38 protein-coding genes and 1 tRNA gene are annotated in these 42,656 nt (G+C 62.0%); 14 read left to right on the top strand and 25 right to left on the bottom strand.

The features are described 5' to 3' along the window. The 6 genes from J6525_RS38200 to J6525_RS38175 form a co-directional block, all read right to left on the bottom strand. Window positions 1–431, bottom strand: a 431-nt coding sequence (locus tag J6525_RS38200; RefSeq protein WP_376708620.1) for a DDE-type integrase/transposase/recombinase, incomplete at its 3' end; no start/stop codon positions are given. After that, window positions 428–823 (bottom strand): helix-turn-helix domain-containing protein, encoded by a 396-nt coding sequence (locus tag J6525_RS38195; RefSeq protein WP_225648497.1) that lies wholly within the window; start codon window positions 821–823, stop codon window positions 428–430. The genes J6525_RS38200 and J6525_RS38195, both read right to left, overlap by 4 nt. A 194-nt stretch (window positions 824–1,017) precedes the next feature. After that, window positions 1,018–1,857 carry a M48 family metallopeptidase gene (locus tag J6525_RS38190; RefSeq protein WP_092088855.1) on the bottom strand — a complete coding sequence of 280 codons (840 nt, stop codon included), beginning with the start codon at window positions 1,855–1,857 and terminating at the stop codon, window positions 1,018–1,020. 198 nt (window positions 1,858–2,055) lie between these two features. Next, the gene (locus J6525_RS38185) at window positions 2,056–3,384 is read right to left on the bottom strand and encodes a polyhydroxyalkanoate depolymerase (RefSeq protein ID WP_225648496.1); all 1,329 of its coding nucleotides are present in this window, start codon (window positions 3,382–3,384) and stop codon (window positions 2,056–2,058) included. A 128-nt stretch (window positions 3,385–3,512) separates the two neighbouring features. After that, window positions 3,513–4,337: an ABC transporter permease gene (locus J6525_RS38180; RefSeq protein ID WP_057015392.1), complete on the bottom strand. Its 825-nt coding sequence runs from the start codon at window positions 4,335–4,337 to the stop codon at window positions 3,513–3,515. Next, complete coding sequence (locus J6525_RS38175) at window positions 4,334–5,140, bottom strand: ABC transporter ATP-binding protein (protein WP_225648495.1); 807 nt, start codon at window positions 5,138–5,140, stop codon at window positions 4,334–4,336. The genes J6525_RS38180 and J6525_RS38175 overlap by 4 nt, the downstream gene beginning before the upstream one ends. Before the next feature lie 105 nt (window positions 5,141–5,245). Between J6525_RS38175 and J6525_RS38170 the strand changes: the two genes are divergently transcribed. Beyond that, window positions 5,246–6,565 (top strand): ActS/PrrB/RegB family redox-sensitive histidine kinase, encoded by a 1,320-nt coding sequence (locus J6525_RS38170; RefSeq protein ID WP_225648494.1) that lies wholly within the window; start codon window positions 5,246–5,248, stop codon window positions 6,563–6,565. 134 nt (window positions 6,566–6,699) lie between these two features. Beyond that, the gene (locus tag J6525_RS38165) at window positions 6,700–7,254 is read left to right on the top strand and encodes an ActR/PrrA/RegA family redox response regulator transcription factor (protein ID WP_016845514.1); all 555 of its coding nucleotides are present in this window, start codon (window positions 6,700–6,702) and stop codon (window positions 7,252–7,254) included. 329 nt (window positions 7,255–7,583) lie between these two features. Here J6525_RS38165 and J6525_RS38160 read toward each other — a convergent pair whose 3' ends face one another. Next, a complete protein-coding gene (locus J6525_RS38160) occupies window positions 7,584–8,066 on the bottom strand; it encodes an MmcB family DNA repair protein (RefSeq protein WP_016845513.1) in 483 nt (160 codons plus the stop codon). 217 nt (window positions 8,067–8,283) lie between these two features. Here J6525_RS38160 and J6525_RS38155 point away from each other — a divergent pair, with 217 nt between their 5' ends. Further along, complete coding sequence (locus J6525_RS38155; protein WP_076824628.1) at window positions 8,284–9,984, top strand: alpha-amylase family protein; 1,701 nt, start codon at window positions 8,284–8,286, stop codon at window positions 9,982–9,984. Here the strand turns inward: J6525_RS38155 and J6525_RS38150 are convergent. Further along, complete coding sequence (locus J6525_RS38150) at window positions 9,972–11,579, bottom strand: alpha-amylase family glycosyl hydrolase (protein ID WP_225648493.1); 1,608 nt, start codon at window positions 11,577–11,579, stop codon at window positions 9,972–9,974. The two genes, J6525_RS38155 and J6525_RS38150, sit on opposite strands and share 13 nt — an antisense overlap. A 120-nt stretch (window positions 11,580–11,699) precedes the next feature. Further along, the gene (locus J6525_RS38145) at window positions 11,700–12,512 is read right to left on the bottom strand and encodes an RMD1 family protein (RefSeq protein ID WP_057015413.1); all 813 of its coding nucleotides are present in this window, start codon (window positions 12,510–12,512) and stop codon (window positions 11,700–11,702) included. 175 nt (window positions 12,513–12,687) lie between these two features. Here J6525_RS38145 and J6525_RS38140 point away from each other — a divergent pair, with 175 nt between their 5' ends. Continuing rightward, window positions 12,688–13,356 carry an MBL fold metallo-hydrolase gene (locus J6525_RS38140; protein ID WP_057015387.1) on the top strand — a complete coding sequence of 223 codons (669 nt, stop codon included), beginning with the start codon at window positions 12,688–12,690 and terminating at the stop codon, window positions 13,354–13,356. On the opposite strand, the gene J6525_RS38135 is transcribed toward J6525_RS38140, so the two are convergent. After that, window positions 13,357–14,532 carry an extracellular catalytic domain type 1 short-chain-length polyhydroxyalkanoate depolymerase gene (locus J6525_RS38135; protein WP_176937156.1) on the bottom strand — a complete coding sequence of 392 codons (1,176 nt, stop codon included), beginning with the start codon at window positions 14,530–14,532 and terminating at the stop codon, window positions 13,357–13,359. It abuts the gene before it with no gap. Between the two features lie 209 nt (window positions 14,533–14,741). Further along, complete coding sequence (locus J6525_RS38130; protein WP_225648492.1) at window positions 14,742–16,148, bottom strand: MFS transporter; 1,407 nt, start codon at window positions 16,146–16,148, stop codon at window positions 14,742–14,744. A gap of 271 nt (window positions 16,149–16,419) precedes the next feature. Here J6525_RS38130 and J6525_RS38125 point away from each other — a divergent pair, with 271 nt between their 5' ends. Beyond that, window positions 16,420–17,661, top strand: coding sequence for an LLM class flavin-dependent oxidoreductase (locus tag J6525_RS38125; protein WP_225648491.1), 1,242 nt, complete (start codon window positions 16,420–16,422; stop codon window positions 17,659–17,661). 464 nt (window positions 17,662–18,125) lie between these two features. Here J6525_RS38125 and J6525_RS38120 read toward each other — a convergent pair whose 3' ends face one another. Further along, window positions 18,126–18,968, bottom strand: coding sequence for an SDR family NAD(P)-dependent oxidoreductase (locus tag J6525_RS38120; protein ID WP_225648490.1), 843 nt, complete (start codon window positions 18,966–18,968; stop codon window positions 18,126–18,128). 179 nt (window positions 18,969–19,147) lie between these two features. Here J6525_RS38120 and J6525_RS38115 point away from each other — a divergent pair, with 179 nt between their 5' ends. Together J6525_RS38115 and J6525_RS38110 are read left to right on the top strand one after the other, a co-directional pair. Beyond that, entirely contained in the window at window positions 19,148–20,110 is a 963-nt protein-coding gene (locus J6525_RS38115) for a sensor histidine kinase (RefSeq protein ID WP_057015384.1), read from the top strand. Between the two features lie 204 nt (window positions 20,111–20,314). Further along, a complete protein-coding gene (locus J6525_RS38110; protein ID WP_057015383.1) occupies window positions 20,315–22,087 on the top strand; it encodes a putative bifunctional diguanylate cyclase/phosphodiesterase in 1,773 nt (590 codons plus the stop codon). Window positions 22,088–22,441: 354 nt separating this feature from the next. On the opposite strand, the gene J6525_RS38105 is transcribed toward J6525_RS38110, so the two are convergent. Then, on the bottom strand, window positions 22,442–23,080 hold the full coding sequence (locus J6525_RS38105; protein WP_225648489.1) for a carboxymuconolactone decarboxylase family protein: 639 nt from the start codon (window positions 23,078–23,080) through the stop codon (window positions 22,442–22,444). 219 nt (window positions 23,081–23,299) lie between these two features. Between J6525_RS38105 and J6525_RS38100 the strand changes: the two genes are divergently transcribed. Then, on the top strand, window positions 23,300–23,704 hold the full coding sequence (locus J6525_RS38100; RefSeq protein ID WP_028335598.1) for a YccF domain-containing protein: 405 nt from the start codon (window positions 23,300–23,302) through the stop codon (window positions 23,702–23,704). A gap of 182 nt (window positions 23,705–23,886) precedes the next feature. Here J6525_RS38100 and J6525_RS38095 read toward each other — a convergent pair whose 3' ends face one another. The 3 genes from J6525_RS38095 to J6525_RS38085 all read right to left on the bottom strand — a co-directional run bounded on the left by J6525_RS38095 (window position 23,887) and on the right by J6525_RS38085 (window position 26,468). Then, window positions 23,887–24,144 (bottom strand): GCG_CRPN prefix-to-repeats domain-containing protein, encoded by a 258-nt coding sequence (locus J6525_RS38095; RefSeq protein WP_156436045.1) that lies wholly within the window; start codon window positions 24,142–24,144, stop codon window positions 23,887–23,889. Between the two features lie 109 nt (window positions 24,145–24,253). Next, complete coding sequence (locus J6525_RS38090) at window positions 24,254–25,294, bottom strand: alpha/beta fold hydrolase (RefSeq protein WP_225648488.1); 1,041 nt, start codon at window positions 25,292–25,294, stop codon at window positions 24,254–24,256. Between the two features lie 94 nt (window positions 25,295–25,388). Continuing rightward, entirely contained in the window at window positions 25,389–26,468 is a 1,080-nt protein-coding gene (locus J6525_RS38085; protein ID WP_092088877.1) for an LLM class flavin-dependent oxidoreductase, read from the bottom strand. 296 nt (window positions 26,469–26,764) lie between these two features. On the opposite strand from J6525_RS38085, the gene J6525_RS38080 reads away from it, so the two are divergent. Next, window positions 26,765–26,841: transfer RNA gene (locus J6525_RS38080), tRNA-Arg, on the top strand. An 83-nt stretch (window positions 26,842–26,924) separates the two neighbouring features. Here the strand turns inward: J6525_RS38080 and J6525_RS38075 are convergent. The 4 genes from J6525_RS38075 to J6525_RS38065 all read right to left on the bottom strand — a co-directional run bounded on the left by J6525_RS38075 (window position 26,925) and on the right by J6525_RS38065 (window position 30,568). Continuing rightward, window positions 26,925–28,136, bottom strand: a complete 1,212-nt coding sequence (locus J6525_RS38075) for a GTP-binding protein (protein WP_312010034.1) — start codon at window positions 28,134–28,136, stop codon at window positions 26,925–26,927. 144 nt (window positions 28,137–28,280) lie between these two features. Beyond that, window positions 28,281–28,772, bottom strand: coding sequence for an antibiotic biosynthesis monooxygenase family protein (locus J6525_RS38070; RefSeq protein ID WP_225648486.1), 492 nt, complete (start codon window positions 28,770–28,772; stop codon window positions 28,281–28,283). A 309-nt stretch (window positions 28,773–29,081) separates the two neighbouring features. Next, on the bottom strand, window positions 29,082–29,570 hold the full coding sequence (locus J6525_RS47085; protein ID WP_312010035.1) for an aminotransferase-like domain-containing protein: 489 nt from the start codon (window positions 29,568–29,570) through the stop codon (window positions 29,082–29,084). Next, window positions 29,501–30,568, bottom strand: coding sequence for an aminotransferase-like domain-containing protein (locus J6525_RS38065; protein ID WP_283848669.1), 1,068 nt, complete (start codon window positions 30,566–30,568; stop codon window positions 29,501–29,503). The genes J6525_RS47085 and J6525_RS38065 overlap by 70 nt, the downstream gene beginning before the upstream one ends. A gap of 358 nt (window positions 30,569–30,926) precedes the next feature. Between J6525_RS38065 and J6525_RS38060 the strand changes: the two genes are divergently transcribed. Continuing rightward, window positions 30,927–31,793, top strand: a complete 867-nt coding sequence (locus J6525_RS38060; protein ID WP_225648485.1) for a cupin domain-containing protein — start codon at window positions 30,927–30,929, stop codon at window positions 31,791–31,793. A 272-nt stretch (window positions 31,794–32,065) separates the two neighbouring features. Beyond that, entirely contained in the window at window positions 32,066–33,502 is a 1,437-nt protein-coding gene (aldA, locus tag J6525_RS38055; RefSeq protein ID WP_225648484.1) for an aldehyde dehydrogenase, read from the top strand. Between the two features lie 320 nt (window positions 33,503–33,822). On the opposite strand, the gene J6525_RS38050 is transcribed toward aldA, so the two are convergent. From J6525_RS38050 to J6525_RS38035, 4 genes are all read right to left on the bottom strand, one after another. Beyond that, on the bottom strand, window positions 33,823–35,127 hold the full coding sequence (locus J6525_RS38050) for an MFS transporter (RefSeq protein WP_225648483.1): 1,305 nt from the start codon (window positions 35,125–35,127) through the stop codon (window positions 33,823–33,825). 201 nt (window positions 35,128–35,328) lie between these two features. Next, window positions 35,329–36,348 (bottom strand): ketol-acid reductoisomerase, encoded by a 1,020-nt coding sequence (gene ilvC, locus J6525_RS38045; protein WP_225648482.1) that lies wholly within the window; start codon window positions 36,346–36,348, stop codon window positions 35,329–35,331. 267 nt (window positions 36,349–36,615) lie between these two features. Next, on the bottom strand, window positions 36,616–37,491 hold the full coding sequence (locus J6525_RS38040) for a class II aldolase/adducin family protein (protein ID WP_225648481.1): 876 nt from the start codon (window positions 37,489–37,491) through the stop codon (window positions 36,616–36,618). 91 nt (window positions 37,492–37,582) lie between these two features. Then, the gene (locus J6525_RS38035) at window positions 37,583–38,497 is read right to left on the bottom strand and encodes a LysR family transcriptional regulator (RefSeq protein WP_225648480.1); all 915 of its coding nucleotides are present in this window, start codon (window positions 38,495–38,497) and stop codon (window positions 37,583–37,585) included. A gap of 152 nt (window positions 38,498–38,649) precedes the next feature. On the opposite strand from J6525_RS38035, the gene J6525_RS47665 reads away from it, so the two are divergent. The 3 genes from J6525_RS47665 (at window position 38,650) to J6525_RS38020 (ending at window position 42,156) form a co-directional block, all read left to right on the top strand. Then, window positions 38,650–39,258 (top strand): GntR family transcriptional regulator, encoded by a 609-nt coding sequence (locus tag J6525_RS47665; protein WP_376708619.1) that lies wholly within the window; start codon window positions 38,650–38,652, stop codon window positions 39,256–39,258. Between the two features lie 256 nt (window positions 39,259–39,514). Then, window positions 39,515–41,056 carry a Rieske 2Fe-2S domain-containing protein gene (locus tag J6525_RS38025; protein ID WP_225648478.1) on the top strand — a complete coding sequence of 514 codons (1,542 nt, stop codon included), beginning with the start codon at window positions 39,515–39,517 and terminating at the stop codon, window positions 41,054–41,056. A gap of 86 nt (window positions 41,057–41,142) precedes the next feature. Then, on the top strand, window positions 41,143–42,156 hold the full coding sequence (locus J6525_RS38020; protein ID WP_225648477.1) for a PDR/VanB family oxidoreductase: 1,014 nt from the start codon (window positions 41,143–41,145) through the stop codon (window positions 42,154–42,156). A gap of 180 nt (window positions 42,157–42,336) precedes the next feature. On the opposite strand, the gene J6525_RS38015 is transcribed toward J6525_RS38020, so the two are convergent. After that, window positions 42,337–42,656: transposase domain-containing protein (locus J6525_RS38015; protein ID WP_225648476.1), on the bottom strand; the 320-nt coding region annotated here is incomplete at its 5' end.

The raw sequence follows: 42,656 nt of genomic DNA, 5'->3' as shown, positions 1-42,656 counted from the left end.
AAGGCGTCGCGATCGGCATGGTCGATGAAGGTCCGCCGGGCGCTGCCGCGCTTTTGTTCGCGGCCAATGGCTTCGGCGATACGCCGGTTGAAGCGTTCGACGAGGCCGTTGGTCTGCGGGTGGTAAGGCTTGGTCAGGCGATGCTGGATGCCGCGCTGCTTGCAGAGCCGATCAAAGGGGTGGTCGCCGGAAGGTTTCCCGGGCGGCTTGTTCTTCTTGTCGACAGCGAAGCGGTCGGTGAACTCCGCGCCATTGTCGGTCAGGATGGTGTGAACCTGGTGCGGGAAGTCGGCCAGGAAGCGCTCGAGGAAGCCGGTCGCGGTGGCCCCGTCCCGCCTGGAATGGATCTCGACAAAGACGTAGCGGGCGGCGCGGTCGATGGCGACGAAGGCATAGCTGGTGCGGCGCTGCAGGGACGGCAGATACTTCACGTCGATATGGATGAAGCCGATGCTGGCGGTCTCGAAGATGCCGGCCTTGGGTTTGTCAGGCTTGGCGAGCGCTGCAGGCAGCGGTGAATGGCGCTGCGGGACAGCTTGGCGTTGATGCATCGCCGCATCACCTCGACGATGTCATCCAGCGGCAACTGCAGCGACGTCCGCAGCTCGCAAACCGCCCTTTCTTCGACAGCCGACAGGCTGGTCACCAGGTTCTTCGGCCGGTGCGAGCGATCTTCGACCGTCGTGCGGTCGCGCCAACGATAGATCGTGGTCTCGCTGACCCCCAGTTCCGTCGCCAATTCGGCAACCGACTTCCGGCTGCGCTGGATATAGGCGCGCGTCTTCAGCGTCGTCGTGGCGTTCGCGTGCAGGCTCAGTTCCATGACCCGAGGTGCTCCCTGACAAAGGCCACGCCTCGTTCTACACCGATTCCATCAAACCAATCAGCAGGGACCAAACACGAAGGCGGGGGATCCAGTACGCCTCAGCCCCTGGATTGAAGACAAAACGCCTCTGGAATACTGCATCGCCCGCTTTCGCGGGCGATGACAGCAACGTTCGGGGCGAACAGCGCGCCCTACTCCTGAATTCCGTAGCGGTGCAGGTCGTTGCCGTATGTATCGAGCCAGTTCTTGGCGCGGGTCACCGACGCGCAGACCTTGTCGACCACCCGCCAGAACCGTGCCGAGTGGTTCATCTCGACGAGATGGGCGACCTCATGCGCGGCGAGGTAATCGAGCACGTAGGGCGGCGCCAGGATCAGCCGCCATGAGAACGACAGCGAACCCGCCGAAGTACACGAGCCCCAGCGGCTGGACTGATCGCGGATCGAGATCCGGCGTACCCGCACGCCGAGTTCCGCGGCGTGAAGCTGCGCCGCCTTCTGCAGGTCCTTGCGCGCCTCGCGCTTGAGGAAGTCGTGCACGCGGCGATCCATGTACTCGACGCCGCCGGCGACGCAAATGATCCTCTCGCCGCTGTCGCGCGTCTCGGTCCACACCGTGCCGCGCTCGCCCGAGCGGTGCACCAGGCGATGCGGCACGCCGCGCAACGGCACCACGGTGCCGGGCTGGAACGGCGCGGCCTTCGGCAAGCGGCCAAGACGGGCGGCGATCCAGCCGCCATGGAGATTGGCGAACTCCTTGGCTTCCGGAATCGTGCCGCGCGGCGGCATCGTCAGGATCGCTTCACGATCGGTTGGATGTATCCTGAGTGTGTAGCGGCGCGCGCGCCTATGCCGGCGCAACCTGACGGTGAAGAACTGGGAGCCGTGTCTGACCAATACGGTCGCGGGTTCGGCAGGCCGCCGATAGAGGAGCGCGCGAGTAGCCATTTCTGAGAGTCCGGGGAGCAGGAGTTCGCCCGAACTTTGCCATATCCGCCGCCAGGGAAAGCGCTCGGCGCAAAAACAAATCATTTGCCCAATATACAGGGGTCGGACGTTAATTGACCTCTACAGGCAGGGGCTGGAACCGGAATTTTTCCGATGAATCAAGGTTACGAAAAAGGCCCAAAGAATGAAATTATACTCATCCCTTGAACCCTGCCCGATTTGAGATTCTTTTAGTTAAATCAGTGGCTTGCGCGACCGCGAAAATCGCGGCCGGGGCGATACCTATTCGGCGGCGGCGACCAGCGAAAGCCGCGTATTGGCCGCCGAAACCATGAAATCGGAGATCCGCGGCACGATTTCGGAGCGAAAACGCGAGCCGTTGAACACGCCATAGTGCCCGACGCCCTTCTGCACGTAATGCACGCGGCGATGGTTCGGGATCGCGGTGCAGAGCGCGTGCGTCGCCTCGGTTTGGCCAAGACCTGAGATGTCGTCCTTCTCGCCTTCGACCGTCATCAGCGCGACGCGGCGGATCTTCGACGGATCGACCGGCTTGCCGCGATGGGTCATCTCGCCCCTCGGCAACGCGTGCTTGACGAAGACGAGGTCGACGGTCTGCAGGTAATATTCGGCCGTGAGGTCCATCACCGCGAGGTACTCGTCATAGAATTCGCGGTGCTTGTCGACGAGATCGCCGTCACCCTTGACCAGATTGGCGAACAGCGCCTTGTGCGCGTCCATGTGCCGGTCGAGGTTCATGCTGATGAAGCCATTGAGCTGCAGGAAGCCCGGATAGACGTCACGCATCACGCCCGGATGCGGGAACGGCACCTTGGTGATGACATTGTTACGGAACCACTCGATGCCGCGCTCTTCCGCGAGGTTGTTGACCGCGGTCGGATTGCGCCTGGTGTCGATCGGCCCGCCCATCAGCGTCATCGACAGCGGCACGAACGGGTCGTTGTTGGCTTCCATCACCGAAACAGCTGCCACGACAGGCACCGAAGGCTGGCACACCGCGATGACGTGCATGTTGCCGCCGAGCGCGTGCAGCATCTCGATCAGGTAGTCGACATAGTCCTCGAGATCGAACCGGCCGGCCGCGAGCGGCACCATGCGCGCATCGGCCCAGTCGGTGATGTAGACCTCATGTGTCGGCAGGAACGCCTCGACCGTGCCGCGCAGCAGCGTCGCATAGTGGCCCGACATCGGCGCCACGATCAGCACGCGCGGCTGCGGCGAACGCAGCGGGCGCGTCAGCTTGCGATCGAAATGCAGCAGGCGGCAGAACGGCTTTTCCCAGATCGAACGGACCTCGACCGGGGTGCGGATGCCGTTGACTTCGGTCGTCGGCAGGTTCCATTCCGGCTTGCCGTAGCGGCGCGTGGTGCGCTCGAACAGCTCGCAGCCGGCGGCGATCGATTTGCCGAACTCGGTGTGCGTCCACGGATTGAGCGGATTCTGAAACAGGATCTTGGTGGCGTCGGTCACCGCGCGCACCGGATTGAGCGACGCATGCGCCATCTCGTACATCCAGTACAACGGCGTCGTGAGTGCCGGGCTGCCTTCCGCCGCTAGTGGCGGGGCACCGCCAAATTCACCGATGGGCATAGTATTTTCAGACCCCTGTTTTGCGCCGCAGCATACTGACCAATGCGTAACAATGCGTCAATGCGCCGCGAGCCGAATCTGGGGGCGATATCGGGCTAAAAGGCCGAGAATCCACGAGAAAGTGACATTTATTCACCACCGCCGAGCAGCGAGCCGTTGCGCTTGGCGCTCTGCAAAAGGGCAAGGAAGATCGCAAAAGAGGCAGCGAACAGGAACGCGTTGATGACGAGCGCCCACGCCATCAGGTCGGCGCGGAAGACGTGATCGATCAGAAGCGAGCGCATGCCTTCGAACACATAGGTCGGCGGCAGCGTCCAGGCGACAGCTTGCAGCCAGGCCGGCAGCACCTCGACCGGATAGTAGATGCAGGCGAGCGGCATCACCGCGAACATCAATGTCCAGACGATGCTTTCCGCCCCTAAGCCGTTGCGCAGCACGAGGCCCGAGGCGAACACGCCGACCGACCAGCTCGTGAAGATCAGATTGCAGAAGAACGCGATCAGCGGCAGCCCGATGGCGTAGAAGTTGAAGCCGAAAAAGAACAGCGCCAGCAGCGTCATCGGGATCACGCCGATGGCGAGCCGGATCAGGCTCATGATCATCAGCGAGAGCAGGAATTCGATCGGCTTCAGCGGGCTCATCATCAGGTTGCCGAGGTTGCGTGCCCACATCTCCTCCAGGAACGAGATCGAGAAGCCGAGCTGCCCCCGGAATAGGATGTCCCACAGGATCACGGCACCGATCAGCGTGCCGCCCGCCTTGGCGAAGAAGCCGGATGCCTGCGAGATGTAATTCTGCAGGAAGCCCCAGGTGATGATCTGCAATGCCGGCCAGTAGACCAGCTCCAAAAGCCGCGGCCACGACGACATCAGGAGATACCAATAGCGCAGCACCATCGCGTTGATGCGTTGCAGTGAAATGGTGTGCTGGTGCTGGCTGACGAGTTCGCTCATGATGTGCCCTCTGGCGCGCCCTCCCGCAGGCGGCCGCGCGCCACGTCGAGAAACACCTCTTCCAGCGTGTCGCGGTTGTAGCGCGCCATGATCCGCTCGGGGCTGTCGTCGTCCTCGATCTTGCCGCGCTTCATGATGATGACGCGGTCGCAGAGGCGCTCGACCTCCAGCATGTTGTGTGACGCCAGCAGGACGGTCGCGTTATGGGTCTTGCGATAGGTCTCGAGATGCTGCCGCACCCAGTCGGCGGTATCCGGGTCGAGCGAGGCGGTCGGCTCGTCGAGCAGCAAGAGATCGGGCTCGTTGATCAGCGCCTTCGCCAGCGCGACGCGGGTCTTCTGCCCGGCGGAGAGCTTGCCGTTGGAGCGGTCGAGGAATTCCTTGAGATCGAGATCGCCGGCAAGCTGGTCGATCCGCTCACGCAAATGCTGCACGGCATAGAGGCGGCCGAAAATGGTCAGGTTCTGCCGCACCGTGAGCCGCATCGGCATGTCGACATAGGGGCTTTCGAAATTCATCCGGCCGAGCACGTCGTAGCGCTGCTCGGGGATTCTTGCACCGAGCACCTCGACGCTGCCCGAGGTCGGCAGCACCAGGCCCATGATCATCGCGATCGTCGTGGTCTTGCCGGCACCGTTGCCGCCGAGCAGGCCGGTGATGCTGCCGCGCGCGATGCGGAACGAGATGTCGTCGACCGCGCGGGCGGTCTTGTAGACCTTGACCAGATGCGCGACGTCGATCGCGGCCGACTCGCCTTGTTCAGCCGCCGGAGCTTGCCTCTGACCTGTCCCGACCTGTTGCATATGGCCGTCATTGAGCCATTGCGACAATAAGCGCAAGGCTCGCCCTGCATCGTTGCGCTAAGTCGCGAATTTGTGCGCCGCCCACGGCACAGCTAAGGTCCCGGCATGACCGACGTCGCCTCCGATTTCCGCCAACCCCGCCGCTACGTCCGCCTGGATACGATCCTGCGGCTGCGCTGGCTCGCCGCGCTCGGCCAGCTCGTCGCCATCTTCATCGTGGCGCAGGGACTGGAATTCGACTTTCCGATCGTCCCATGCGTCACCATCGTGACGTTCTCGGCGCTGCTCAATCTGGCACTGCAGATCGCCTTCAACCCGATGCAGCGGCTGGAGCCGGCCTATGCCGCGGCCCTGCTCGCCTTCAACATCGTCGAGCTCGGCGGCCTCCTGTACTTCACCGGCGGATTGCAGAACCCGTTCTCGTTCCTGTTCCTGGCGCCGGTCCTGATCTCGGCCACTGTGCTGCCGATCCGGCTGACGATCGCGCTCGGCTGCCTTGCGGTCGCCTGCGCTTCGGCACTGTTCTTCTACCATCTGCCGCTGCCCTGGGACTCCGACGATCCCTTGGTGCTACCGCCGATCTATCTGATCGGCGTCTGGCTTTCGATCCTGCTCGCGATCGGCGTCACCAGCCTTTACGCATTCCAGGTGACCGAGGAAGCGCGCCAACTCTCCGATGCGCTGGCCGCGACCGAACTGGTACTGACACGCGAACAGCACCTGACTCAGCTCGACGGCCTCGCCGCCGCCGCCGCGCATGAGCTCGGAACGCCGCTGTCGACGATCTTCCTGATCTCGCGCGAGCTCGAGAAGACGGTGCATGACGCGGCGATCGCCGGCGACCTCAAGACCCTGCGTGAGCAGGCGCAGCGCTGCCGCGACATCCTGAGCAAGATCGCGCAATTGTCATCGAGCGGTGCGCCGTTCGACACCATGAAGCTGTCGACCTTGATCGAGGAGGCGGTGGCGCCGCATCGCGATTTCGGCATCAACATCAAGGTGCGGCTTGCTGTCGCAGCAACGCCTGAACCGGTCGCCGCGCGCAATCCGGCGATCCTCTATGGCGTCGGAAACATTCTCGAAAATGCGGTCGATTTCGCGCACCAGACCGTCGAGGTGAACGCGTGGTGGAACGCCGAGACCGTTGAAGTCGTCGTCTCCGACGACGGTCCGGGCATCGCGCCCGACATGCTGAAGCGGATCGGCGAGCCGTATCTGTCGCGTCGCCGAGGTGCGGATGAGGCCCAAAACCCACGTGGGGGCCTCGGTCTGGGCGTTTTCATCGCAAGGACGCTGCTGGAACGCACCGGCGCCAAGGTGTCGTTTACCAATCGCACCTTTCCCGATCACGGCGCCGTGGTGCAGATCGTCTGGCCGCGCGAGCGCTTTGAGGAATCCGCGCCGGGCGACGAAACCGAATCCTAAGAACGATTCTTAATCGCAACCCTGGCATTACGGATGCATTGCTCTTTCCAGACGAGCACGCGACTTTCGGCTGCCTTGGCAGCGCCGCAGTAGGACCCCATATATTAGGGGTCTGCCACAGGGAAAAATGGATCGTGAACGCCATCACTGAACTGAATGACCATGCCGACCGCTCGCTCCTCATCGTCGAGGACGACAAGCCGTTCCTGGAACGGCTGTCGCGCGCGATGGAGACGCGGGGTTTCGCGGTGAAGTCATGCGACACGGTATCTGATGGTCTCGCCGAGATCGGCCGCGCCGCGCCCGCTTTCGCAGTCGTCGATCTTCGCCTCGGCGACGGCAACGGCCTCGACGTCGTTTCGGCGTTGAAGCGCAAGCGCCCCGAGGCGCGCGCGATCGTGCTGACCGGCTACGGCAACATCGCCACCGCCGTCACCGCGGTGAAGATGGGCGCCGTCGATTATCTCTCGAAGCCCGCCGACGCCGATGACGTCGTCGCCGCGCTGCTCGCGACCGGCACCGAGAAGTCCGAGCTGCCGGCCAATCCGATGTCGGCGGACCGCGTGCGCTGGGAGCACATCCAGCGCATCTACGAGATGTGCAACCGCAACGTCTCAGAGACCGCGCGCCGCCTCAACATGCACCGCCGCACCTTGCAGCGCATCCTCGCCAAGCGCGCCCCGCGGTAAGCGATCGCTTCATTTGTTTTCGCGATGGCCGGGCTCGTCCCGGCCATTTGCTTTTGTAGGGTGGGCAGCTTCGTAGGATGGCTGGAGCGAAGCGATACCCATCCTCTCTCCCGGTGTCCCGAAGCTGATGGGTTTCGCTTCGCTCTACCCATCCTACGGAATCCAACAAGCTGTCCGTCACCCTGAGGAGCGCGCCCTTGCGCGCGTCTCGAAGGGTCGACGGCCACCAGCCGGGCCGAACCATCCTTCGAGGCTCGCTCCGCTCGCGCCTCCGGCGACAAAGGCGAGGCCTTTGCGCGGGGATGACGGGGCAACAGCAATGTTCTTCGCTAAAACTCGTGCCCCTGCGGATCGACCAGGCGGTTGATGCGCTGCGCCGCGGCCATGGCAAAGCGCACCGTCATCGCCTTGCGGGTTGCCGCCGGCAGGCGATGCTCCGGCGCCTCGCAATGCAGATGCGCGCCATAGGCGTCCGCGATGATCAAACCGGTGTCGACGGGAAAGATCTCGCACGGCAGATCCTGCGTGAAGGCGAAGAACAGCCGGTCGCAATGCATCCGGTAGTCCTGCCATTTCTGGTCGGCGCGGAGATCCTCGACCGATGACTTGATCTCGACGATCCAGATCTCGCCGCGCTCGTTCAGCGCCACCAGATCCGCTCTTCGGCCGGACGGCAGCGGCAGTTCGCTGATGCAGGAAAATCCCAGCGATCTCAGAAGCCTCGCCGTGCCGCGCGCGATCGCAAGCGCGGTCTCCGACTGGCGTCGGTCGGGCGCGGGCACAAGCGCGATCTGGCGGGCGGATGAGTCCATTGCGCGAAGATTAGCCGATTCCACGAGAGCATGATCCGGAAAAGTGGAAGCCGGTTTTCCTTGGAGATCATGCTCCCACCGATAGAGCGCGGCAGCGTCGGCCGGCACGGAGCGTCGTCCGGCTCTGTTGCGGGACGGCTGCTCCGCAGGAACCCGTCGCCGCTTCACCGCTTATCCTCCCGGCCGCCGCCACGGGTGGACTGGTGAGGATTGCCTGGTGATCGACGACCTCTGGTACAAGAACGGAGTGATCTACTGCCTGTCGGTTGGCACCTACATGGATGCCAACGGCGATGGCATCGGTGATTTCAGCGGTCTGCTCCGGCGCCTGGACTATTTGCACGGGCTCGGCATCACCGCGATCTGGCTGATGCCGTTTCAGCCTTCGCCCAACAGGGACGACGGCTACGACATCTCGGATTATTACGACGTCGATCCGCGCTACGGCACGCTGGGCGATTTCGTTGAATTTACCCATGGCTGCCAGCAGCGCGGCATCCGCGTCATCATCGACCTCGTCGTCAATCACACCTCGGATCAGCACGACTGGTTTCGATCGGCGCGCAGCTCGAAGGACTCGCCGTACCGCGATTGGTATGTCTGGTCGGACAGGAAGCCCGCCAATGCCAACACCGGCATGGTGTTTCCCGGCGTTCAGAAATCGACCTGGACGCGCGACAAGCAAGCCGGCGCCTGGTACTTTCATCGCTTCTACGATTTCCAGCCGGACCTCAACACATCGAACCCGCATGTGCAGGCCGAGATCCTCAAGATCATGGGGTTCTGGATTCAGCTCGGCGTCTCGGGCTTCCGCATGGACGCCGTGCCCTTCGTGATCGCGACCAAGGGCGCCTCCAGGCGCAAGCCGGTCGAGCAGTACGACATGCTGCGATCGTTTCGGGAATTCCTGCAATGGCGCCAAGGCAACGCGATCATCCTCGCTGAAGCCAATGTATTGCCCGAGACGGACATGGAATATTTCGGGCGTGACGGCGACCGGATGCACATGATGTTCAACTTCCATGTCAATCAGCATCTGTTCTACGCGCTGGCGTCGGCGGATACGAAGCCGTTGGCGAAGGCACTGACGGCGACCAAGCCACGGCCCGCGACCGCACAATGGGGCTTGTTCCTGCGCAATCATGATGAACTCGACCTCGGCCGCCTGTCGAAGCCGCAGCGCGAGACGGTGTTCGAGGCATTCGGTGCCGACAAGAGCATGCAGCTCTACGACCGGGGCATCCGGCGACGGCTTGCGCCCATGCTGGGCGGCGACCGCCGACGCATCGAGCTCGCTTACAGCGTGATGTGCACGCTTCCCGGCACGCCCGTGATCCGCTACGGCGATGAGCTCGGCATGGGCGACAATCTCGACCTGCCCGAACGCGGTTGCGCGCGCACACCGATGCAATGGTCGACCGAGCCACACGCCGGCTTCACCGAGAGCGATCGGCCATGTGTGCCCGTCATCGACAATGGACCGTATGGCTATGAGCACGTCAACGCGGCCAAGCAACGGCGCGACCCCAATTCGATGCTGAACTGGACCGAGCGCATCGTCCGCATGCGCAAGGAAGTCCCCGAGGTCGGCTGGGGAGATTTCAAGGTTATCGCAAGCCGAAACCCCGCCATCCTGATCATCCGGTACGACTGGCGTAACAACTCGGTGCTGTTCGTGCACAACTTCGCGGAAAAGCCGCTCGAGATATCGTTCAACGTCGGGCTGCCCGACGACGCCGGCAAACTCCTCGTCAATCTCCTGACCGAGGACCACAGCCGCGCCGACGAGGCCGGTCGCCACAAGCTTCTGATCGAGGCCTACGGCTATCGCTGGTATCGGGTCGGTGGGCTCGACTATCTGCTCAAGCGCAGCGACATCGATACCATGGAGCCCCGCACCCGGCGTCAATCGTCCTGATGTGGTCCGAGGATTACGCCCTCATTGGGGCGCAGATCGAGCACGCCTTCGACCTTCTCGCCCTGCCGGTCCATCAAGGTCGACAGCAGGACTTCATTGCTGAAGCCGATCGCGCTCGAGGAGACCGACGCGGCGGCCGCGCCGAAGTTCAGCGCGATCACGGCCACGCCCTCAGTGCTGCGCCGCCGGTAGAGCAGCACATTACCGTGCGCCGCCACCGGCTCATAGCTGCCATGGACGAGCTGCGGCAACCTTCGCCGCAGCGCGATCAGCGCCTTGTAGAGATTGAGGATCGACGTCCTCTCGGCTTCGAGACTTGCGACATTGTCGCTGGCAAAATCCTGCGCCAGCGGCAGCCACGGCGGAGCCGTCGAGAAGCCGGCATGGCGCTCGGCGCTCCATTGCATCGGAGTGCGGCAGCCGTCACGGCCGACGCCCATATCCGGCACGTTCTTCTCGAAGGGGTCGCGCACCTGATCCGGCGCAATCGCAACCTGGCGCATGCCGATCTCGTCGCCGTAATAGAGCGTCGGCGTGCCGCGCAGCGTCAGCAGCAGCATCGCGGCGACCGGCGCCTGCGCCGGCCCCACCCGGCTCGCCACCCGCGGCCGGTCATGATTGCCAAGCACCCAGTTCGGCCACGCCCCCGGCGGCAGCGCCTTTTCGTAGTCGGCGATGATCATCTCGACCGCTCGCGCGCTCCACAAGGTCGACAGCAGCGCGAAATTGAAGGGCATCTGCGCACCGCGCAGATCGTTGCCGTAATAGGCGACCAGCCGATGCAGCGGCAGATAAATCTCGCCGATCAGCACGCGATTGTCGAATTCCTCGGTGACGCCGCGCATCTCGGTGATGACGGTGTGCACCTCGAGCTGATCGGTCGAATATTGCGTCAGCAGCTTCTCGTGCGGCGGTCGGCCCTCGCGATAGTGCGGGTTTGTCGGGTTATCGCGGAAGTCGGCATCCTTGATCAGATGCCAGATCACGTCGACGCGAAAGCCGTCGACACCCTTGCGCAGCCAGAAGCGCATCACGTCGTAGATCGCGTTCCTGACCTCGCGATTGCGCCAGTTGAGATCAGGCTGCCGCGCGAGGAAGGCGTGATAATAGTACTGGCCTGAGGTCTCGTCATACGCCCAGGCGCTGCCGCCGAACTCGGACAGCCAGTTGTTGGGCGGGCCGCCATCCGGCGCCGGGTCGCGCCAGATGTACCAGTCTCGCTTGGGATTATCGCGCGAGCTCTTCGCCTCGATGAACCATTGGTGCTGGTCGGAGGTGTGGTTCGGCACCAGATCGAGAATCAGCTTGAGGCCGGAATCGTGCGCGGCCGCGACCAGCGCGTCGAAATCCTCCATCGTCCCGAACAGCGGGTCGATGCCGGTGTAATCGGAGATATCGTAGCCGAAATCGGCCATCGGCGACGGGAAGATCGGCGACAGCCAGACCGCGTCGACGCCAAGCCGCGTCAGATAGGGCAGCCGCGTGATGATCCCCTTGAGATCGCCGACGCCGTCACCGTCGCTATCCGCGAACGAGCGGGGATAGACCTGATAGAAAATGCCGCGTCGCCACCAGTCCCTGTTGTCCTGATCCATCCCGTCCCCCCAAGCTCGCAGCCCGGCCTAGGCCGCTCCGCGCCCGGAGTGGCCGATCGGTTCAGGGATGACGCACAATTCGGGACGGAAAGATGGCCGGATTCGGCCGCTGTAGCCCGTTCAATGCCGGGCCATCGCCAGCTGATAGATGGTGATCAGCACCTCGAACAGGATCAGGAAGACGATGATCAGCTCCAGCCGCAGCGAGCGGCTGGTGTCGATGATGTCGGTCAGCACCTGCGCGGTTTCGGCGACGACTGCGAGCTTGCGGTTCAGCGACTCCGCACGCTCCTTCAATTCATACTCGTCCTCGAGCCTGGCGTAGAGGCGCTCGAGCTGCGGCTTGTCCCAGAGGATGTCCGGCTTCTCCGACACCTCGACCGGTCCGGCCACGCGATGCCGCACCAGCAGCGCGTTTCCGATGTGCTTGAGGATCGCAACGCGGCCGCGATGGACGCGGCCGCCCTTGGCGAGCTCACGCGCAAGCGGCTCGGTCGTGTCGAAGACTGCCCGGACCTCGCGCTCGTGCCGCGCCAGCACCACGCTTTTCGCCAACGCCTCGCCGACCAGGATCAGCCGCTCCGGCGAGAGGCCCTGCAGATAGATCGGGCCGCCCGGCGGAATCTGATCCTCCTTCTCGGCGGCGAGCTCGATGATTGCGATCTCCTCCTCGCGCCGCGTGAACAGGCCGGTCATGCGCGACTGCAGGCTGCGCAGGAATTCATCCTCCTCCAGCGCATTGAGGCCGATCAGAACGACGACGCCGTAGCGGAACAGGATCGCCACGCCGTTTTCATTGACGCGAAACGCCAGCGGCGTCGTGGCCAGCACGTCGCCGCGCTCGAGGCCCGACGTGTTGATGCGGTCCGCGACGAAGAAGGCGCGCGCGGTGGTCCGGGGTCCGCCGAGCGGTGATTTGGAAGCCTGGGTCATGAAGTTCCGGACTGCGAGGACTTGAATCATGATCGAGAGCAGCCGCGTACCGGCCTGCTCACGAACTTGTTCTGCTGGAGGTGACCTTATCACGGTCCGTTTTGGGATCACACGCCGGGGCAGCTGCATTTCCGGTGCGTGTTGACGACGTTTCCCGGAAGCCTATGGTGCCCCCATGAACGAGACAACCGACACCAAACCGAAGGCCGGCGCGATCATCGTGCCGGTGACGCTGTTCGAGCAGAACTGCACCATCATCTGGCACGAGCCCACCAAGAAGGCCGTGGTGATCGACCCGGGCGGCGACGTGCCGAAGATCCAGGCCGCGATCAAGCAGACCGGCGTGACGGTCGAGAAGATCTGGCTGACCCACGGTCATATCGACCATGTCGGCGGCGCTGCTGAACTGCGCGACGCGCTGCAGGTCAAGATCGAGGGCCCGCACATCGCCGACAAATATCTGCTCGACAATGTCGTCTCGAGCGGCGCGCGCTTTGGCATGACCGGGGTACGCAATTTCGGGCCAGACCGCTGGCTCGATGAGGGCGATCAGGTCTCGATCGGCGACCTCACCTTCGACATCCTGCACTGCCCCGGCCACTCACCGGGCAGCGTGGTGTTCTTCAACAAGGAGCTGCGCTTCGCCCACGTCGGCGACGTATTGTTCGCCGGTTCGGTCGGACGCACCGATTTGCCCGGGGGCAGCCACCCGACGCTGATCCAGTCGATCAAGGACAAGCTGCTGCCGCTCGGCGACGATGTCGGCTTCATCTGCGGCCATGGCGCCGGATCGAGCATCGGCCAGGAGCGGATGACGAATCCGTTCCTGACCGGCGAGATGTAGCTACTTCATCAGCCCCGCGGCGGTGAGCGCCCGCGTGATGACGCCGCCGACATCGACACCCTTGCTCCGCCGCTTGCGCGGCCGATCGCTCTTGCGGCCGGACGCCACCTCCGGCTCGGCCGCGGGCACCGGTACCGTCATCGAGACCGTGTCGGCGCGCTCGCGCGGAATTCCGGTCGGCGCGATATGCGGCTGACGGACCTTGTCGGTCAGGCCGAAGAAGCTCGCGATGTGATAGGACGAGGAGATCCCGGCCTCGATCAGGAACGCGCCCTCCACGCCATAGCGCTCGTCATTGTCGGCAAGCCCGAGCGGCGTGCCATGCGCCATGTCGGCGATGGTGTAGGACTCGACCAAGGTTTCCCCGTCGGCGTTCCACCACACCTCGCGCGGATGGCCGTCGACATCCGCCTTCGACATCGCGGCAAGCGGCAGGCCGTGCACGTCGAGCCACTGGCGGACGATCGCATCGGCGTTGCCGGGGTGCACGGTGCGGTCGGCACTGCCGTGCCACACCGAAATCTTCGGCCATGCGCCGCCATGCGTGGACGCGTTGCGCACCAGACCGCCGAGCTCGGGCGCGGACAGCGCGCTGCCATGCATCATCGCGTGCAGCGCTTCGCGCAGATCGGTGGCGACGCCGAACGGCAGGCCGGCGATGATGGCGCCGGCAGCGAACACATCCGGATAGGTCGCGAGCATGACCGAGGCCATCGCGCCGCCGGCGGACAGACCCGTCACATAGATGCGGCGCGGGTCGATCTCATGCGTGCCGACCAGATGCGCGATCATCTGCCTGATCGACGCGGCCTCGCCCTGCCCGCGCGCGATGTCTTGCGGGTTGAACCAGTTGAAGCAGGTGTTGCCGTTGTTGGAAGACTGCTGCTCCGGCATCAGCAGCGCGAAGCCGTAATGCGCCGCAAGCGCCGACCAGCCGGCACCGTGATCGTAGGACGCGGCAGTCTGGCCGCAGCCATGCAGCACCACGACGAGCGCGGGCGACCGCGCCAGCTGCGCGGGCACGAACGAGAACATTTTCAGATCGCCGGGGTTGACGCCGAATTCGGTCGTCTCGACGAGCGGCGTCGGCACGGCCGGCGCGAGTGCGCCAAGGCCGCTGAACGCGTTCATCTTCGGCAGATGACGCAGAAATTCGACGTTGTTGATCAGGGACAACAGCAACTCCTGAGGTGATTTGGTCTTCTGTGTCACCCGATCAGATAATTGCTGCACTGCAAAATGAAAAGGCCGTGTGCTGTCTTTCCCTGCGGAATTGTGAGAATCGGCGTTAATGCGTGATCGCGCCGCGGGCCGGCCGAAATAGTTGCCGTAGCACCTTGTTTGAGCACCAACTTTTCAGGAATGCGCGCCGCGTGGCGCCGGATTCACGCCGTGGCGCGGCGCATCCATGACAGAAATGCGGCTGAAATTGCGATCGACAGCACAAACAATGCGCATGCCGCAAACAGCGCCAGACGTGCTGACATCGTACTCTCGATTGCGAAGAAGACTGCGCCGATCGCGGCGACGCCGGCCGCGTTGCCGATCTGCGTCGTCGTGCCGTACATGCCGGAGCCGGCACCGGCGCTCGCGGGCTGCACGCTCGCGAGCACCGCGCTCGACAATGGCGCCATGACAAGCCCCTGGCCGTAGCCGAAGATCATCAGCGCCAGCGCGAGCAGCAGTGCCGACGGTGCCGCGACCACCTCAATTGTCGCGACGAGCACGGCGAGACCGACGATCTGCAGCGCACAGCCCTCGATCAGCACCAGCGTGCCGCGATGCCTTGCGCGCACGCCGCTGTGACGCGAGGCAACCACGAAGGTCAGCGCCAGCGGCACGAACACCAGCCCGGCCTGAAGCGGCGGAATCTGCAGGCCCTTCTGCATGAACATGGTCATGATGAGATAAAAGGACAGGTTGGCGAAGAAGAAGAAAAACACCGCGACCAGCCCGCGCATGAAGGCGCGATCCGACAGCAGCGACAGATCGATCAGCGGCATGCCGCCGCGGCGCGCGACGGACCGCTCGAGCCGCACGAAGGCCGCGATCACAGCGATGCCCACTGCCATCACCAGCCAGACCCACGCCGTCCAGCCGAGATCATGGCCAAACAGCAGCGGTCCGATCAGGCACAGCAGGCCCGCGAACAGCACGATTGCGCCCGGGATATCGAGCCGCGTGCCGGCGCGGCGCGGCACCGTCGGCATGATCTTCAGCGCCGCCGCAATGATGACGACGCCGCACGGCACGTTGACGAAGAACACCGCGCGCCAGCCGAGCCCGGCGAGGTCGAGCGTCACCAGCACGCCGCCGAGCATGAAGCCGGCGGCGCCCGCAAGCCCCAGCACGATGCCGTAGATGCCGAACGCCCGCGCGCGGGCGGCGTCTGAGAACAGCAGATGCAGCGTCGCCAGCACCTGCGGCACCATCAGCGCCGCGGTTGCCCCCTGCGCGAGCCGCGCGACGATGAGCTCGGGCCCGGACTGCGCGAGACCGCACCACAGCGAGGTCACCGAGAATCCGGCGACGCCGGCGATGAACACGTTCCTGGTGCCATGGATGTCGCCAAGCCGGCCGCCGGTGACCACCAGCGTGGCATAGGCGATCAGGTAGATCGCGATCACGGCCTCGATCTCTGCCGGCGTCGCGTGCAGCTCCGCCGCGATCGTCGGGATCGCGACGTTAACGATGAAGGCATCGACACCGAACATGAATTGCGCCGACACCACGATCGCCAGCACCCACCAGCGGCGGGACGTGTCCGCTCGCGTCGAAACGATCTGGTGCATGTCCTGTCCTGCCCGAAATGACGTTACGGCGGACATCAGCAGATTCCGGTCATCGCTTCGATTACCTGCGAGGTAAGCCCGGGATCACAGACGCTCGAGCCCCGGCTGCCAATTTGCGTTGACGCGCTGGGAAACATTCCGGACGGCGGCAATCGCCGCCGATTTGCGCAACAACCATGCGGGCGCCGCAGCCTCGGAGCATTGCCTTGCCCCGGGGCACCCCGTAGGTTGGCGGAAAGCCCCGATAACAATAGTCCGGAGAGAACGACCCATGGCGCGCCTCAAGTTCGGAGCCTTCCTCGCCCCGCATCACCCGATCGGCGAGCATCCGATGCTGCAATTCCGCCGCGACCTCGACTTCGTCGAGCAGCTCGACGCGCTCGGTTACGACGAATTCTGGTGCGGCGAGCATCACTCCTCGGGCTGGGAGACCATCGCCTCGCCGGAGATGTTCCTGGCCGCCGCCGGCGAGCGCACCAAGCGCATCAAGCTCGGCACCGGCGTGATTTCGCTGCCCTATCACCACCCCTTCAACGTCGCGCAGCGCATGGTGCAGCTCGACCACATGACCGGCGGCCGCGCCATCTTCGGCTCTGGTCCCGGTGCGCTCGCCTCCGACGCCCATACGCTCGGCATCGACCCGATGACCCAGCGCGACCGCCAGGACGAGGCGATCGCGGTGATCCGCCGCCTGTTCAACGGCGAGCGCGTCACCGCCAAGACCGACTGGTTCGAGATGCACGACGCCGCGTTGCAGATCCTGCCGCTGCAGGAGGACATGCCGTTCGTGGTGGCCTCGCAGATCTCGCCGTCGGGCATGACGCTCGCCGGCAAATACGGCATCGGCATCATCTCGCTAGGCTCGATGTCGACCCAGGGCCTGATGGCGCTGCCGCAGCAATGGCAGTTCGCCGAGGACGCCGCCAAGAAGGCTGGCACCACAGTGAGCCGCGCCAACTGGCGCGTGCTGCTGTCCTGGCACATCGCCGAGACCCGCGAACAGGCGCGGCGCGAGGCCGGCGCCGGGCTGATGCGCTGGCACAACGAATATAACGTCGGCACCCTGATGCGGCCGGGCCTGACCGCATTCTCCTCGCCCGATGAGGCCGTCGACAAGACCGCGTTCGTCGAAGGCGCCGCGTCCACCATCGGCACGCCGGATGATCTGATTAAGATGATCAAGAATCTGGTCGATGTGTCGGGCGGCGTCGGCTCGATCATCGGCTTCGCGCACGACTGGGCCAATCCGGAAAACACCCGCCGCAGCTGGGACATGGTCGCGCGCTATGTCGTGCCCGAGATCAACGGCTATATCGACGGCCTGCGCAAGTCGCGCCAGTTCCTGATCGACAACCGCGCCGTGTTCGAACGCGCCGGCCAGGCTGTGATGGCCAAGATCATGCAGAACGACAAGGCCGCCGCCGCGCTTCAACAAACCGGCCCCGGCCGCGTCGCGATCCCCGCGGTGAATGCGCCGGATCTTGCGAAGGCCGCGGCGAAACAGAAGGCGTGATTTGCGACCCTTCCTGGAGGAAGAAAGAACGCCAGCCCGCGCCACATCCACCGCCGTCGTCCCGGCGAAGGCCGGGACCCATACTCCGCGGCGGGTGTTGTGAACGGGACTCGTCGTTCCAGCATCGCTCAACAATGACCAATCGGGGTAATGGGTCCCGGCCTTCGCCGGGACGACGGCGGGGATGGTTTGCGCTTCAAGACGCCAAACAATGCGGCGTCATCACCCGCACATGCCGCGTGCGAGTGAGACCATTCGGGTGTGTCAAGGTCGTAAGCCTGATGACCTCGCGCAACCAACTCTTCGATCGCGGACGATTTCCCCGTTCCAGACATGCCCGTGATCAAGACGCGCTTCATACTTTTTCCTCGCCCTGAAGGAATCGGCAGTGCACGCGATGGATTACTCCCGCCTTCGCCAAGGATTCAGCGGACAAGTCGCTCCGCGCGCAATGACGGATGCTGCTACCCCGCCCCCTGATCGAACGCCTTGCGCAGCGCGACGTAGCCGGCCTGCTGTTGGCTCCAGTTGCGGCCGCCGGTGATGGCGCCGTCGATGACGAGGTCATGGCCGTTGATGAAACTCGATTCGTCGCTCGCCAGGAACACCGCGGCATGCGCGATGTCGTCGGGCAGTCCGGCGCGCGGGATCGGCTGCGCCGCCTTGTAGACCTCGCGCATCACGGCTGCGGTCTTCTCGGCTGCTTCCGTCGACAATCCGAGCGCCTTGCCGAAAATGCCGGTGGCGATCGCGCCGGGCGAGATCGAGTTGACGCGGATGCCGGACTCGCCGAGCTCCATCGCCACGCATTTGGTGAAATGGATGACCGCGGCCTTCGCGGCGCCATAGACCATCGATGAGGAGAAGCCGGCGAGCCGTCCGGCGATGCTGCCATTGTTGATGATGCTGCCGGAGCCCTGTTTGCGCATGTAGGGCGCAGCATGCTTCATGCCGAGCATGACGCTGCGCACCAGCGTCGCCATCGCGGCGTCGAACCGCTCGACGTCGAGGCCTTCGATGCCCCCGGTCTGCGCCGGGCCGCCGGCATTGTTGAACAGGCAGTCGATCCGGCCGAACTTCTCGACCGCAAGCGCGATCAGCGCCTGCATCTGTTCCTCGACCGTGACATCGGTCTGACGGAACACGCAGGTCTCGCCGAGCTGTTGCGCCAGTGCCTCGCCCTCCGGCGCGCGGCGCCCGGCAATCACGACCTTCGCGCCCTCCGCGACAAAGATCTCCGCCGTGCGCAGCCCGATGCCGCTGGTCGCCCCTGTGATCACCGCGACCTTGCCGTCCAGCCGTCCCATGTCGGTCCCCTCAACTTACGTATGATGTTGCGGATATTCCCCAGCTCCTGCTGCCAATACAAGCACTTGCAAGCCGCCACGGTCGCGAGGTCCGCCTGTGGCCAGAAGGCCACAACTGCGGTTTTTCGGTCGCAGCGGCCTTATTTTGGGTCGCCTGTTCACGTGAACTGGAACGACCGATGGCGAAGTGGATCGACGATTTCAGGGCGTGTTGGCGGGGCGATGCCCAGCCGTCGGTGCGGCTTGCGGTGGCCTTCGCGGTGCTTTGTCTCGTTTTGGCCACGGCCGCGCGCTTCGGGCTCGCCCAAATCCGGCCGGATGTGTTCTTCACGCCCTATTTCCCGGCGGTGTTCTTTGCCACCGCCCTTGGCGGTTTCCGGATCGGGATCGCGACCGCCCTGGCGAGCGGCCTGCTCGGCGTGGTGCTCAATTTCAGCGGCGCGCACGCCGATCCTGCGCGCTTTGCGCTGCTGATGATCTTCTGGGTTGTGTGCGGCATCGCGATCTGGGGCGTCGAGCATTACCGTTCCCTGGTCGCACAGCAGCGCGAAGTTTCCAAACGGCTGATCGAGGAAGAGCAGTACCGCAAGGTGGTGGTCGACGAATTGCAGCATCGGCTGAAGAACAAGTCCTCGACCATTCATGCCGTGCTGCATCAGGCGCTGCAGGACCGGCCCGATGTCTGGCAGCGCATCGACCATCGCATCCGCGCGCTCTCGGCAACCGACGATCTGATCGCGCGGGTGGATGGCTATGGCTGCGATATCAAGGATTTGCTGCGCTCGGAACTCGGGCCCTACGGCCACGTGCGGTTCAACCTCAATGGCGAGCAGCTGTTCCTGCCCGCCAAGCTCGCCGTCTCGCTGGCGCTGATCTTCCATGAGCTCGCAACCAACGCCGGAAAATACGGCGCCTTCTCCTCGCCGCGCGGATTTTTACAAGTGTCATGGACCGTCGACGACGGACGTCTCAACGTGATCTGGGACGAGACCGAGGGACCAGTGGTCGAGACGATCGGCGAAGCCGGCTTCGGCACCAAGCTGCTCAAGTCGGCGCTGCGGCCGTTCGACGGCAAGACCGAGATCAGTTACCTGAAGACCGGTGTTCACTGCACCATGCAGTGCAAGCTTCCGAGCTGTTGATAAGTCGGCTTTCCGGCACACGCGCATGTGTTGATGCAACCGCGCGCAGCGCAATCGCTTTCACCAGCGGTCGCAGCCGACATTGATACTCTGTTAATGACAATTGCCGCGACGGCTTGCGAAAGCTGCCGCGGTCTCATTCTGTCACGGCATTTCGCAGGTCCGCTTAACCAAAACTACAACGGACTTTGCCAAGGTCGGCGCATGCATAGTCTCACCAGACACGATTTTCAGGCGGGCGCGGCAGTGCCCGGCCAAGACGATATTTCCGGCAATGAATTGCGTATCCTGCGCGACCTTCTCCAACTCCTTCCGGCGGGAGTGACCGTCCAGGACGAGCAGGGCCAGATCATCCTGGTGAATGAAGCAGCCGCGAGCCAGCTGCAGCTGGCCGCCAGCGCGAGCCAGCCGTCCCCGGTCGACGAGCGCCACGCCGCCAACCTCGACCTGCTGCGCAGCGGCCGTCCGGTGGTGCTCGAGGAAACGCTCTCCTGCGGCGCATCCAAATACGTGTTCCTGACCTCGCACCGGCCCGTCCGGATCGCCGGTCGCAATCTCCTGATCTCGACCTCGACCGACATCAGCGAGCAGAAGGCGTTCGAGGACCAGCTGTTCCGCTCGGCCTATTACGACGAGCTGACCGGCCTGCCGACCCGCCGGGTGATCGAGCACCGCGTCAACGGCTTGATCCGCGACGATTCGCAAGGCCATTTCGCGCTCGCCTTCCTCGACGTCGACAACTTCAAGCACATCAACGACTATTACGGTCACGCGATCGGCGATGCGCTGCTCGTTGAGCTGTCGAAGCGACTCGGCCACGCGCTGCGCGACACCGATATCCTGTCGCGCATCTCCGGCGATGAATTCCTGCTGCTGCTCAACCCGATCAGCGGCAATGACGAAGTCGCCGAATTCATCCATGTCATGCAGGAGCGGCTGAAGGCGCCGTTCTTCATCGAGGACTCCGAGATCTTCGCCTCGACCTCGATCGGCGTCAGCCTCTATCCGATGCATGGCCGGAGCTACGAGGCGCTGCGCCAGAACGCCGACATCGCGATGTACCGCGTCAAGAACAACGGCAAGGGCTCGACCGCGTTCTTCGACAACAGCATGGAGCGCGAGGCGCTGGCGCGGATGAAGATTGAGCAGTCGCTGCGGCTGGCGATCCTGGAAAAGCGCTTCTGCTGCGCGTTTCAGGCCAAGGTCGATATCCGCACCCAGGAGGTGAAGGGCATCGAGGCGCTGGTGCGGCTGCGCGACGACGAGGGTGTGATCCAGGCGCCGGGCACCTTCATCGATCTCGCGGTCGAGCTCGGCCTGATCGACGAGCTGACGTTCCTGGTGCTGGCGGAGATCGTCAAGTCGATCGACCTGATCAACGACACGTTCGGTCCGACGGCGACGATCAGCATCAATGTCGCCGCCAAGCAGGCCTCCAACCTCGAATTCATGCGCCGGTTCGCGCGCGCGCTCGAGGAGACCGGCTTCCCGAAACGCTTCATGATCGAGGTGACCGAGGACGCGTTCGTGACGCGGTCGCATTTCCAGGACCAGATCCTGCCGATCCTGCGCGGCATCGGCGTCGGCATCTCGATCGACGATTTCGGCATCGGCTATTCGTCGCTGTCGGCGCTCGCCGATATCACCGCCGACGAGATCAAGATCGATCGCTCCTTCATCACCGACATCCATCAGCGGCCGCGCAGCCAGGGCATCTTGCGCGCGATCGAATCGCTGAGCGAGGCGCTCGGTATGACCGTGATCGCCGAGGGTATCGAGTCCTACGAGGAGCTCACCTATCTGCAGGCGGCGACCAAGATCCGCTATGCCCAGGGCTATTACTTCGCCAAGCCGATCTTCCTCGAGGATTTGAAGCCGGCGACGCCGGTCGCCAGCGAAACGCGCGCCAGCATGGCCGCGCGCCCTGCCCAGGAAGGCCGCCAGGGCTATTCGCGCGCCAGCGGTTTCCGGCGGTAAGGGCGCGACGTGACTGCGCTCCCTCTCCCGCTTACGGGCAGGGGAATCGCATATGGAATGAACCGATTCTTCCGCGCCGTCATGGCCGGGCCTTGTCCCGGCCATCCACGTCTTTTCTTCGCGTGGAAACGAAGACGTGGATGCCCGGGACAAGCCCGGGCATGACGAGTTTGTGGGAACTCCGATCGCCTCAAACGGCCATATGCGATTGCCCTGCGCTTGCGGCGGAGGGTTGGGGTAGGGGTTTCACCACGAGTCATAATTGGGGAGAGAGCCCCCACCCGCCGCGCTGCGCGCACGTCGACCTTCCCCGCAAACGGGAGAGGTAAGAACCTGAGACCGCTGCAGATGCGGCTACTTGTCCAGCACCGCCAACGGCTGCACGCCGTTATTTGCGGGGCCGGCCTGCATCGTGATCAGCATCATCGAGACCATGTCGTAATAGCCCATGATGGCGATGATATCCGTGATGCCGCGCTCGCCGAATTTCTCCAGCGCCGCCTTGTAGACAGCGTCGCTGACTTTCTTGTCGCGATAGAGCGCGATGCCGAGATCGTACAGCGCGGCCTCGTCGTCCTTCATGCTCTCGGGCCGCGTGCCCTTGGCGATCGCGTCCGCGATTTTCGGATCGAGCCCGCCCTTGATCGCCAGCGGATAGTGCGCGGACCATTCATATTGCGCAGTCCAGTGCCGCGCCGTGATCAGGATCGCCATTTCGCTGAGCCGTGCCGGCAGCGAGGTATTCCAGCGCAGGTACTCCGACAGGTTCGACAGCTTCGGCGCCAGATCGGGATTGCGGATATAGGCACGGTAGGGCGGCGCGGTGAATTTGGCATTGCGCGGCGGCGCGCTGATCATGTCGGCCCAGGCCTTTTGCGCCAACGACAGCTCCTCCGCCTTCAGCGGCGCAAAGCGTACGGCGTCCTCGGCCCGCACGGCCGACACCGACAATGCCAGCGCCGCCAAGATCGCTGCTCCGAATATTGTTCTCATTGTTGTTCTCCCTTTTCGGTGCAGGCGTCTTTGCGCCCTGCCCGGTCGCGCGAGATTAGTTGCCGTCGCGATGGATGCAATGAGGTGCCAGCTGTCGTTCGGCGCCGGCAGCCGGTGAAGCGCCTCGTCACGGCAGGCGCGCGGTTAGGCCACACCTACCGCAGCGCCGGGCAGCGGCGTATATAAAGTGCAGTCCCAAGCGGCGCGAAGGTGTTAGCCATGCAGCCTGTGTCTATCCTCCTGAACATCCTCTGGATCCTGATCGGCGGCGCGTGGATGGCGTTCGGCTGGCTGATCGCCGCCGTGATCATGGCTGTGACCATTATCGGGCTGCCCTGGGCGCGCGCCGCCTTCAACATCGCCGTCTACACGCTGCTGCCGTTCGGCTCGCGTGCGGTGCGCCGCGATGAGGTGACCGGCACGTCCGACATCGGCACCGGACCGCTCGGGGTGATCGGCAATCTGATCTGGTTCATCCTGGCCGGCTGGTGGCTCGCGATCGGCCATGTGATCACCGCGATCCTGCTGGCGGTGACCATCATCGGCATCCCGTTCGCCTGGGCGCATCTCAAGCTTGCCGGCATCGCGCTGTGGCCGATCGGCAAGGTGATCGTGCCGGCGTGACGCTGGCCAGGCCGTCGACGGCTAGTGTCCCGAATCCGAAGTTCGCATCATTTGCCGCACCTTCGGAGCGAACTTCGGATTCGATAAGGACACTAGCAAACTTATGATTCTAGTGTGCTTTATGAATGCGAAGTTCGTGAAAGTGGCTGCCGCGAAATCGCACGAACTTCGCATTCAGCACACTAGAGCCAATCCTTCGTGGTCTGGCTGCAAGCCTGGTAGTCGCGCCGCCAGACGAAGCCAGCGCCACCACACGGCGGGCGCGGGCGCGAGGTGGCGGGACACTCATTCCTGACCCGCGCGGCGGTGCCCCAGCCGTCGATCACGCAGGCACCTCGTGAGGTCCTGTGGCAACCGTCACCGCATCCCTCTGCGGCGTTGGCCGGGGTCAAGCCGAGGAAGGCACCGGCTGTCAGAAGCGTGATCAAACCTGCTCTCATGATGTTCTCCATCGAGCTGTCGGTCGTGCTGCTCCATTCGCGGCACAAGCGTAGGCGATCTCAGTGCCGCTTGCCACCGATTCCGCGCACAAATTCTGGTGTCGGGGGCTCAGCGCGCCGCTTCGCAGCCGGGGATGTCGAACACGGCGGTCAGGCCGCAGGGCGAATTGAGCATCTTGCCGCCGGCATGACCGACGCCGGGCACATCCCACACGCTGTGGTTCGGCGCGCCGTTGTCGCGGGCCTGCATCGCGGCGGCATAGGAATGCCCGCGCGCGTAACGGTACGGCCCTTCGGCCTCCGCCATGCAAGATTTGTCGAGCGCGGGATGATTGGGGTTGGTGTCGAGCGTTCCGAGCAGATAGATCACGCGGCGTGCGACATAGGCCTGCTCCAGCGCAGCCGGCGAAGGCTCGGCAAGATAGGGCGGGCGGTTGTCCATGCCGAATTTCCAGCTGTTATAGCCATGGCAGTTCGCCGCGATCGCGGGCTCCGGCCGCTCCTTGGTGAAATAGGCGTAGGAGGACGGATTGGCGACCACATAGCGCACGCCGATGCCCTCGCGCAGCAGGACCTGGTCGCCCTTCACCGCGATCGCATAGCGCTGCACCACTTGGCCGCCGCCGGAATGACCGAACACGACGACCTGCTGCAGGTTCGGAAACAGTTTGCGGTCGCCGAGCTTCGCCAGGATGGCATCGAGCGCCTCGAACGAGCTCGCCGCGCTCGGTGCGAGCGCGGGCTCGCCGCCCTGCCAGCCATACAGGCTCCAGCGCAAGGTCTCCGTCGGCAGCTTGAATGCCTCGACGTCGGACTCGATCAGGAATTGCGGCGCGATCATCAGCGTGCTCTTGCCAACGTCGCCCGCTGAGGCCTGCGCGCTCAGCGCCGCGCGAAAATAGTCGTCGGCATTGCGCAGCACGCCGTGCAGCACGAGGACCGCGCGCGTAACATCCGGCAGCGGATTGGACCAGTCGGCCGAGAGGTAGAGCGGAAAGCTCGCATCGCCGACGGCAATCCGCGCATTGGCGATCTCCTTGACCGGCTTCAGGTCGCGCTCGGTCTGTGCCTGCGTCGCGGACGCTGTGGGTCCGTGCGCCGCCGCCACGACGAGCAATGTCGCGGCCGCAAGCCAGGCCCGGTGATGCATGGTTCGACTCCGTTGCTGCCGCGAGTTCGGCTGGATCATGGCGCGTCAGGCGTAGATTCACCCGTGAATTTTCGGAAAGCTTCAGCACCGCGCCTCAGGCGACGAGCCGCCCGCGATTGTTGGCGGCGAGGATCGGGCGGATCAGGCGACCGAACCGCTCGGCCTCCTCGTCATGCAGATAGCCGGACAGGCAGAAGGAGTGGCAACCGGCATCGATGAACTGCTGCAAGGTCGCGGCGCATTGCGCGGGATTGCCGACCACCGCGATGCCGGCGCCGGGCCGCACCTTGGTGATGCCGGTCCACAGATGCGGCATCAGGAGATCGCCGTAGTCGCGCGCGAGCTGCTGCACGCGTTGGTTGGCCTCCGAGCGATTGTAAAGCGTCTTCATCTCCTGCTTCTGCCGCTCGGTGGCGTGGCGCACCAGCTGGTCGGCCGCCTCCCAGGCATCCGTCTCGTTCTCGCGGCAGATCACCTGCAACCGCATGCCGAAGCCGATCGCATCCTCGCGGTCATACGCCCGCGCCATCCGCCGGATCTCGGCGATATTCTCCGCGATGCGTTCCGGCAGGTCGCCCCAGAACAGATGAACATCGGAATGCTTCGCCGACACCTCCCAGGCCTGCCGCGAGCCACCGCCGAGATAGAATTTCGGGAACGGCTGCTGCAGCGGCCGCGGCCTGATATGCGCGCCGGAGATCGTGTGAAACCTGCCCTGGAAATGCACCGGGCCGCGCGTCGTCCACAGCGCCTTGAGGATCGAGACCTCCTCCTCCATCAGCGCGTAGCGTTCCTCTTTGGCATAGCGCACGCCCTCGGCCTCGACCTCGCTCTCGTTCTGGCCGGCGATCAGATTGATGCAGATCCGCCCGCCCGACATCTGGTCGAAGGTCGAGATCATCTTTGCCATCAGCACCGGGTTGATATAGCCGGGCCGCGCCGCAATCAGCGGCTTGATCCGGCTGGAGCGCGCCGCCATGAAGGCGCCCGTGATCCAGGCCTCCCAGCACACCGAGCCTACCGGGATCAGCAGATACTCGAAGCCGGCGTCCTCAGCGGCCGCGACCACGCGCTCGCAGAGTTCCGGCGAACCGGCGATCTGGGCCTCCATCAGCCCATAGGCCGTGGTGTCGCCATGCGTGGGCAGATACCAGCCGAATTCCAGCGGACGCATGGGCAAACTCCCTCGAAAGACGGCCTTTTTTCGCGGCCTGTCATATTGTCGGGAGGCAGTTTACAGCCCTTAACCAGTTGGACAACGCCGTTGCCGACGCGGAGCCAATCAGCTAAATGAACCCCTGCACGCACCCGTAGCTCAGCTGGATAGAGCGTTGCCCTCCGAAGGCACGTGTCAAGCCGGCAGATGTGACAGGCGCGTCAGAAAGAGGATTGAAATACAAAGGTTTGCGAGGGCAGCGCGCAGGCGCTCAACACCTGCCAAAGCTCGCGTAAGCACCGCGTAAGCAGTCAGCACCCGTAGCTCAGCTGGATAGAGCGTCGCCCTCCGAAGGCGAAGGCCACACGTTCGAATCGTGTCGGGTGCGCCACTTGCGAACAAAACTGGGCACTCCGGCCGATGCAGCACCTGCGGCGCAGCTTTGTCCTGCTTTTATGCAATTCTTGAATGAGATCACGGCGGTGTCGACACGACGCTATTCAGATCCGCTTTCGCAAGCCAGGCCGGAAAACAGTCTTCCTCGTCGATCAGCTCTGAAGGCACCTGAGAGGGGCTGGAGTCCGTCAGACACAGATCCAGCCTTCGACGTAGATCGTCAGCATCAAAATCCGTTCCGATAAAGACGAGCTCCTGCTTGCGATCGCAATATCTGGGGTCCCATGAGGCCGCAAGCTCGCGGCGCCATTGGTGATCGCTGGGCCAGAGTGCTTTGCCGATCGCTGACCACCACCAACTTCTTCCAGTCGTCCGCACCAGGGCGCCACTTTGACTGAGCTCGCCGACCCATCGGGGGCGGCTTGCAAGCCAGAAGAAGCCTTTGGCTCGCAGGATTCCGTTCCAGGGACTGGCAAGGAATTCGGAAAACCGTGTCGGATCAAACGGGCGCCGGGCGCGATACACGAAGCTCGAGATGCCGTACTCCTCGGTTTCAGGCACATGATCCTTGAACCCATCGAGTTCTCTCTTCCAGAGTGGATGCATCTGCGCCCGTTCGCTGTCAAAGCGATTAACATCGAGCAAATGCCGAAGATCCAAGCGCCCGAAGTCCGCCTCAAGGATCGTCGCGTCGGCATTCAAGCCACGCACGATCGAATATGCTGCGCGGCGCTGCTCGATGCTGGCCGACGAAATCTTGTTCAGGATGATGGTGTCGGCGAATTCGATCTGATCGACCAGCAGCTCGACAATGGTGCGCTTATCGTCGGGTGAAACGGCCTCTTTCGAACTCAGAAATTCGCGCGACCAGAACTGGTGCGCAATTTGCGCCGTATCGACAACCGTGATCATGTTCTCGATCGAGGCAACATCGTCCAGGCTGAAACCGAATTCATCTCGATATGCGAACGCGGCGGCGATCGGCAGCGGTTCGGAGATGCCGGTTGCCTCGATGATCAGGTTGTCAAACCGGCGCTGCCCAGCAAGCTTCCTGACCTCGTCGATGAGGTCGCCGCGAAGCGTGCAACAAATGCAACCATTGCTCAGCTCGACCAGCGTCTCCTCGGTACGGGACAGCTGCGCCGTTCCCGACTTGATCAACGCAGCATCGATGTTCACCGCCGACATGTCGTTGACGATGACCGCAATACGCCGTCCGGCCCGGTTCACCAGCAATTCGTTCAGCAATGTGGTTTTGCCGGCGCCAAGAAATCCGGACAGGACGGTCACCGGAAGCTTTCGCCGCGTTGGTCTCGCCATCGAAAATGTCTTCCGTCAGGGGTAACAGAGTGCGCCGCAGAGTCTTGCCGCCTCGCTTGATGCGGCAAGATATCGCTTGAGCGATAAGCGCTGCGAACGCGTAGGATGGAGCGATTACTCCGCAGCGATAGCTGCCGGCGCCGGAGCAACGTCCTTAAAGACTGCCGTGCTGTTCGCAGTTTCGGCCATCACCGGGAAAATGAATCCGCATTTGACGCAGGGTTGGGCGAGGGCAGCCTGCTCCTGCGCGACATCGAACGCCGTATCCGAGATATGGGCGCAAGCCGGGCACACGCGAATGAGCCGCGCATTCTTGTATTCGAAGTTGACGATGATGTCTTCCATGATCGCGCCCGTGCGGACCGCCCACTCCTTCGCGTGCTTGTGGTAAGTGTCCATGTGCCAGTCTTTCAGGGCCTCGAAGCTGGTCCAGAAACTGACCTCGTTGTACCAGTGGGGATCGTCGGGATGCACCCACCACGTCAGATGCAGAAACCCGGGAAGCTTCTTCAGATGGTGGCGAACGTTGGAGAAAACCATCTGGAATTTCTTGTAGCCGTCCTCGCTCGAAAACCGCACGCGCTGCATGCTTTGATAAACTGCCATGGATAACCTCCCTTGCAACGGCTTAGGCGGGAGGAAGCATAGAGTTGTTTTTGCGGAACGCTTGGACCAGTGGCACGATTTAGAATTGGTCCAGGCAGGGACGACGTCGGTTCAGCGCGTGCGTCGGCCCGCTGACTGGCCTCATTTGTTTTTGCCCACGTGGCCCTTCCGGTATTGCCGGTGCGCATGGCATTCCTCGCCACCGTCCAGACGAGGACATACCGAGAGCCGCGCTCTCGAACTCCCAGACTGCCCGACCCGCAGGGTCGGGCACCCTTTTGGCTGACGAAGCAGTACCTGTCTTGTTATTTAGCCCGCGTGGTCCTTGATTGCCGCAGCGACACGCGCAATCGCGTCCCCGATCTCATCCTCCGACAAGGCAGTATAGCCAAGAACAAGCGACCGGTCGCGCAACTGCGCCTTGCCGTACTCGTGGGCGGCCGCCTTGGAAAGTGGATAGAGCCCCACGCCTCGGCTGAGTGCGAGACGCTGTATGTCGTCCGCCGCTGGCAGGTTAGGCGGTACCGTCCACATCATGTGCATCCCGCATTCGCGGCCTGAAAGCACGCCGCCTGGGAAATGATGGTCGATCGCCTCGATCAGGGCATCTCGCGCGGCCATGTACGATCGCCGGATACGTCGAAGGTGCCGGATGAACGCTCCTTCCTTCAGAAAATCCGCGACAACCACCTGTTCGAGCCAGGGCGCACCATTGTCCAGCAAGGACTTCACAATCCGTGCCTGCTCAAGCAGATGGCGCGGAAGCACCGCGTAGCCAAGCCGGATTCCGGCGCCGATCGATTTCGAAAACGTGCCCAGGTAGATGACGTGTCCCCGGCGATCAGCCCGGCAAGTGCGGTCAGCGGCGGTCCGTCGTAGCGGAAGTCGCTGTCGTAATCGTCTTCGATGACATAGCTTCCGGTTTGATACGCCCAGCTCAGCAGATGCAGCCTGCGGTCGAGGCTCATCGTGCAGCCGGTTGGAAACTGATGCGACGGTGTCACATAGACCAGGCTGCCGCGAAACCCTTCGAGCTGCGAGACGATCATCCCATAATCATCCACCCCAACCGGGTGGATGCGGGCACCATAACTGCTGAACAAAAAGGCTGCGCCCTGATAGCAAGGATTCTCGATCGCGACGCTGGTGTCCCCGGTCCCGTCGAAGAACACACGAGCCAGCAGATTAAGTGCCCCCTGAATGCCTGAAGTGATCAGGACCTGATCGGCTTCTGCGTCGATGCCGCGCGTCGCTTTCAAATGGTCGGCGATCGCCTCGCGCAGTACCGCAAGCCCGCGCGGATCCCCATATTGGGTTTGCACGCCGTGCGCAAAGGCCAGATGGCGCGCGGTGGCGCTACGCCAGAAGCTCGTTGGAAAGCTATCCGCATGGGGACGTCCGACAAAGAAGTCGAACCGTGGCCGCGCGCGCTGTTCCGTCCAAAGCTCAGGTGCTCGTCCTGAAAAAGTTGGATTCTTTCCGAGACGAATGCGTTGCGTCTTCGATGTATCGGTCGCGTAGCCGCTCCGAATCAACACGGCCGCGTCCGGAAGCCTGTCGTTGACGAAGATACCGGCCTTGGTACGCGAGTTGATATAGTCTTCGGATGCAAGACGCTCGTAAGCCAGCACCACCGTGTTGCGAGCGATGCCCAGTTGCTCCGAGAGAGTTCGCGAGGACGGCAACTGTTTTCCGGCTCTGAGCGTACCGCTCAGGATCTGAGACCGGATCGATTCATAGATCTGGATCTGCAAAGGTCGTCCAGCCGCACGGTCAATGCTGATCAGGAGTTGCATTGAGGGCCTCTCGGTCTGGACCCATGGAAAGCTCAGCTGGGAGCGTTATCGGTGTACCACATCGTTTCCCATCCCGCCCCCATAGTCAATCTGACCTCACCCACGATTTGATCCGGGTCGAGGGGCGCGTGTCGAATCTCCGGCGCAGATCAGATGTCTGATCGCGCCGCAATAATTCAGGAAGGTCCGTATGATCAGACATATTTAGCTGAGGAGCCCAGAGGAAGTAGGAGACTGGACTACTCAAAAAATTCTCAACTGGCCCATTTCTCAAACTCCATTTCGTGCCTCCATAAGCTGCGATTTGAACTCTGAATGCAGAATTCGAATTCAGGTCGGCCATAATTAAGAGGAGGAAATGACGATGAACGTTGTGCAGAAAGTATCCGCCGCAAAATCTCTGGAGCTCTTCGTCGGGAATCGAAATGATAATCCAGCGAAGGATAAGTGGACTGCGTTTGAGTGGGATGATCCCCTTCATGGGAAGCAGGTCAAGGGTGACCTCATCGTGATCCGGCCTGAGGGCTCAAGTGGCTCTCTGCTTTCCGGTCTATGGCGAACCAGCCCGGTCTCGTCAGGTTGTCGTCCCGACGGTTCATGCAACGTCGTCTATTCCGCTCCGGTGGGGGATGAGACGATCTTGATACTGGAGGGGGAGGCCCACATCACGGTCACCAAGACCGGAAAGAAGCATCACATCAAGGCCGGAGACATCATCAGCCATCCAAAGAATCTTGATGTGACCTGGGAAATTCCGGCTCCGTTTCTGAAGAAGATGTGGGTCATTTGGGATAGCCCGAACGTCGCGACCCCGGCGGACGCGATTTACACGGGTAACATCACCGGTGACGCCGACAAATGGGTTCCTTTCGAGTGGAACGAGCCCGTTCACGGTCCCTCAAAAGTCGGCGAAGTACAGGTCATCCGCAAAGTCGGCTCAACCGGGACCCTGATGTGTGGTTTGTGGCGCACCGGAATGACCTCACCCACCCGTAAAGCCGATGGGTCGTCCGAGATGAGGTACTCGTCACCCATGGGGGATGAGACCTTCTTCCTGCTGGAAGGCGAAGCTGTCCTCACGGTGACGCAAACCGGGAAACAGTACCATATCAAGGCGGGTGATATCGTCGGCCAGCCGAAGAATCTGGATCTGCATTGGTCGATCAAGACGCCCTTCCTCAAGAAGTTCTGGGTCATCACCGATGCAGAACTTCCGAAGAGCTGACAGACCTCGGTAATCACAGCATAGGCCAGGCAGGCGGATTGCGGATTTTGCGCGCCGCCTGTCTGCCCCTCGAAATGGAGCCAACTTCACTCGATTTGCTTGGGTGAAGTGCGCGGATGCCCGCTTGAGCGAGCAGATTGAAGCGCTGCTCATGGACCAAAAATATAGGCCTTCGGAAAGCTATTGGACGCTAGCTCGGGGCACGCGCGCTGCTCGCGCGGCCGTTAGCAACAGGTCCGATGTCGCCGCAATCAACCTGGGAGGAGAATCGAATGGCAAAAAAATATGAGAACTACATTGATGGGCGCTTTGTCAAAGCATCTCGAGGCGACACCGTCGATGTGATCAATCCAGCAAATGGCCAGCTCGTTGGCGTCGTGACCGATACGCCGGTAAGCGAGGTGGATGAAGCGGTCGCGGCTGCCAAGCGCGCGCAGCCGGCGTGGGAAAAGCTTCCAGCGATCGCGCGGGCAAACTACCTCCGTCAGCTCTCCGCCAAGATTCGCGCGAACGTGGACCGCCTGGCGCTGACGATTACAAGGGAGCAGGGGAAGGTTCTTGGCCTCGCGAAGCTCGAGGTGGCGTTTACTGCGGACTACATCGACTACATGGCTGAATGGGCGCGCCGGATCGAAGGCGAGATCGTTTCGAGCGATCGGCCCAACGAGTCGGTGTTTCTCTTCAGAAAGCCAATCGGCGTGACCGCCGGGATCCTGCCGTGGAATTTCCCCTTCTTTCTGATCGCGCGAAAGATGGCGCCCGCGTTAGTGACGGGAAATACCATCGTCATCAAATCCAGCGAAGAAACCCCGATCAATGCGTACGAGTTCGCTGAACTCGTTGCGGAGACGGAGCTCCCGAAGGGTGTCTTCAATATCATCAGTGGCCGCGGGGCCAGCACGGGCAATGCACTGGCGTCACATCGCGATGTGGGGTTGGTGAGCTTTACCGGCAGTGTCCCCACCGGGGTTCGGATCATGGAGGCTGCGGCCCGCAATCTGACCCGCGTCAATCTGGAGTTGGGCGGCAAGGCTCCTGCCATCGTGCTGCGTGACGCAGACATCGAGTTGGCCGCGAAGGCGGTCTATGATTCGCGCGTGCTTAACACGGGGCAATTGTGTAATTGCGCCGAGCGCATCTACGTGGAGCGCAGCGTGGTAGATCAATTTGCGGAGAAAGTGACGTCACTTATGAAGGCCACGACCTACGGCGATCCCCTGGCTGACGAAGGTGTGTCCATGGGGCCGCTTACCAATCAAGCTGTTCTGAAGAAGGTCTCAACGCTTGTGGAGAGCGCCAAATCTGCGGGAGCGCAGGTACTGACCGGCGGGAAGGTTTCCGATCAGGACAAAGGTTTTCACTACGAGCCCACGGTATTGGTGAACTGCAAGAGTGACATGGGCATCATGAAGCAGGAGATCTTCGGACCAGTGCTCCCGATTCAAGTCATCGATGGGCTCGATGAGGGGATCGCTCTGGCAAACGACTCAGAGTACGGCCTGACGTCCTCGATATTTACCAGGAACATAAATTCCGCGCTTCAAGCGAGCAGAGAATTGAAGTTCGGCGAGACCTATGTGAATCGTGAGCATTTTGAAGCAATGCAAGGCTTCCATGCTGGCAGACGTAAGTCTGGCATTGGAGGTGCAGACGGAAAGCACGGACTTTATGCGTACATGGAGACGCACATCGTTTATATGCAGGGCTGATGGTCGTAACCAATGAGGGGAAAGCGATGACGCCCCCGCGGACGTCATGGCGCCAGATCCGGGGAGATCGTTACCAACCTGCAATTTGGCATTCAGGAGGCCCACAAACGTAAGCCCCGGATCAGATTGCTTGACATTTGATCTCGCAGGTCGGTCCAGTAAATCACCTTTCGCTAGGGTTGCGGCGTTCACCGGATTCTTGGGATTCGAAAAACGCCGCGACCGATAGTTCGTCAATCAGTACCTTGATGCTTCTAGCGCACCGCGCCTCATTTACTTTCTGATCTTCGTCTATTCCTGCGGTCTGGGGTTGTCGCGCATCAGCGGTTCACAAGTCGCGGCGGGTTTGCAAATACGAGAAGCGCTCCGAGCACCAAGCCTCCGGCAAGTAGCATGATCCCAACATCTGTGCTCCCCGTGAGTTCTTTGAACCAGCCCAGAAGATACGGGCTGACGAAGCCCGCAATACTCCCCACAGAGTTCGCAACGGCGAGTCCCATCGCCGCGGCACCACCGCTAAGGATGGCTGGGGGTAAAGTGTAAAATTGCGGTATGCAGGTGAGAGCGCCCATGGCAGCGATCGTGAGTGCAACCAATGCCAATACAGGATTGTGGGCGTAGCTCACGCTTAGCATGAGGCCGGCGGCACCAACCAGCGCTGGAAGAGCCAAGTGCCAACGGCGTTCTTGATGCCGGTCAGAGCTACGAGCAACAAGAAACATTACAACCAAGGCGCCAAAATAAGGGATGGCTGTTAACATTCCAACCGAGAGCGGATCCTTTACGCCACTCTCCTTGATGATGCTCGGTAGCCAGAAGCTCAGCCCATAAAGTCCCAGTGTGAAGAAGAAATAGGTGAAACTCAGGAGCCAGACACGGCCGTTAAGCAGGCCATCATGGAAGGAGTGTAGTTTCTTTTCCCGCGTCTCGCGGGAAATGTCCGCCTTGATCTTCTCCTTCTCGACGCCGGTGAGCCAGTCCGCGGAGTCGATGTGATCATCAAGGTAAAGATAGCACACGATTCCGAGTATGATGGCCGGAATACTTTCGAGGAGGAACATCCATTGCCAACCCGCCAGTCCCGTGGAGCCGTGCAACTCGCTCATAATCCATCCCGATAAAGGCCCTCCGATAATGCCCGAAAGCGGAATACCCGCCAAAAACAGGGACGACGTCTTGCCGCGCTGAGACGATGGGAACCAAATCGTAAGGTAGTAGAGAATTGCCGGGATGAAGCCCGCCTCTGCCGCTCCCAGTAAAAATCGGAAAACGTAGAAGCTCATTGGCGTCTTGACGAGCATCGTCAAAGCAGAGATCACGCCCCAAGTGATCATGATGCGGCTGATCCAGAGGCGAGGGCCGACTCTGATCAGAATGAAGTTGCCAGGAATCTCGAAGATCACGTAGCCAATGAAAAAGATCCCAGCGCCCAGGCCGTAAACCAGTTCACTGAATCCCAGCTCGCTCAACATCTGGAGCTTGGCGAAACCAACGTTCACTCGGTCGAGATAGGCGACGACGTAACAAGTGAGCAGAAATGGTATCAATCGCCACATGACTTTCGTGTAGATCGCGCGATCGTCAACTGTCGTCGCGCTCGCATCTTGCGCTGTTATATCCGTCATTGCTTCCTCCTTTTGCAAATCGCTACAGTTTCTCTTTGTTTGTGCTGCACTACTCGCGGCTGCCCGATGCCCACGCGGTCTCGCCCGAGCCTCATGAGCGCCAATCCCGCGCCGGATATTCCCTGCGCGGAAGCCTGAGCCGGTTTGCGGCCTCGCCAGCCCGTCGTATGTCGTGAGCGGCACCGAGCCGCATGGCTCTGATTAATTTTTGGTCTTGTCGACCAGCGCGCCCTTCTTGATCCAGGGCATCATGTCGCGGAGCCTTTCGCCGATCTGCTCGATCGGGTGCGCGGCGAGCTTGGCGCGGGTGGCCTTGAACGAGGTCTGGTTGACCTTGTTCTCCAGCATCCAGTCGCGGGCGAACTTGCCGGATTGGATGTCGGCCAGTACCTTGCGCATCTCCTTCTTGGTCTCGTCGGTGACGATGCGGGGGCCGGTGACATACTCGCCATACTCGGCGGTGTTGGAGATCGAGTAGTTCATGTTGGCGATGCCGCCTTCATAGATCAGGTCGACCATCAGTTTCACCTCGTGCAGGCACTCGAAATAGGCCATCTCGGGAGCGTAGCCGGCCTCGACCAGGGTCTCGTAGCCGCCCTTGATGAGCTCAACCAGGCCGCCGCAGAGCACCACCTGCTCGCCGAACAGGTCGGTCTCGCATTCCTCCTTGAAGGTGGTCTCGATGATGCCGGCCCGACCGCCACCGATGGCGGAGGCGTAGCTGAGGCCTAGATCATGGGCATTGCCGGAGGCGTCCTTGGCGATCGCGATCAGGCACGGTACGCCGCCGCCGCGCTGATATTCGGAGCGCACGGTGTGACCGGGGCCCTTCGGCGCGATCATCAGCACGTCGAGATCGGCGCGCGGATCGAGCAGGTTGAAGTGCACGTTGAGGCCGTGCGCGAACACGAGCGCCGTGCCCTTCTTCATGTTATCGTGCAGGTGCTCGTGATAGATGTCGCCCTGTACCTCGTCCGGAGTCAGGAGCATGACGATATCGGCGGATCTGGCGACCGTTGCTGCATCCGAGACCTCAAAACCAGCTGCTTTGGCCTTGGCGACGCTCGTCGAGCCCGGCCGAAGGCCGATCACCACGTTCTTCACACCGCTGTCCCTCAGGTTGAGGGCATGAGCATGTCCTTGACTGCCGAAGCCGATGATCGCGATAGTCTTTGCCTTCACTAGGTTGGTGTCAGCGTCGGCATCATAGAAAACACGCACGTTTCGCTCCTTCTATTGATTGGTTCGTTTGTTGGAAATGGCCTGACGGGAAGGCTGAATCTGTCGGATGTGCGCCAGACTCACATCCAGCTATTTCGTAGGTCGAGTGAACTGTCGGAAAGGCCGTCCTCGACCGCTCGGTAGACACAGAGCTGGCGCCTTGATCTGGTGTGCCGATGGGCGCTTGTGATGAGCACAGGCTGCCGGTGTTTGGATCGATCGGGGCTCGGCGACGCGTGAGCCCCGAATAATCCACTGCAAGTTCGGCTATGCGAACATATCGGGTTGGTGTTTCGCGATGTGGTCGCACAGTGGCTGGAAGTGGAGCCAGCCAATGAATGAGCTTCCAACGTGTTCTCGGCTGTAGCGCGCCCGATCGGGGGTTACAAACGTTGGCTTGCTGCCCGCTGCTTCGGCCGCGAGTTGCGCCTTGCAGCATTGCTCGAGGGCGATGAACCACCAGGCGGCATCGTCGATGCTATGCGGACTCGAAGTCAGCAGGCCATGGTTTTGGTGGAGCACAGCGCGGTGGTTTCCTATCGCCTCGGCGATGCCAACGCCCGACTTCTCTTCGACCGCGACAGCGCCTGCATTTTTCCCGATGACTACCTGGTCCTCGAAGAAGGCGCAGGCGTCCTGCGAGATCGGATCGATCGGCCGTCCGGTGGAGCAGAAGGCGGCGCCATAAAGCGTATGAGCATGACACATCGCCATGACTTTTGGGTTGTGTTCATGGACCGCTGCGTGGAGCACGAAGCCAGCACGGTTGATGGCGTATTTGCCTTCCTGGACCGTGCCGGAATGGTCGGCCAGAATGAGACTGGAGACGGTCACGTCCGCGAAATGGACACACATCGGATTGGTCCAATAGAGGTTGGGATATTCCGGATCGCGTACGGTTAAGTGACCTGCGAAGCCGTAGTCATAGCCGTACTTGGCGAAGACCCGGCAAGCGGCGGTCAGATGAGCCTTACGGTAGGCGCGCTCTTCGCCGACATTCTTGAATTGTGGAAGTTCGGGAAAGATCAATCCCTCCTGTTCCGGCTGGTAGATCGAAATCCGGCCTTTGGAGAGAGTGATCTTTTCACTGCGGCCATCTTCGGTGGCAGTAGATGGTTTTTCCGAGATCTTGGTGTCCAGCATGGGGAGCTCCTTCATCAATACCGAAGATGCTAACCCTCGCCCGCAGTGCGTTCAGGATACGCTATGCCATAACACTCATGCCGTGGCGTAATTAATCGGCCTGGCTCCAAGGCGGGCTGCGCAAGGCGTCAGCGAGGTAATCTATGAAAACACGGACGCGAGCACTGAGGCGTCGTTCCGGAAGATAGACTGCATGAATAGCGGTGCCATCGTGCTCTTCAAATTCAGGAAGGAGGCGAAGCAGCCTACCATCGCGGATCGCCGGTAGGGCAAGGTGCTCGGCCATCCGCATAACGCCCACGCCCTGAAAACACATCTCGGCCAGTGAGAGGCCGTTGCTGCTGCGGAAATTGCCTGCCGCGATGTGGTCTCGTCGTTCGCCTTCGATACTGAATGGCCAACGATTCAGATGCTCTTGTGCGCCATGCCACTCCAGGCAGTTATGGTCTTTGAGTGCAGCGGGCGTCGGCGGGGCGCCGCGACGTCGAACATAGTCCGGCGCAGCGACGACGATTCGCCGAAGGTCGCAGAGCTTGCGTGCCCTCAGTTGAGAGTCACGCAGTCTCCCCATGCGTACGGCGACGTCGAAATTGTCGTCGATCAGACTGACAATCGTATCACTTAGGGAAAGATGTACCCTCACTCGGTCATGGGTGGCTAGGAAGCCGGGCAGCAACGGAAGGACCTGGTCAGTACCGAAGGCAAGGGGGGCGCTAACTCTCAGGTCGCCTGCCGGGGTCGACTGTCCCGCAAAGGCGTTTTCGGCATCATCGAGCGCTGCGAGGATCTCTCGGCAGGTGGCCAGATAGCGCTCTCCTTCGGCGGTGAGGCGATGCTGCCGAGTAGTTCTGTGGATCAGTTTGGCACCTAGCCTTCTCTCGAGCTGCGCGATGGCACGGCTGACGAAAGGCTGCGAGCTCTCGAGCGCGTAGGCGGCTGCCGTAAAGCCGTTGTGCTCCACGACGGCCCGGAAGATCTGCATTTCCAATAGGCGATTGTCCCTCATGGCCGCTCCGATCTGGAATACCGGATTCCTATTCCCCGTTCAGGTGGCGCCCAGTAGTATGGGCAAAAGAGGAGTTCTATCATTTGAGTCATGCTCTCACTGACGCGCCCCTTCTGACCGATTCGGTATACCACCGGCTGATCGAAGAGATCGTGGACGGCAAGCTGCCGCCGGGCCAACGTATTCGGCAGGCAGCGCTCGCCGAACGCCTGGGCGTCTCCCGAGCCCCAGTCAGTCACGCCCTTCAGCTCCTCAAACAGCGCGGGCTCGTGCGAGAGGCTGGCAAGATGGGTGTCGAGGTCGCTCCCGTCAGTGCGGATAGAGTTCGGGATCTCTATCAAATTCGGGCTCGTTTGGATGGTTTGGCGGCTAGGTTGGCTGCGGCACGCGTGAAGGTCGGCGAGTTGCCGACCGCAGACCTCGAGCGCTTTCGACGAGTGTTCGACGCAGGCGCTATAGCCACAAGCAGTACGTCGATGTCGCAACAGGTGCGTGCCGACGTGGCATTTCACCGGGAAATCTATGACATCTGCGGCAACTCCTCTATCGCGGCCACGATGGATCCCCTTTGGTTGCACATCCAGCGTGCGATGGTGTTGGTGCTCGAGGCCGGCCTGGAGCGGCAACGTGCATGGGGTGAGCATCGCGTCATAATGGGCGCCATTCTCGGTGGCCAGCCGGAGGAAGCTGAAGAGCTCGCTTTCCTTCATGCTGCCAACGCTGGCTCTTTCACAGAGAACAGGCTGCGCGGAACGCGTTAGCCAATTCTGCCGATCCCTCGCATCAGTCCCAAGATTGGTTGCGCCGTCTTGTCCGAGGCGGCCGCGCAATTCCTGCTGTTCGATGTTCATTTGGAATTCCAAAATTAACGAGCGTTATTCAGTTTTTACATTATAAATCATTGCGTTGAATGAATTTCAAGAAATCTATTCCCTTCATATTGAAATTTTGGTATTCCAAATTAAAGCGGACCTCATCGGTCGGCCGCGTTTGCAACAAATGAGAAGGAGAACGGGAATGGACGCCGCAACAAAGCCACTGGCAAAGCCCGCATCGAGCGGCGCCCCGTCAAAGCAGCACATGCAGTCCTACGGCGGCTACTACGCGAACCGCGTGCCTCAACACGATCCCGAACTCACGGAGACCAACCCAGGCACTCCGATGGGTGAATTCATGCGCCGATTCTGGCACCCCATCTGCATGTCAGCCGAACTTACCGACACGCCCCGCTTTCTGAAGATCCTGGGTGAAGAGCTGGTCGCATTCCGCGACAAGAGTGGCCGCGTAGGCGTGCTCCACGCGCATTGCGTTCATCGCGGTGCGAGCTTGGAATATGGTCGCATCGAAGACCGCGGTATCCGTTGCTGTTACCATGGCATGGTGTTCGATGTGGACGGTACTTGTCTGCACGTTCCCTATCCGAAGGGCGAGGAGAAGGAGGCGGAGAAATTCGCCTGTTCGATCCGTCAGGGCGCCTACAAGGCGTTCGAGCGCCATGGGCTCGTCTTTGCCTACATGGGACCCCCAGAGCACGAGCCACCGTTTCCTGAATGGGAAGGCAACTTCACTGTTGCTGAAACGGACGAACTCGTGCCCTACAGCAACTGGCAGCATTGCAACTGGCTTCAGGTGCAGGATAACGCCGCTGATAACTATCACCCGACCGCCCTGCACAACGGTACCTTCGTGGTAGACGGTCACTATCAGGGCACCACGTTCAACGAGGTCGGTGCAGCCTCCATGGAGGTCGCGCCCGACATGCAATTTATTCCGGTGCAAGATGGTCGTAGCCTCGCCTGCGCCGGAGCACGCCGCGTCGACAAGGATCGCCTGTTTGTCCGCATCCAGCACCAGGTGCTACCCAACTTGTCGCTCCACGCCTACACCTCGGAGGACGGTTCGGCACGCAAGCACTTCAGCCGCTTCCACATCATCCGCTGGACGGTTCCTGTCGACGACGAAAACAGCAAGATGATCGGCTGGCGCGTGATGGGGCCTGGTATCGACACCCGCGGCATCGGCGACAAGTCGCTGGTCGGCTATGAGACGATTGATTTTCTGGAGGGGCAAATCGCGATGAGGCGCCCCGAACGCTTCGGCAAGTACAAACTGGAAGATCTCCCGCCGATTCCGTCGAGGCATCGTGAACGTGACAACTACAAGGAGTGCCAGTACGCGCCGGGCGACTATGAGGCGATCATCAGTCAGCGTCCGATCGCGGTTCACGCGCTTGAAAACCCGACCAAGTTTGACGCTGGCCTCTATGCCTTCCGCAAGATGTTGCGCGACGCGTTGCGCGGGACCAACCCGGCGGCATCGGCGGACGGCTTTGCCGATTGGTTGCGCGCAGCGGGGGGCGCTCCGTACAGCTATTGCTGCGGCAACGTGTTTGATGTGCCGGAGGCCGAGGATATCAACGAGGAGGTCGCGAACCGCCGGCGCATTTCGCGCGGGATCGTCGCGCTGCTCGCTAACAGTGACAAGTTGCCCAACAAGGAGCGCCGCGCCTTCGTCATCGAAGGCATGGATAAAATCGAACGTAACCTCGGAAGAACATGACCGGCGCCGCCCACACATGTGGTGCCTGTGTCTTGAACTGCGCTGGTCGGTCGGGTTCGTCCCGGCCACCAGCTGGAGTAAGCGCCATGAATAGCCCCTCACAGTTGCGCAGGCCAACTCTCGCCACAGACACACTTGAGCTCCTGGTGCGACAAATTCGCTTCGAAGCTCTCGGTGTTCATTCCTACGAACTAGTCGATGCCAAGGGGCGCCCACTCCCCGAAGTCACCGCGGGCTCGCACATTGATGTTCATTTGCCGAACGGCATCGTACGGCAGTATTCACTGAGCAATGACCCAGCCGAACGACACCGATACGTCTTCGCCGTGTTAAAGGACGAGGCGGGACGCGGCGGTTCCAAGGCATTGCATCACAACGTGCATGTGCAGGATGTGGTGCGGATCGGCTATCCACGAAATAACTTCCACTTGGACGAAGCAGCCTCCAAGTATGTCTTGCTGGCCGGCGGGATCGGCATCACGCCCTTGAAAGCAATGTGTCACCGCCTCGAGGCGATCGGCGCGAGCTACGCGCTACACTACTGCACCAAAGGTCCCGAATACACCGCGTTCAAGGACGAACTGGCCAACTCTGGCTTGCAGCGCAAGGTCCACCTTCACCATGACGGCGGTGACTACACCAAAGGCCTGGATATCGGGGCTCTGCTTAGGACGCACGAGAAAGGCGCGCAGATCTACTATTGCGGACCAGCCGGCTTTATGAAGGCCTGTTCCAGTGCGACGGCGCACTGGCCGAAGGGAAGTGTTCATTTTGAGCACTTCGCCGCACCCGTCCTCCAGATATCCTCGAATGGCGCAACCCCGCCCGTAGCGGGCTTGGACGAATTCGATGTGGAGATAGCGAGCTCTGGACGCAGAGTGCACGTTGCCGCCGAACAGAGCATTGTCGAAGCACTCACAGGCGCCGGAATCGAGGTGGAAACCTCCTGCGTCTCTGGGCTCTGCGGCTCGTGTAAGGTTCGCTATCTGGCCGGAGAACCAGATCATCGCGATTTCATCCTCAGCGATGCGGAAAAGGAGACCTATCTCACAGCCTGTGTCTCGCGTTGTCGGACGGGGCCCCTTGTGCTCGATCTTTGAGACGTGGGATCGGCTCTACCGCCTTCGCTCTGTGAGTTGGTGAGGCCAGACCTCTATTTGAAACACGATAGTTAGCGTGAAAACAGCGACAGGAGAGATGCGCAGTACGCATACGACGAAGACCGCCTGATTGACGCATGCGCGCGGGCACAGTGAGCTCTATGATCGGTTGGGTGAAGGTCAGGCGGCCTGCTGACCGGTGGGCTTATCGGCCTGGCGCAGGAGCTTCCATTCCCAGGGCAGCAGTTCGTGCAGGCGCGACGCGGGAAGATCGGCGATCCGGGCGAGGACCTCGGCGAGCCAGGCCTTGGGATCGACGTCGTTGAGGCGACAGGTCGTGATCATCGTCAGCATGATGGCGGCACGGTCGGCGCCACGCTGGCTACCAGCGAAGGTCCAGTTGCGCCTTCCCAAGGCGATGCCTCTCAATGCGCGCTCAGCGCAATTGTTGGTCAAGCAGATCCTGCCATCGTCGAGGAAGCGGCCGAAGTCGTCCCAGC

Origin of the sequence: Bradyrhizobium australafricanum (assembly GCF_020329495.1) — a bacterium.
Lineage (GTDB): Bacteria > Pseudomonadota > Alphaproteobacteria > Rhizobiales > Xanthobacteraceae > Bradyrhizobium > Bradyrhizobium australafricanum.
The sequence above is the reverse complement of the archived record's forward strand: the minus strand, read 5'-3'. Positions and strand labels throughout refer to the sequence as shown.

Coding starts and splice junctions, on each gene's coding strand:
- J6525_RS38190 (WP_092088855.1), bottom strand. CDS start 1,857: ATGATTTGTTTTTGCGCCGAGCGCTTTCCCTGGCGGCGGATATGGCAA.
- J6525_RS38100 (WP_028335598.1), top strand. CDS start 23,300: ATGCAGCCTGTGTCTATCCTCCTGAACATCCTCTGGATCCTGATCGGC.
- J6525_RS38025 (WP_225648478.1), top strand. CDS start 39,515: ATGGACGCCGCAACAAAGCCACTGGCAAAGCCCGCATCGAGCGGCGCC.
- J6525_RS38175 (WP_225648495.1), bottom strand. CDS start 5,140: ATGCAACAGGTCGGGACAGGTCAGAGGCAAGCTCCGGCGGCTGAACAA.
- J6525_RS38145 (WP_057015413.1), bottom strand. CDS start 12,512: ATGACCCAGGCTTCCAAATCACCGCTCGGCGGACCCCGGACCACCGCG.
- J6525_RS38195 (WP_225648497.1), bottom strand. CDS start 823: ATGGAACTGAGCCTGCACGCGAACGCCACGACGACGCTGAAGACGCGC.
- aldA (WP_225648484.1), top strand. CDS start 32,066: ATGGCAAAAAAATATGAGAACTACATTGATGGGCGCTTTGTCAAAGCA.
- J6525_RS38085 (WP_092088877.1), bottom strand. CDS start 26,468: ATGCGTCCGCTGGAATTCGGCTGGTATCTGCCCACGCATGGCGACACC.
- J6525_RS38090 (WP_225648488.1), bottom strand. CDS start 25,294: ATGCATCACCGGGCCTGGCTTGCGGCCGCGACATTGCTCGTCGTGGCG.
- J6525_RS38115 (WP_057015384.1), top strand. CDS start 19,148: ATGGCGAAGTGGATCGACGATTTCAGGGCGTGTTGGCGGGGCGATGCC.
- J6525_RS38095 (WP_156436045.1), bottom strand. CDS start 24,144: ATGAGAGCAGGTTTGATCACGCTTCTGACAGCCGGTGCCTTCCTCGGC.
- J6525_RS38180 (WP_057015392.1), bottom strand. CDS start 4,337: ATGAGCGAACTCGTCAGCCAGCACCAGCACACCATTTCACTGCAACGC.
- J6525_RS38070 (WP_225648486.1), bottom strand. CDS start 28,772: ATGGCAGTTTATCAAAGCATGCAGCGCGTGCGGTTTTCGAGCGAGGAC.
- J6525_RS38130 (WP_225648492.1), bottom strand. CDS start 16,148: ATGCACCAGATCGTTTCGACGCGAGCGGACACGTCCCGCCGCTGGTGG.
- J6525_RS38050 (WP_225648483.1), bottom strand. CDS start 35,127: ATGACGGATATAACAGCGCAAGATGCGAGCGCGACGACAGTTGACGAT.
- J6525_RS38060 (WP_225648485.1), top strand. CDS start 30,927: ATGACGATGAACGTTGTGCAGAAAGTATCCGCCGCAAAATCTCTGGAG.
- J6525_RS38150 (WP_225648493.1), bottom strand. CDS start 11,579: ATGGATCAGGACAACAGGGACTGGTGGCGACGCGGCATTTTCTATCAG.
- J6525_RS38065 (WP_283848669.1), bottom strand. CDS start 30,568: ATGCAACTCCTGATCAGCATTGACCGTGCGGCTGGACGACCTTTGCAG.
- J6525_RS38105 (WP_225648489.1), bottom strand. CDS start 23,080: ATGAGAACAATATTCGGAGCAGCGATCTTGGCGGCGCTGGCATTGTCG.
- J6525_RS38140 (WP_057015387.1), top strand. CDS start 12,688: ATGAACGAGACAACCGACACCAAACCGAAGGCCGGCGCGATCATCGTG.
- J6525_RS38035 (WP_225648480.1), bottom strand. CDS start 38,497: ATGAGGGACAATCGCCTATTGGAAATGCAGATCTTCCGGGCCGTCGTG.
- J6525_RS38170 (WP_225648494.1), top strand. CDS start 5,246: ATGACCGACGTCGCCTCCGATTTCCGCCAACCCCGCCGCTACGTCCGC.
- J6525_RS38040 (WP_225648481.1), bottom strand. CDS start 37,491: ATGCTGGACACCAAGATCTCGGAAAAACCATCTACTGCCACCGAAGAT.
- J6525_RS38185 (WP_225648496.1), bottom strand. CDS start 3,384: ATGCCCATCGGTGAATTTGGCGGTGCCCCGCCACTAGCGGCGGAAGGC.
- J6525_RS38160 (WP_016845513.1), bottom strand. CDS start 8,066: ATGGACTCATCCGCCCGCCAGATCGCGCTTGTGCCCGCGCCCGACCGA.
- J6525_RS38120 (WP_225648490.1), bottom strand. CDS start 18,968: ATGGGACGGCTGGACGGCAAGGTCGCGGTGATCACAGGGGCGACCAGC.
- J6525_RS38125 (WP_225648491.1), top strand. CDS start 16,420: ATGGCGCGCCTCAAGTTCGGAGCCTTCCTCGCCCCGCATCACCCGATC.
- J6525_RS38020 (WP_225648477.1), top strand. CDS start 41,143: ATGAATAGCCCCTCACAGTTGCGCAGGCCAACTCTCGCCACAGACACA.
- J6525_RS38110 (WP_057015383.1), top strand. CDS start 20,315: ATGCATAGTCTCACCAGACACGATTTTCAGGCGGGCGCGGCAGTGCCC.